This is a genomic window from Parerythrobacter jejuensis (assembly GCF_039536765.1).
In the GTDB taxonomy this organism is placed as follows: Bacteria; Pseudomonadota; Alphaproteobacteria; order Sphingomonadales; family Sphingomonadaceae; genus Parerythrobacter; species Parerythrobacter jejuensis.
On the sequence record NZ_BAAAZF010000001.1, the window covers coordinates 2831848 to 2885001 of the forward strand.

Annotated in this window: 68 protein-coding genes (2 of these 68 cut by a window edge); 38 read left to right on the forward strand and 30 right to left on the reverse strand. The window is 60.8% G+C overall.

The features are described 5' to 3' along the window. Both ABD653_RS13790 and ABD653_RS13795 read left to right on the forward strand, forming a co-directional pair. On the forward strand, window positions 1-98 hold the 3' portion of the coding sequence (locus ABD653_RS13790; protein WP_160779208.1) for a hypothetical protein. 97 nt of this gene lie to the left of the window's left edge; only the last 98 of its 195 coding nucleotides appear in the window; its start codon lies off the left edge, out of view; the stop codon is at window positions 96-98. After that, on the forward strand, window positions 95-1102 hold the full coding sequence (locus ABD653_RS13795; protein WP_160779209.1) for a fatty acid desaturase: 1008 nt from the start codon (window positions 95-97) through the stop codon (window positions 1100-1102). The genes ABD653_RS13790 and ABD653_RS13795 overlap by 4 nt, the downstream gene beginning before the upstream one ends. Window positions 1103-1106: 4 nt before the next feature. Here the strand turns inward: ABD653_RS13795 and thiL are convergent, their stop codons facing one another. The 5 genes from thiL to hisG form a co-directional block, all read right to left on the reverse strand. After that, the gene (gene thiL / locus ABD653_RS13800) at window positions 1107-1985 is read right to left on the reverse strand and encodes a thiamine-phosphate kinase (protein ID WP_160779210.1); all 879 of its coding nucleotides are present in this window, start codon (window positions 1983-1985) and stop codon (window positions 1107-1109) included. A 38-nt stretch (window positions 1986-2023) separates the two neighbouring features. Continuing rightward, window positions 2024-2383: an SEL1-like repeat protein gene (locus ABD653_RS13805; protein WP_160779211.1), complete on the reverse strand. Its 360-nt coding sequence runs from the start codon at window positions 2381-2383 to the stop codon at window positions 2024-2026. 271 nt (window positions 2384-2654) lie between these two features. Next, window positions 2655-3113 (reverse strand): transcription antitermination factor NusB, encoded by a 459-nt coding sequence (gene nusB / locus ABD653_RS13810; RefSeq protein ID WP_160779212.1) that lies wholly within the window; start codon window positions 3111-3113, stop codon window positions 2655-2657. After that, window positions 3110-4399 carry a histidinol dehydrogenase gene (hisD, locus tag ABD653_RS13815; protein ID WP_160779213.1) on the reverse strand — a complete coding sequence of 430 codons (1290 nt, stop codon included), beginning with the start codon at window positions 4397-4399 and terminating at the stop codon, window positions 3110-3112. The genes nusB and hisD overlap by 4 nt, the downstream gene beginning before the upstream one ends. Then, window positions 4399-5058, reverse strand: coding sequence for an ATP phosphoribosyltransferase (hisG, locus tag ABD653_RS13820; protein WP_160779214.1), 660 nt, complete (start codon window positions 5056-5058; stop codon window positions 4399-4401). The genes hisD and hisG overlap by 1 nt, the downstream gene beginning before the upstream one ends. A gap of 55 nt (window positions 5059-5113) precedes the next feature. Between hisG and ABD653_RS13825 the strand changes: the two genes are divergently transcribed. Continuing rightward, a complete protein-coding gene (locus ABD653_RS13825) occupies window positions 5114-6181 on the forward strand; it encodes a DUF2332 domain-containing protein (RefSeq protein ID WP_234032166.1) in 1068 nt (355 codons plus the stop codon). Here the strand turns inward: ABD653_RS13825 and ABD653_RS13830 are convergent. The 5 genes from ABD653_RS13830 to ABD653_RS13850 are packed head-to-tail and all read right to left on the reverse strand — an operon-like array spanning window position 6178 to window position 9539. Then, window positions 6178-7074 carry an alpha/beta fold hydrolase gene (locus tag ABD653_RS13830; protein ID WP_160779215.1) on the reverse strand — a complete coding sequence of 299 codons (897 nt, stop codon included), beginning with the start codon at window positions 7072-7074 and terminating at the stop codon, window positions 6178-6180. The two genes, ABD653_RS13825 and ABD653_RS13830, sit on opposite strands and share 4 nt — an antisense overlap. A gap of 5 nt (window positions 7075-7079) precedes the next feature. Next, entirely contained in the window at window positions 7080-7907 is an 828-nt protein-coding gene (locus tag ABD653_RS13835; protein ID WP_160779216.1) for an SDR family NAD(P)-dependent oxidoreductase, read from the reverse strand. A 23-nt stretch (window positions 7908-7930) separates the two neighbouring features. Then, window positions 7931-8809, reverse strand: coding sequence for a pirin family protein (locus ABD653_RS13840; protein ID WP_160779217.1), 879 nt, complete (start codon window positions 8807-8809; stop codon window positions 7931-7933). Then, on the reverse strand, window positions 8806-9261 hold the full coding sequence (locus ABD653_RS13845) for an NUDIX hydrolase (protein ID WP_160779218.1): 456 nt from the start codon (window positions 9259-9261) through the stop codon (window positions 8806-8808). The genes ABD653_RS13840 and ABD653_RS13845 overlap by 4 nt, the downstream gene beginning before the upstream one ends. 5 nt (window positions 9262-9266) lie before the next feature. Continuing rightward, on the reverse strand, window positions 9267-9539 hold the full coding sequence (locus tag ABD653_RS13850) for a BolA family protein (protein WP_160779219.1): 273 nt from the start codon (window positions 9537-9539) through the stop codon (window positions 9267-9269). A gap of 52 nt (window positions 9540-9591) precedes the next feature. Here ABD653_RS13850 and ABD653_RS13855 point away from each other — a divergent pair, with 52 nt between their 5' ends. Then, window positions 9592-10185 carry a J domain-containing protein gene (locus ABD653_RS13855; protein WP_160779220.1) on the forward strand — a complete coding sequence of 198 codons (594 nt, stop codon included), beginning with the start codon at window positions 9592-9594 and terminating at the stop codon, window positions 10183-10185. Here ABD653_RS13855 and ABD653_RS13860 read toward each other — a convergent pair. From ABD653_RS13860 to ABD653_RS13870, 3 genes are read right to left on the reverse strand one after another with little or no spacing between them, the layout of a single operon-like run. Beyond that, on the reverse strand, window positions 10182-10814 hold the full coding sequence (locus tag ABD653_RS13860) for a glutathione S-transferase family protein (RefSeq protein WP_160779221.1): 633 nt from the start codon (window positions 10812-10814) through the stop codon (window positions 10182-10184). The two genes, ABD653_RS13855 and ABD653_RS13860, sit on opposite strands and share 4 nt — an antisense overlap. Window positions 10815-10816: 2 nt before the next feature. Then, complete coding sequence (locus ABD653_RS13865) at window positions 10817-11182, reverse strand: DUF1428 domain-containing protein (protein ID WP_160779222.1); 366 nt, start codon at window positions 11180-11182, stop codon at window positions 10817-10819. A 59-nt stretch (window positions 11183-11241) separates the two neighbouring features. Then, window positions 11242-12084: an oxygenase MpaB family protein gene (locus ABD653_RS13870; protein WP_160780403.1), complete on the reverse strand. Its 843-nt coding sequence runs from the start codon at window positions 12082-12084 to the stop codon at window positions 11242-11244. A gap of 94 nt (window positions 12085-12178) precedes the next feature. Between ABD653_RS13870 and ABD653_RS13875 the strand changes: the two genes are divergently transcribed. The 3 genes from ABD653_RS13875 (at window position 12179) to ABD653_RS13885 (ending at window position 16170) form a co-directional block, all read left to right on the forward strand. Beyond that, a complete protein-coding gene (locus ABD653_RS13875) occupies window positions 12179-12853 on the forward strand; it encodes a cupin domain-containing protein (RefSeq protein WP_160779223.1) in 675 nt (224 codons plus the stop codon). 65 nt (window positions 12854-12918) lie between these two features. Next, window positions 12919-13905 (forward strand): cobaltochelatase subunit CobS, encoded by a 987-nt coding sequence (gene cobS / locus ABD653_RS13880; protein WP_160779224.1) that lies wholly within the window; start codon window positions 12919-12921, stop codon window positions 13903-13905. Between the two features lie 48 nt (window positions 13906-13953). Beyond that, window positions 13954-16170, forward strand: a complete 2217-nt coding sequence (locus ABD653_RS13885) for a transglycosylase domain-containing protein (protein ID WP_160779225.1) — start codon at window positions 13954-13956, stop codon at window positions 16168-16170. Between the two features lie 2 nt (window positions 16171-16172). On the opposite strand, the gene ABD653_RS13890 is transcribed toward ABD653_RS13885, so the two are convergent. Both ABD653_RS13890 and ABD653_RS13895 read right to left on the reverse strand, forming a co-directional pair. Next, the gene (locus tag ABD653_RS13890; RefSeq protein ID WP_160779226.1) at window positions 16173-16580 is read right to left on the reverse strand and encodes a PaaI family thioesterase; all 408 of its coding nucleotides are present in this window, start codon (window positions 16578-16580) and stop codon (window positions 16173-16175) included. Further along, window positions 16570-17019: a PaaI family thioesterase gene (locus ABD653_RS13895; RefSeq protein ID WP_160779227.1), complete on the reverse strand. Its 450-nt coding sequence runs from the start codon at window positions 17017-17019 to the stop codon at window positions 16570-16572. The genes ABD653_RS13890 and ABD653_RS13895 overlap by 11 nt, the downstream gene beginning before the upstream one ends. A gap of 130 nt (window positions 17020-17149) precedes the next feature. Here ABD653_RS13895 and ABD653_RS13900 point away from each other — a divergent pair, with 130 nt between their 5' ends. From ABD653_RS13900 to ABD653_RS13910, 3 genes are read left to right on the forward strand one after another with little or no spacing between them, the layout of a single operon-like run. After that, window positions 17150-17311, forward strand: coding sequence for a hypothetical protein (locus ABD653_RS13900; RefSeq protein WP_344705663.1), 162 nt, complete (start codon window positions 17150-17152; stop codon window positions 17309-17311). 15 nt (window positions 17312-17326) lie between these two features. Next, window positions 17327-18268, forward strand: coding sequence for a hypothetical protein (locus tag ABD653_RS13905; RefSeq protein ID WP_160779228.1), 942 nt, complete (start codon window positions 17327-17329; stop codon window positions 18266-18268). Next, complete coding sequence (locus ABD653_RS13910) at window positions 18268-19152, forward strand: transposase (RefSeq protein ID WP_199801114.1); 885 nt, start codon at window positions 18268-18270, stop codon at window positions 19150-19152. The genes ABD653_RS13905 and ABD653_RS13910 overlap by 1 nt, the downstream gene beginning before the upstream one ends. Here ABD653_RS13910 and ruvX read toward each other — a convergent pair. The 7 genes from ruvX to pyrE are packed head-to-tail and all read right to left on the reverse strand — an operon-like array spanning window position 19149 to window position 24492. After that, on the reverse strand, window positions 19149-19637 hold the full coding sequence (gene ruvX / locus ABD653_RS13915) for a Holliday junction resolvase RuvX (RefSeq protein ID WP_160779229.1): 489 nt from the start codon (window positions 19635-19637) through the stop codon (window positions 19149-19151). The two genes, ABD653_RS13910 and ruvX, sit on opposite strands and share 4 nt — an antisense overlap. Continuing rightward, window positions 19619-20758, reverse strand: a complete 1140-nt coding sequence (locus ABD653_RS13920) for a DUF3089 domain-containing protein (RefSeq protein WP_160779230.1) — start codon at window positions 20756-20758, stop codon at window positions 19619-19621. Before ABD653_RS13920 ends, ruvX begins: the two co-directional genes overlap by 19 nt. Continuing rightward, entirely contained in the window at window positions 20748-21878 is a 1131-nt protein-coding gene (locus ABD653_RS13925) for an AI-2E family transporter (protein WP_160779231.1), read from the reverse strand. Before ABD653_RS13925 ends, ABD653_RS13920 begins: the two co-directional genes overlap by 11 nt. Next, on the reverse strand, window positions 21875-22750 hold the full coding sequence (lepB, locus tag ABD653_RS13930) for a signal peptidase I (protein WP_160779232.1): 876 nt from the start codon (window positions 22748-22750) through the stop codon (window positions 21875-21877). The genes ABD653_RS13925 and lepB overlap by 4 nt, the downstream gene beginning before the upstream one ends. Continuing rightward, entirely contained in the window at window positions 22747-23148 is a 402-nt protein-coding gene (gene acpS / locus ABD653_RS13935) for a holo-ACP synthase (RefSeq protein ID WP_160780404.1), read from the reverse strand. The genes lepB and acpS overlap by 4 nt, the downstream gene beginning before the upstream one ends. A gap of 10 nt (window positions 23149-23158) precedes the next feature. After that, the gene (locus ABD653_RS13940; protein ID WP_160780405.1) at window positions 23159-23902 is read right to left on the reverse strand and encodes a pyridoxine 5'-phosphate synthase; all 744 of its coding nucleotides are present in this window, start codon (window positions 23900-23902) and stop codon (window positions 23159-23161) included. Window positions 23903-23910: 8 nt separating this feature from the next. Further along, entirely contained in the window at window positions 23911-24492 is a 582-nt protein-coding gene (gene pyrE, locus ABD653_RS13945; RefSeq protein WP_160779233.1) for an orotate phosphoribosyltransferase, read from the reverse strand. 194 nt (window positions 24493-24686) lie between these two features. Between pyrE and coxB the strand changes: the two genes are divergently transcribed. The 17 genes from coxB (at window position 24687) to ABD653_RS14030 (ending at window position 36905) form a co-directional block, all read left to right on the forward strand. Next, window positions 24687-25802 (forward strand): cytochrome c oxidase subunit II, encoded by a 1116-nt coding sequence (gene coxB, locus ABD653_RS13950; protein WP_160779234.1) that lies wholly within the window; start codon window positions 24687-24689, stop codon window positions 25800-25802. 44 nt (window positions 25803-25846) lie between these two features. Beyond that, on the forward strand, window positions 25847-27550 hold the full coding sequence (gene ctaD / locus ABD653_RS13955; protein ID WP_160779235.1) for a cytochrome c oxidase subunit I: 1704 nt from the start codon (window positions 25847-25849) through the stop codon (window positions 27548-27550). A 107-nt stretch (window positions 27551-27657) separates the two neighbouring features. Then, the gene (locus ABD653_RS13960; protein ID WP_160779236.1) at window positions 27658-28575 is read left to right on the forward strand and encodes a heme o synthase; all 918 of its coding nucleotides are present in this window, start codon (window positions 27658-27660) and stop codon (window positions 28573-28575) included. Beyond that, window positions 28575-28700, forward strand: coding sequence for a hypothetical protein (locus tag ABD653_RS13965; RefSeq protein ID WP_267904705.1), 126 nt, complete (start codon window positions 28575-28577; stop codon window positions 28698-28700). Before ABD653_RS13960 ends, ABD653_RS13965 begins: the two co-directional genes overlap by 1 nt. Then, the gene (locus ABD653_RS13970) at window positions 28669-29277 is read left to right on the forward strand and encodes a cytochrome c oxidase assembly protein (protein ID WP_160779237.1); all 609 of its coding nucleotides are present in this window, start codon (window positions 28669-28671) and stop codon (window positions 29275-29277) included. Before ABD653_RS13965 ends, ABD653_RS13970 begins: the two co-directional genes overlap by 32 nt. Window positions 29278-29344: 67 nt before the next feature. After that, window positions 29345-30205 carry a cytochrome c oxidase subunit 3 gene (locus ABD653_RS13975; RefSeq protein WP_160779238.1) on the forward strand — a complete coding sequence of 287 codons (861 nt, stop codon included), beginning with the start codon at window positions 29345-29347 and terminating at the stop codon, window positions 30203-30205. Further along, window positions 30205-30594 (forward strand): DUF983 domain-containing protein, encoded by a 390-nt coding sequence (locus ABD653_RS13980; RefSeq protein WP_160780406.1) that lies wholly within the window; start codon window positions 30205-30207, stop codon window positions 30592-30594. Before ABD653_RS13975 ends, ABD653_RS13980 begins: the two co-directional genes overlap by 1 nt. Then, the gene (locus ABD653_RS13985; RefSeq protein ID WP_199801308.1) at window positions 30591-31160 is read left to right on the forward strand and encodes an SURF1 family cytochrome oxidase biogenesis protein; all 570 of its coding nucleotides are present in this window, start codon (window positions 30591-30593) and stop codon (window positions 31158-31160) included. The genes ABD653_RS13980 and ABD653_RS13985 overlap by 4 nt, the downstream gene beginning before the upstream one ends. 64 nt (window positions 31161-31224) lie before the next feature. Beyond that, window positions 31225-32625, forward strand: coding sequence for a threonine synthase (thrC, locus tag ABD653_RS13990; RefSeq protein ID WP_160779240.1), 1401 nt, complete (start codon window positions 31225-31227; stop codon window positions 32623-32625). Further along, on the forward strand, window positions 32625-33512 hold the full coding sequence (locus tag ABD653_RS13995) for a class I SAM-dependent methyltransferase (protein ID WP_160779241.1): 888 nt from the start codon (window positions 32625-32627) through the stop codon (window positions 33510-33512). The genes thrC and ABD653_RS13995 overlap by 1 nt, the downstream gene beginning before the upstream one ends. Further along, on the forward strand, window positions 33509-33949 hold the full coding sequence (locus tag ABD653_RS14000; protein ID WP_160779242.1) for a SecDF P1 head subdomain-containing protein: 441 nt from the start codon (window positions 33509-33511) through the stop codon (window positions 33947-33949). Before ABD653_RS13995 ends, ABD653_RS14000 begins: the two co-directional genes overlap by 4 nt. Window positions 33950-33991: 42 nt before the next feature. Further along, window positions 33992-34363, forward strand: a complete 372-nt coding sequence (locus ABD653_RS14005; protein ID WP_160779243.1) for a dihydroneopterin aldolase — start codon at window positions 33992-33994, stop codon at window positions 34361-34363. Window position 34364: 1 nt separating this feature from the next. Beyond that, entirely contained in the window at window positions 34365-34700 is a 336-nt protein-coding gene (locus tag ABD653_RS14010; RefSeq protein WP_160779244.1) for a Rossmann fold domain-containing protein, read from the forward strand. Then, window positions 34693-35691 carry a GTP 3',8-cyclase MoaA gene (moaA, locus tag ABD653_RS14015; protein WP_325065389.1) on the forward strand — a complete coding sequence of 333 codons (999 nt, stop codon included), beginning with the start codon at window positions 34693-34695 and terminating at the stop codon, window positions 35689-35691. Before ABD653_RS14010 ends, moaA begins: the two co-directional genes overlap by 8 nt. A gap of 1 nt (window position 35692) precedes the next feature. Continuing rightward, on the forward strand, window positions 35693-35947 hold the full coding sequence (locus tag ABD653_RS14020) for a MoaD/ThiS family protein (protein ID WP_160779246.1): 255 nt from the start codon (window positions 35693-35695) through the stop codon (window positions 35945-35947). Between the two features lie 3 nt (window positions 35948-35950). Next, window positions 35951-36397 carry a molybdenum cofactor biosynthesis protein MoaE gene (locus ABD653_RS14025; RefSeq protein WP_160779247.1) on the forward strand — a complete coding sequence of 149 codons (447 nt, stop codon included), beginning with the start codon at window positions 35951-35953 and terminating at the stop codon, window positions 36395-36397. 79 nt (window positions 36398-36476) lie between these two features. Beyond that, complete coding sequence (locus tag ABD653_RS14030) at window positions 36477-36905, forward strand: hypothetical protein (RefSeq protein ID WP_160779248.1); 429 nt, start codon at window positions 36477-36479, stop codon at window positions 36903-36905. On the opposite strand, the gene ABD653_RS14035 is transcribed toward ABD653_RS14030, so the two are convergent. Beyond that, window positions 36902-37597 (reverse strand): Crp/Fnr family transcriptional regulator, encoded by a 696-nt coding sequence (locus tag ABD653_RS14035; RefSeq protein ID WP_160779249.1) that lies wholly within the window; start codon window positions 37595-37597, stop codon window positions 36902-36904. The genes ABD653_RS14030 and ABD653_RS14035 overlap by 4 nt on opposite strands. After that, entirely contained in the window at window positions 37594-38142 is a 549-nt protein-coding gene (locus tag ABD653_RS14040) for a hypothetical protein (RefSeq protein ID WP_344705675.1), read from the reverse strand. Before ABD653_RS14040 ends, ABD653_RS14035 begins: the two co-directional genes overlap by 4 nt. A 166-nt stretch (window positions 38143-38308) precedes the next feature. Here ABD653_RS14040 and rplU point away from each other — a divergent pair, with 166 nt between their 5' ends. The 3 genes from rplU (at window position 38309) to ABD653_RS14055 (ending at window position 39882) form a co-directional block, all read left to right on the forward strand. After that, window positions 38309-38842, forward strand: a complete 534-nt coding sequence (gene rplU, locus ABD653_RS14045; RefSeq protein WP_160779251.1) for a 50S ribosomal protein L21 — start codon at window positions 38309-38311, stop codon at window positions 38840-38842. A gap of 12 nt (window positions 38843-38854) precedes the next feature. Continuing rightward, window positions 38855-39124: a 50S ribosomal protein L27 gene (rpmA, locus tag ABD653_RS14050; protein WP_160779252.1), complete on the forward strand. Its 270-nt coding sequence runs from the start codon at window positions 38855-38857 to the stop codon at window positions 39122-39124. Window positions 39125-39318: 194 nt separating this feature from the next. Continuing rightward, window positions 39319-39882, forward strand: a complete 564-nt coding sequence (locus tag ABD653_RS14055; RefSeq protein ID WP_160779253.1) for a GNAT family N-acetyltransferase — start codon at window positions 39319-39321, stop codon at window positions 39880-39882. An 80-nt stretch (window positions 39883-39962) separates the two neighbouring features. Here ABD653_RS14055 and ABD653_RS14060 read toward each other — a convergent pair whose 3' ends face one another. Next, window positions 39963-40841: a metal-dependent hydrolase gene (locus ABD653_RS14060; protein ID WP_160779254.1), complete on the reverse strand. Its 879-nt coding sequence runs from the start codon at window positions 40839-40841 to the stop codon at window positions 39963-39965. 142 nt (window positions 40842-40983) lie between these two features. Between ABD653_RS14060 and ABD653_RS14065 the strand changes: the two genes are divergently transcribed. Next, window positions 40984-41589 carry a TetR/AcrR family transcriptional regulator gene (locus tag ABD653_RS14065; RefSeq protein ID WP_160779255.1) on the forward strand — a complete coding sequence of 202 codons (606 nt, stop codon included), beginning with the start codon at window positions 40984-40986 and terminating at the stop codon, window positions 41587-41589. Here ABD653_RS14065 and ygfZ read toward each other — a convergent pair. Beyond that, entirely contained in the window at window positions 41586-42314 is a 729-nt protein-coding gene (gene ygfZ, locus ABD653_RS14070; protein WP_160779256.1) for a CAF17-like 4Fe-4S cluster assembly/insertion protein YgfZ, read from the reverse strand. The genes ABD653_RS14065 and ygfZ overlap by 4 nt on opposite strands. 35 nt (window positions 42315-42349) lie before the next feature. Between ygfZ and ABD653_RS14075 the strand changes: the two genes are divergently transcribed. After that, a complete protein-coding gene (locus ABD653_RS14075; RefSeq protein ID WP_160779257.1) occupies window positions 42350-43174 on the forward strand; it encodes a patatin-like phospholipase family protein in 825 nt (274 codons plus the stop codon). On the opposite strand, the gene ABD653_RS14080 is transcribed toward ABD653_RS14075, so the two are convergent. Then, window positions 43171-44052 (reverse strand): ATP-grasp domain-containing protein, encoded by an 882-nt coding sequence (locus ABD653_RS14080; protein ID WP_160779258.1) that lies wholly within the window; start codon window positions 44050-44052, stop codon window positions 43171-43173. The genes ABD653_RS14075 and ABD653_RS14080 overlap by 4 nt on opposite strands. 68 nt (window positions 44053-44120) lie before the next feature. On the opposite strand from ABD653_RS14080, the gene pyrC reads away from it, so the two are divergent. Further along, window positions 44121-45155, forward strand: coding sequence for a dihydroorotase (gene pyrC, locus ABD653_RS14085; protein WP_160779259.1), 1035 nt, complete (start codon window positions 44121-44123; stop codon window positions 45153-45155). On the opposite strand, the gene rarD is transcribed toward pyrC, so the two are convergent. Beyond that, window positions 45136-46050: an EamA family transporter RarD gene (gene rarD / locus ABD653_RS14090; RefSeq protein WP_160779260.1), complete on the reverse strand. Its 915-nt coding sequence runs from the start codon at window positions 46048-46050 to the stop codon at window positions 45136-45138. The genes pyrC and rarD overlap by 20 nt on opposite strands. 190 nt (window positions 46051-46240) lie before the next feature. Here rarD and ABD653_RS14095 point away from each other — a divergent pair, with 190 nt between their 5' ends. Continuing rightward, window positions 46241-46720 (forward strand): glycine zipper 2TM domain-containing protein, encoded by a 480-nt coding sequence (locus tag ABD653_RS14095; protein ID WP_160779261.1) that lies wholly within the window; start codon window positions 46241-46243, stop codon window positions 46718-46720. A gap of 168 nt (window positions 46721-46888) precedes the next feature. Beyond that, window positions 46889-47599, forward strand: coding sequence for a hypothetical protein (locus ABD653_RS14100; RefSeq protein ID WP_160779262.1), 711 nt, complete (start codon window positions 46889-46891; stop codon window positions 47597-47599). On the opposite strand, the gene astD is transcribed toward ABD653_RS14100, so the two are convergent. Beyond that, window positions 47596-49011: a succinylglutamate-semialdehyde dehydrogenase gene (gene astD / locus ABD653_RS14105; RefSeq protein WP_160779263.1), complete on the reverse strand. Its 1416-nt coding sequence runs from the start codon at window positions 49009-49011 to the stop codon at window positions 47596-47598. The two genes, ABD653_RS14100 and astD, sit on opposite strands and share 4 nt — an antisense overlap. Window positions 49012-49109: 98 nt before the next feature. Beyond that, complete coding sequence (locus ABD653_RS14110; protein ID WP_160780407.1) at window positions 49110-50519, reverse strand: protein adenylyltransferase SelO family protein; 1410 nt, start codon at window positions 50517-50519, stop codon at window positions 49110-49112. Between the two features lie 71 nt (window positions 50520-50590). Between ABD653_RS14110 and ABD653_RS14115 the strand changes: the two genes are divergently transcribed. The 3 genes from ABD653_RS14115 to ABD653_RS14125 form a co-directional block, all read left to right on the forward strand. Then, window positions 50591-51454: an alpha/beta fold hydrolase gene (locus ABD653_RS14115; RefSeq protein WP_160779264.1), complete on the forward strand. Its 864-nt coding sequence runs from the start codon at window positions 50591-50593 to the stop codon at window positions 51452-51454. Beyond that, window positions 51451-52602 (forward strand): glycosyltransferase family 4 protein, encoded by a 1152-nt coding sequence (locus ABD653_RS14120; protein ID WP_160779265.1) that lies wholly within the window; start codon window positions 51451-51453, stop codon window positions 52600-52602. The genes ABD653_RS14115 and ABD653_RS14120 overlap by 4 nt, the downstream gene beginning before the upstream one ends. Window positions 52603-52742: 140 nt before the next feature. After that, on the forward strand, window positions 52743-53154 hold the 5' portion of the coding sequence (locus ABD653_RS14125) for a tetratricopeptide repeat protein (protein WP_325065390.1). Its footprint extends 398 nt past the window's final position; 412 of the gene's 810 nt are visible here — the first part of the coding sequence; it begins with the start codon at window positions 52743-52745; its stop codon lies beyond the right edge, outside the window.

The following is a 53154-nucleotide window of genomic DNA, read 5'->3' on the forward strand; positions in this document are numbered from 1 at the left end:
AGTGGGATGCCCCGCTGGGGTTGAGCCGGATTGCCCTGGGGCTGATTGTCGGCGGCTCCTGGGGGCTTTACGCGACGATCCGGGGGCGCTGGATATGACAGACCGGCCGGATATCTCTGAAAAGCCATTCGATTTCGATCTTGGACCCGACGATGTCGGGACAGGTGACGGGGGCGGAACCGACGTCAGGAACCGCGATCCCTCAGCGATCCCGCTGTCTGGTGACGACAGTCTCGACAAGTACACGCGGGTCGAGCTTCTCAAGGAAGAGCGCGAGATAGCGGCGCGGTTCCACGGCGGCCCGATGTGGGGCTATGTCGCGGCAGCCTTTGGCGGGTTTGCCATCTGGGTTTCGATGTTCCCGCTGACTATGCTGGGGATCGTGCCGGTATGGCTTGCCCTGATCATCTCGACCTTTCTTACGGTTGCCGGCTACGTTACTTGCCATGAGGCAATGCATGACAATATCGCCAAGCGTGGCGAGAAGACGCGCTGGATGAACCAGTGGGTGGGCGAAGTCTCGCTGCTTCCGATTGCCGTGCCATTCAGCATGGGCAAGATCACCCATCTCGAACATCACAAACATTGCAACCATCCCACGCGTGACCCGGATTATACCGACGAAGCGCCAAACATGCTGATGGCGTGGTACAAGACCTGGTGGAACCGCCAGCCCCGTGTCGACGGGACAATCAACCGGTACAAGAGCGTGTGCGAACAGCTCGATACGCCGGAATCACAAAAGGCTCTGAAACAGACCGCTTATGTACAGCTGTTCTACCTCGCGACCCTATTTACGATGGCGTGGAACGGTTTTGCGATCGAAGCAGCTGTGTGCTGGTGGCTCCCGCGCCAGTTGGGGCTGAGCTGGATCCGGTTTTTCCTCAGCTGGGCTCCACATCACCCTCGCGAAGGGCAGACCGGGCGGTACGAACAAGCTTATATCTTCAAAAGCAAAGTCGGGCATTTCTGGTCAATGTGCATGGAAACACACCTGATCCATCACTTGTATCCCGGAATTCCGAACCACCGGACCAGAGACGCGTATCTCGCGATGAAGCCGATCCTTGAAAAGCGCGGAGTGGATTGCTCGGCGATCTGACCCCCTAGTGTTGGTATCCCAGACCCTCGGGATCGAATATCGCTACACCATCGAGAAGTAATGGAGGCTCGCCTTCCTCAACTGTACCGATAGGTGCGGCCTTTACGGGCAGTTCTACATGGGCAGGGGCGGTGAAAAGCAATTGATAGTCGTCACCCCAGCGCAAGGCATCCTCGCGCCTGTCCTCCGGCGCTGCCAGCGGCACGTCGTCGGTTGCAATTGACAGGGTGACAGCGCTGGCCGTAGCCAAACGCCACGCGTCCAGCAGCACACCGTCCGAGACATCCATCATCGCGGTTACCATCGGGGCGAGAGCTTGGCCTTCGGCCAGAAGTGGATGGGGGCGCAAGAAGGCAGAGCCGAGGGGCGCTTCGCCAGCCTTGATCGCTTCGAAATCGATTATGGCGGCGCCAACCGGGCCGCTCAGATAGAGAATGTCGCCGGGCCGGGCTCCGCTCCGGCTGGGAACAGGATCGCAGCTCGCCTTGCCCAGGGCAGTCAGGCCCAGGCTGACCGGGCCACCACCGGCGCTGACGGTATCGCCGCCCAGCAAGGGCACGTCGAATGTGCGAAGCGCGTCTTCCAGCCCGGACAGGAACCGGTCCTGATCGCGGTCCAGGGTTTGCCCCAAGATTACACCGATGGGTTTCGCCCCCTTGGCCGCAAGGTCGGAGAGATTCACGGCGACCAGCTTCCAGGCGACATCGGCCATGTCCTGACCGGGCAGCCAGTGGATGCCCTCGACCATCATATCGTGGGTGATGACAAGCTGCTGGTCGCCAATTTCCAGCACGGCCACATCATCCTGCAATCCGCGTGCGCCGGGATGCGAGGCCAATGCGCGCAGTGCGGAGATATAGGAAAGTTCGCTAGGGGCGGCCATTGCGGGCACTTAGAGTGCTCGCCAGCGCAGGCCAAGTCTTAGAGAGCCGCGAGGAGCTTCTTTGCGTCCATGCGGGTCTTGCGGTCGTCGCTTTTCCTGGCTTGCTCGAGCCAGAACTTCGCCAGATCGTTATCCTGCTCTAGGACTACCCCGCGGGCATATGCAGTGCCGATCACCATCGCAGAGCGTGTGTCGCCCAGTGTGGCAGCCTCATGATACCAATAGAGGGACTTGAGGGGATGGTTGGCGAGACCATTGAGCCCGCCATAAAAGGCACCCGCTTCGCGCATGGCCCAGATATCGCCATCCTTGGCACGTGAGACCAGAAATTCCGCAATCGCGATGGCATCGCGCTCTTGATACAGATCACGGTAACGCTGTTCGTCAGCACGCGACAATTGCCGATTGGCCTCCTTGCTTAGTCCATCCCGAATTCGGCCAAGATCGCTTATGTCCGCACGGCTGGGAAATCCGGTGCGCGGCCCCGTCGATGCGGATCCCGGAGTCGAAACCGAAGATGCAGAAGACTGCGCGCTTGCCGGGGGTGTCAAAGCGGCCAGCGCCGCGAAAGTGACCAAGAAAACAGGCATGCGCATCATATTCTCCCCAACAATGATTGCGGGGATCATGGCTCCACCGGCTGAACAGCCAGTGAATTTCCTTCAGGCTTTACTTGCGAACCTGCTTTGCAAGAGCATCGAGTATGCCATTCACAAATTTCGCCTCGCGATCATCAAAGAATGCCTTGGCGACATCGACATATTCGCTGATCGCCGCAGCAGCGGGTACATCGGCGCGGGCCAGCAATTCGAAGGTACCGCAGCGCAGGATTTGCAGCATGGTCTTGTCGAGGCGTTTGACAGTCCAGCCACCGGCTAGCTTGCCGGTGATCAAATCGTCGATCTCCTCACGACGGGCGTCGACCCCGCTGACCAGATCGTCAAAGAAATCGACTTCGGCATCGGCATATTGATCGTCTTCGATCTCGCGACCGAGACGGTGCTGGTGGAATTCGTTCAGAAGCCGGGCGAGGGCGGTGCCCTCCATGTCCTTCTGGTATAGTGCCTGCACGGCGGCGAGCCTCGCAGCGGAGCGAGACTGGCTGCGGTTGTTGTCTGTGCTGTTCATTTGAGACGCAATTCTATTGAGGCGGCATGGGCCGGCAGCCCTTCGGCATGGGCCAGCTTGACCGCGGCAGGTCCGATCTTTTCCAGCCCGGATTTGTCCATCGAAATAAAGCTGGTGCGCTTCATGAAATCGAGCACGGACAATCCGCTGGCAAAGCGCGCGCGCCGCCCGGTGGGTAAAACGTGGTTGGGACCGGCGACATAATCGCCGACAGCTTCGGGCACCATCCGGCCCAGGAAAATACTGCCTGCATGGCGCAGGCCCTTCATCAGGGCTTCGGGATCATCGACGGCCAGTTCCACATGCTCTGCTGCCAGACGATTGGCGAGGGGGATGGCATCTTCGAGTTTTTCGACGACCACCAGGGCCCCATGCGCATCCCAGCTTTCGCGGGCGACCTTGCGAGTGGGCAGCATCGCGCATTGCACGTCGACGCGATCTTCCACCTGTTCCGCAAAATCGGCATCGTCCGTGATCAGGATCGATTGGCTGGTCGGGTCATGTTCGGCCTGGCTCAGAAGGTCGGCGGCGATCCAGTCGGGATCGTTCTTGCCGTCGGCGATGACCAGGATTTCGCTCGGGCCGGCCACCATGTCGATGCCGACCACGCCATAGAGCTGACGCTTCGCCTCGGCGACATAGGCATTGCCGGGGCCGGTGATGACATCGACCCGCTTGATCCGCTCGGTGCCATAGGCCAGCGCCGCAACTGCATGCGCACCGCCAACCCGCCAGATTTCATCAACACCCGCGATGTGCGCGGCGGCCAGAACCAGCGGATTGCTATCCCCTTTGGGCGTCGGCGTAACAATTGCCAGCCGTTCCACACCCGCAACCTTCGCCGGGATGGCGTTCATCAACAGCGATGAAGGATAGGCCGCGCGCCCTCCTGGAACATAAAGCCCTGCGGCATCGACGGGATACCAGTTGGCCCCCAGGCGTACACCCGCATCGTCAGTGTAGTCGCGATTATTGGGCAGCTGTGCCTCGTGATAGGCGCGTATGCGGTCAGCAGCGAGCTCGAGTGCCTCGCGTAGATCGCTATCCAGCCCGTCATAGGCTGCCTTGCAAGCAGCAGGCGCAATCGACCAATCTTCGTCGGTGGTCAGGTTGTGCTGGTCAAACCGGGCCGAGTATTCGACCAGCGCAGCATCGCCTTTTCCCTTAACCCGGGCGAGGATATCGAACACATCCCGGCCGACATCGCGCGAGCTTTCGCGGCGGGATTCCACCAGCTTTGTGAACTTGTCCGCGAAATCGGGATCGGAAGATTTGAGCCTCTGCATCAGGCTGCCTTGCGCTTCTCGGCATCGGCGCGGAACGCTTCGACCAACGCAGCGACACGGCTGTCGGTTTTCAGTGCGGCGCGATTGACGATCAGACGCGCCGAAATGTCGATAATCTTGTCTTTCTCGACCAGGCCATTGTCTTTCAGGGTGCGGCCGGTCGAGACCAGATCGACAATCCTGCCTGCCAGGCCGAGCGTCGGGGCAAGTTCCATCGCACCGTTCAGCTTGACGCATTCTGCCTGGATACCCTGTCGCTCAAAATGACGACGGGTCAGATTGGGGTACTTGGTTGCGATCCGCAGGTGGCTTGCCGTCCCGACATCGCCGGAACCATCCGCAGGCTCGGCCACGGACAAGTGGCAATGGCCAATATCCAGATCAACCGGAGCGTAGAGATCGGAATAGTCGAATTCCTCGATCACATCGGACCCGACAATGCCCAACTGCGCAGCGCCGTGGGCGACAAAAGTTGCAACGTCGAAAGCGCGTACGCGGATCAGGCGCATGTCTTCGCGGGTTGTCGCAAAAGACAAGGCCCGGTTGGACTTGTCGTGGAAGCCATCCTCGGGCACCACGCCAGCGCGCGCCATCACTGGCAGCGCCTCCTCCAGAATGCGGCCTTTGGGCACAGCGAATGTGAGCGAGTTTTGCGGCATGGCGCGCCAAATAGGCAGCGCAGGGCCAAAGGGCAATTGGAAAGGACACACCTTAATGGCGCAAACCGGCAGCATCATGGACATCAAATCGCTCCCCGACGCCATCGAATGGCAGGCGAAACATGCCGAGGAGGGCGGAGCGCCGGGAACGGCAAAGGTGATCCGGGGGCTGCTGGCTGCTGCCAAAACGAATACCGCAACTGGGCGCCGCATGGCCAATTGGCAGGGGCTGACCCTGAAGGATGCAATGCCCCTGCGGATCAATGGCGGCCTGCACAATCTGGTGCTGACCGGCGAGGATACACGGCTCGGAGCCGTCTATGGCGGGCAGATGACGGACCAGAGTGCAGTGAATGCTTTGGTCTGCGAACTGGTTGAGACGTATGATGCGCGATTGCTTCCTTGGCTCGATGGGCCACCCCAGACCAACGAAGCGGGCCGGTCCGCCAGCCTGATGGCGGGCCTGCTGTGGTTGGCCCAGCATGTGCCCGGACAATTCGAAATGCTCGAACTCGGATCAAGCGCGGGCATCAACACGATGATGGAGCGGTATTTCTTCGATCTGGGCGGGGTTCGCACCGGGCCCGGAAACAGCCCGATGCGGATCGCGCCGGAGTGGAAAGGCGGCCCACCCCCTTCCACATCGCCCCGCATTATCGCGATCCGAGGGTGCGATGTCGCCCCGATCGATCTTGGTGATCCGGAATCGGCGATGCAGCTGAAAAGCTATGTCTGGCCCGAAGCAACTGCCCGGATGGGCCGAATCGACGCCGCAGTCGACCTTGCGCGTGAACGCGCTCCCGATGTAGTCAAACAGGATGCCGGTAGCTTTGTTGCAGAAGCGCTCTCCCGGCCACAGGAAGACGACGTCACCCGCGTGCTGTTCCACTCGATCGTGTGGCAATACGTCCCCGATGACCAGCAGGAAGCGATCCGCGCCGCAATGGCCGAAGCCGCATCACGTGCGACCGCGCAAAAGCCACTGGCCTGGGTCAGCCTCGAAACCAATCGTGAGACTTTCCGGCATGAATTGCATGTAAGCTATTGGCCCGGAGGTGAAACCGCCAGCCTGCTTGCCTGCGCGCATCCGCACGGGGCGTGGGTGGAGTGGCTCTACGACTAAGCGGTTCGGCAAAGGAACGCCTCGATAGCGGCGTTCACTTTGCCGGGCTGTTGCCACAACAGGAAGTGCCCGCAATCGGGAATGGTTTCCACTGTCAGGTCGGTAACATGCTGCTCCAGCCCCTCGATATTTCCCGGTACCAGGGCGTGGTCGTCCATGGCCCATATCACCAGCGTCGGGATTGTGATTACGGGCACTCTTGGCAGCTTCGCATCGGGTGGAATTTCGAACGGAGCAACGGCGGGCGGCACCACCATAGGGGTGGCACGGTACCAGTTGATCATGCCGATAGCCGCTTCTCCATCGCTCCAATCGGCTAGAATTGCGGCGCGTTCTTCTGGATCATCCTCGGGCAGCGCACCGGTGGCATTGCCGGTCCCTTCGATCAGGGCGCGCAGGCCTTTCGCGCGGATTTCATCGTCGCGCGAGGTATCGCGATAGAGCCGCATATATTGCCCGGCTTCGCGCTGGGCCGGATCGGTCCATAGCAGCTTGGAATAGATCACCGGATGCGCGGCATTGCACAGGATCGCGCGGTCGACCCGATCGCCCTGGCCGCGCATGGCCACCGCCCATGCCAATGCGCCGCCCCAGTCATGGCCGACAATGCTAAAGCGGTCGATGCCGAGCGCATCGGCGAGCAGGAAGACATCGCCGATCAGCTTGTCCGGCGTATAGTTCTCGACGCCTTCAGGCTTGGACGAACCGCGATAGCCGCGTTGATCGGGAGCGATACAGCGATACCGGTCGCTGAAACGGGTGATCTGCTTACGCCACGTGCGATGGCTTTCGGGAAAGCCGTGCAAGAAAATCAGGGCCTCGCCATCGCGCGGCCCTGCATCCACCACGTCCAGTGCGATCCCGTTGGCGAGAGTGACCCGCACCTGTTCCATGCTGCTCAGCTGTCCGCTTCCATCTTGTCCATATATCCCGCTGCCACCATCCCGGCGACCTGGTCGAACAGCTGGTCCGGCGTGCGTCGCATTTCGCCCATGGCTTCTTCCATGCCCTGGGCAACAATGATCTCGCGGTCGCCGTTGGAAACTGCGTCGAGCATGGTTTTTGCGGCGTCGTCGGCCGGGATGCCGTTGTCGATCACTTCATCGCTGCGGCCCCGCTTGGTGCCATCGGCACTCAGTGCATTGCGGCTGACATTGGTCGCGACCGATCCGGGATAGATTACGTGGACATCGACCCCGTCGATCGAAAGCTCGCCGCGCAACGCGTCGGCATATCCGGCAAGGCCGAACTTGGCAGCCGAATAGGCCGTGCGCATAGGCACGCCGACCTTGCCTGCGATGGAGGAGATGAACAGCAGCTTCCCGCTTCCGCGCGCGGTCATGTGGGGCAGTAGCGCTTGCGACGCGGCAATCTGCGCCGTCAGGTCGATATCGATGATGTCGCGATAGACCTGCATGTCGGTCTTGGTCGCACGGCTGCGCTGCGACACGCCGGCATTGGCGACAAAGCCGTCCAGCCCGCCGGAATTCGCAGTTGCCCAATCGACCGCCTGTGTAGTGGCGGCGAGCATCGCAGCATCATCCCGCACATCGAACGGCAGGACGAGGGTATCGGTAGGGATATCGCCCGCAATCCCCGCCAGCCGGGCTTCGTCGCGGCCAGAAAGGATCACCCGTGCGCCGCGTGCACCCAGTTCTGTTGCCAATGCGGCACCAATGCCGCTCGAAGCGCCGGTAATCCACCAGGCTTGACCTTCGTAACTCATGTCCTCTCCTTCACTTCAATCTCTTAGTCGCTACGCGTCAGCGGTTGCCCGGGGATCGGGATATATTCTTTGTCGTCGCCGGGCACGGTGGGGAAGCGTCCCTTGTTCCAGTCATCCTTGGCCTGCTCGATCCGGTCCTTGCTGGAACTGACGAAATTCCACCACACGTGCCGTTTGGTGGCAAAGGCTTCGCCGCCCAGCAACATGATCCGCCCGCCGCGATCTGATGACAGCATCATGGTGTGTCCCGGCTCCAGCACAGTGAGCGCGTATAGTTCGAGGGACTGCCCGTCGATGGAAGCCTCACCGCCCACCAGCATCACGGCGCGCTCATCCGCGTCACAGTCGATCGGGAGGCTGCCGGTGGGGGCCAGGTTGATTTCGGCGTAGAGCGTGTCCGCATGGGTCGTCGTGGCAGCGCGCTTGCCCCATAGCTCACCCATGATGACAGTCGCTTGCGCGCATTGATCCTCTACCACGGGAAGATCTTTTACGGCTTCGAATGCCGGATCGATCTCCTCGCAGCCATCGGGCAGGGCAAGCCAGGTCTGCATCCCGTAGAGTTTTGGCCCTGCATCACGCTCCGCCTGCGGGCTCCGCTCGGAATGAACGATGCCTTTGCCCGCGGTCATCAGGTTCACCTGGCCCGGGCGAATGGTCGAAAAACTCCCGATACTGTCGCGGTGATCGATCGCACCTTCAAACAGCCAGGTCACAGTGGCGAGGTTGATATGCGGGTGCGGGCGAACGTCCATGGCCGTGCCGATATCGAGTTGGGCCGGCCCGAACTGGTCCACAAAGATGAACGGCCCCACCATGGTGCGTCCCGGCGTCGGCAACGCTCGACGGACCTGGAACTGGCCCAGATTGTGGGTGGTGGGGGTTATCGTCTGGGCGATCATGATCCGGCATCCTTATCGATCAATTCGGCGACATTGCGAGGGAAGATATATTCGTGCCAATCGGTCAGCTCAGTGCGGGTGAACCAGCGATGTTCCTGCATGACGCGTTGTTCGAGCTGGGTATGCCCTGACGTATCAATCCGGGCCTCCGAGACCCGGATTCTGAAATATCGCTCGTCAGCTCTTACAGGCTCGCCTTCGACCGTCACGAATTCGGGGCAAATCTGCTCGATCTGCGGGCCCGGATCGGCCTCGATACCTGTCTCTTCCAGCAATTCGCGCCTCGCGGCATCCTCGAAGCTCTCGCCAGGATCGCACTCGCCGCCCGCTGTCACCCAGAAAGGCGGCCTGCCATCAACCGTGAAGCGGAACATCAGCAAGCGTTCGGCTGGATCGAGGACAAGGATGCGCGCCGCCCGGCGCAATCGCTTTTCAGTCACAGACTCGGCCATCCGCGTTACTTTCCTCCGGGAACGGAGGCCTTGATCGCCACCGCGTGGACACGCTCGCCCACGATATCGCCAAGTGCAGCGATCACTTGCCGCTGGCGTTGCAGGCGCGACACGCCCGCAAATGCGGGGCTTTCGATGACGACAGTAAAATGCGATTCGCCCGATCCATCATCACCCGCATGGCCAGCGTGCTGGCCGCTATCGTTGATCACTTCGAGCATGGTCGGAGCAAATGCCCGCTGCAATATTTCTTCAATTTCAGCCTGCATCGTGGCCATGGCCTTTGATACCCCTTTCAATCGCGTGCCGCATTACCCATCCTAAAGCGCTATGCGTGGTGACCGGTTCCATGGACGATACGAAAGCTCAGGGCGAGTCTGCGAACACCCTTCCTGCCGCGAGCCGGGCGAATTCCGCGCGCCCGGAAGTTTTGGCAACAGTTTTGACGGTCCTGGCCAGTGGCGCTGGATGTGCCTTGAGCATGTGCGCGAATTCAATGCGGGGTATGACTGGTTCGAAGGGATGAATGCAGAGGAAATCCTTCGCGCCCAGTCCCCTGCCTCCGGATGGCAAACCGAAACCGCTGCTTTCCGCCCGACAGCCGGCGTGGACGGAATGCCGCGCTGGGCCGATTTCAACGATCCGCTTGACGCAATCGGTGCGCGTGTTGCCGGGATCAAAAGCCGCGCCCAGCGCGAAGCGGATATGGCGATGGATGGCAGGTTCAGCCGGGACGAGGCGCAGGCACTCGAAACGATGGGGCTGGGGCTGGAAACGGACCGCAAGAAACTGCGCCGGCGCTATTCCGAGCTCGTGCGCCGTTATCACCCCGACCGCAATGGCGGGGATCGCAAATACGAAAAGCGCCTGAGCAGGGTGGTCGAGGCCTATCAGCTGCTCAGGAAGAGCGCGGCCATCGCCTAGCTTTCAGTCTGCGCCTGTTCGATCAGTTTCTGGTCAATGGCGACAGCTTCCACACATTTCGGACGCGTGGTGCACCGCTCTACATACGCCTTGAAGCTGGGGCGTTCCGCTACAGTGCCGAAGCGCAAGCCCCAGATAAACTGGCTGCCGACATAGCAGTCGGCCATGGTGAACCTGTCACCGCAGACAAAATCGTTCGTGTTCAACCAGCTATCGATCGCATCGAGTGCAAGTTCGAGGGATCCGAATCCGGCCATCCCGGCCCGTTCGGGCGGGACTTCCCAGCCCATGGCAGCGCCGATAATAGCCTGCTCGAGCGGTCCGGCAGCAAAGAACAGCCAACGGAAATAGCTCGCCTTCTCATGCGCATCGGGCAGCAGGCCCGTCCCAGGGTGTGTCTCTGCCAGATAGTGACAAATGGCGGCAGCTTCTGTCACCACATGGTCGTGGCCACCATGATGATGCACCAGCGTGGGGACCTTGTTCATGGGATTGATATCGACAAAGTTGTCAGGCCTTGTGGCCCAGTCGAACACGACCTGGTCGTAATTAGCGCCAGCTTCGTGGAGCGCCCATCGCGCAATCTGCCCGCGGCTCATCGCGACGGTGTAGAATGTGAAATCTGCCATGCTTAAGCCTTCTCTTTGCTGGCCGAATAGATCGTCCGGAAACCGCCGAAGATCATGCGTTTGCCATCAAAGGGCATGTCTGCAGGCGGATTTTTCATCCGTTCGTCCTGCATCATGTCCTCGTGCGCCTTGTCGGAGGCTTCCTTGCTTTCGAAGGTCACCCACGAGAAGACAATCTTCTCGCCCGTCTCCGCGTTCACGGCCTTGCGAAAATCGGTCACCTCGCCCTCGGGGACGTCGACTTCCCAATTCTCGATCACTTCTAGTGCGCCATAGTCGAGAAATATCTGACCCATATCCTCGGCCATCTTGCGGTAGGCGGCTTCATTTCCTGCGGGAACCGCCAGCACCACACCCATCACATACATCGCGTCTCTCCTCCTGATCGCCAGCATTCATGGACCCGGATTGTGACCAGACAATGGTGCTACTGGCGGAATGCCCAGCGCAAGGTCTTGCCCATACCCCACGTGGCGGCACGCGCGGGCAGGGCAGCAAGACCGGGGCGTTCCAGACCCAGCATGGACCGGGCAAAAGCGGGGAGCAACGCCACCGCCTCACCCCCTAGCATCGCTTGGACGGCAGGCGGGGATCCCGGCGGGCGCTGGGTCAGCACGAGGTCGGCAACCTCGCGCGCTTGCGGGCTGGCACGCAAATCTCCGCGCATTTCCCGGAACAGCATTTCTGCCTCGTTGCGGTTTATCGGGACGGGATCGGCGCCCAGACCGCGGGCAATGACGGCAAACTGGCGGTAGTATTCGTCCTGCTCGCTGCCGGGCATATCAGGACGGACATGGCGCAAATATGCGGCGAGGAAACTGGTGGATTCGGCCACATGAACCCAAGCCAGAGTGCGCGGATCGGTAGCGGTATAGGGTGATCCATCGAGCAGGGTACCTTGTACCCGCAGATGAATCCGATTGACCCGCTCGATGGCCTCTTTCGCATCGTCTCGATGCCCGAATGTGGTCAGCGCAATAAAGCGGGCAGTGCGACGCAACCGCCCGTGCATGTCCTCGCGAAAATTGGAATGGTCGAGAACACCTTGCAGGGCGTGCGGGTGGAGCATTTGCAGCAACAGGCCGCGAACCCCGCCCACCATCATGCCGACCAGATCCGCATGCACCATCCGGATCGGGGTATTCTTCTCGAACAGCGCATCATCACTGGGCGGGACGGGCTCCTGCCCGTTCTCGACATCATTGAACACGGCACGCACGCGGCCAACCAGCTGCTGTCTGAGAAATTCCGTGGGTGAAGGCGGCGGCATCGCCATAAGCGTAGTGCAGCAAGGGTCCCTTGGCGAGTGAGAAGTCGCTCCCCATCTTGGCAGCACGCCGTCAGTTTGAGAGTGGAGCCATTGCATGGACGTCAATGCCGATTTTGACCACCGTGTCCACGTCCATTCGGGCCGGATTGACTGGGTGCCGTCGCCCATGCCCGGCGTGGACCGCCGCATGCTGGACCGCGTCGGAGACGAGGTCGCAAGGGCGACGTCGATTGTTCGATATGCCGAAGGAAGCGCTTTCCCCGAACACACGCATGGCGGCGGGGAAGAATTCATCGTCCTGGAAGGCACGTTCCAGGATGAACAAGGCGATTATCCGGCCGGGACCTACGTCCGCAATCCCCCGACAACCCATCACATTCCGCGCTCCGATGATGGTTGCACCATCTTCGTCAAACTGTGGCAATTCGATGCGGCGGACCGGAACCAGTTCAGTCTCGATCTCAACACTGTCCCTTTGGTGGATCTGGAGCATGGGCGCGCCCGGGCGGAGCTCCATCGCGATGCCCACGAAACAGTGGCGATCGAGCAGTGGCAACCGCACGGAACCTATGATGTGGGCGATGCCGGGGGTGCCGAAATCCTCGTCCTCGACGGGCTGCTGCAAATGGATGCCACGCGATTGGCGCGGCACGACTGGTTGCGCCTGCCCAAAGGCGATTTGATCAGTCTGAAAGCGGGGCCGGAAGGTGCCAGATTCTGGATCAAGACCGGGCATCTCGACCATCTACGGGTCCCGGAAAGCAACTGAATCGGTGCTACAGTCATAATGGGGCATTGCGAGGCGGCCCGGGCTTGTCTAGGTCCGCCAGCGCAATGAACGAGATCACCGACAAGAGCTTCGAGCCCAACGCCAAGACGACCCTTTCCGCGCCGGACACCACGGTGGATGTGCGCGAGACCTTCGGGATCGATATCGACTGGCAAGTCCCCGCCTTTTCCGAGGCGGACGAGCGCGTGCCCGATTTCGACGAAAGCTATGTGTTCGATCCGGACACGACGCTCGCGATTCTGGCCGGTTTTGCCCACAATCGGCGGGTAATGGTCCAGGGCTATCACGGTACGGGTAAGTCGACCCACATCGAGCAGGTAGCCGCGCGCCTCAATTGGCCGTGTATCCGGATCAACCTCGATGCCCATATCAGCCGGATCGACCTAGTCGGGCGCGATGCCATCGTGCTGCGCGACGGCTTACAGGTGACCGAATTCCGCGAGGGCCTGTTGCCGTGGGCCTTACAGCACCCGGTTGCGCTGGTGTTCGACGAATATGACGCAGGGCGCCCAGACGTGATGTTCGTCATCCAGCGCGTGCTCGAGCAGCAAGGCAAGTTGACCCTGCTGGACCAGAACCGCGTGATCCGCCCGGACCCCAATTTCCGCCTGTTTGCGACTGCCAACACGGTCGGCCTGGGTGACACGAGCGGATTGTATCACGGCACCCAGCAGATCAACCAGGGCCAGATGGACCGCTGGAATATCGTGGTCGGCCTCAACTACCTGCCGGCTGAAACCGAGCAGAACATCGTTGCCGCCAAGAACCCGGATGCGGATCCCAAAATGATTGCGGACATGATCAAGGTTGCCGACCTGACCCGCCAGGGCTTCATCAACGGCGATATCTCGACCGTTATGAGCCCGCGCACTGTCATCACCTGGGCCGAAAACACCGCAATTTTCAATAATGCCGGTCTCGCCTTCCGCCTCAGCTTCCTCAACAAATGCGACGAAGCCGAGCGGATGCTGGTGGCCGAGTATTACCAGCGCGTGTTCGGCGAAGACCTGCCAGAAAGTGTCGTCGGCTGAGGTTATTTTGCCCTCGATTTTACTGTGTTGTCTTGCTAATACAGTAAAATGAATTCCCCGTGGTTCCGTAAACTGACGCCGTGGCGGCGCGATTCCGGTAAGCCGGAAGGCGCCTATGCTGGCTATTTTGCGGAACGTGGTGGGGGCACGGAGGAACCGCTCTATCGCTCTGGTTCGCCGCAGACGGACTACGACCAATGGGATCAACGGCTTGACCAGGTTGATCGTCATGTCGACTTGCATGAGCGCAAGAAGCAGCGCTGGTGGCAGCCCTCTTTCTGGCGCGAGCGTCGCAAGCGGTGGTGGATCGCCCGGATTCTTGCGGCGGGCTTGCTGGCCTTCATCGCTCTGGTCGCATTTCTAGCGCTGACGACGCCGCTGGACAAATCGCTGGAGCCGGTGGTTCCGCCCCAGATCACGCTGCTTGCCTCCGATGGTACGCCGATTGCCCGCAATGGCGCGATTGTTGATGATCCGATCGCAGTAGAGGATTTGCCCCCGCATGTGGTGCAGGCCTTTCTCGCGATCGAAGACCGGCGTTTTTATTCGCATTGGGGCGTCGATCCGCGCGGGCTGGCACGGGCGGTTTGGGCCAATGCGACCGGTGGACGGGTGCAAGGCGGCAGCACGATTACGCAGCAGCTAGCGAAATTCACGTTCTTGAGCCCGGAACGCAGCCTGACCCGCAAGGGCCGCGAAATGCTGATTGCGTTTTGGCTGGAGACCTGGCTGACCAAGGATGAAATCCTCGAGCGGTATCTCTCCAATACCTATTTCGGCGACAATACCTACGGGCTGCGGGCCGCGAGCCTGCACTATTTCTACCGCCAGCCGGAAAACCTGACAGTGGAGCAGGCGGCGATGCTGGCGGGGCTGGTGCAGGCACCGTCTGCCCTGCGCCCGACCAAGCATTATGAGCGAGCCGAGACGCGGATGCGGCTGGTCGTCGGGGCGATGGTGGCAACAGGGTATCTGACCGAACAGGAAGCGGCAGGGATTTCTGCGCCTAAGCTGGATGTACGGACCACCTATGATGTGCCGACAGGAACCTATTTCGCCGATTGGGCCCTGCCGGTCCTGCGCAGGCAATCCGAAGCCGGATACGAGCGTCAGGCAATCACGACCACTCTCGATTCACGGTTGCAGGGCATTGCCCGGCGCGTGGTAGCCAATGCCAATCTGGGCGGGGCGCAAGCGGCCATCGTGGCGATGCGGCCCAATGGAGAAGTGGTCGCTATGGTGGGCGGCCGGGATTATCGCGAGAGCCCCTTCAACCGTGTTTCCCAAGCGAAACGGCAACCCGGCTCCACGTTCAAGACCTTCGTCTGGCTCGCCGCGTTGGAAGCTGGCGCCACGCCTGACGACCCTGTTGCCAATACCGAAATCACCACTGGCGGTTATCGTCCCCGCAACAGTGGTGGCAAATATTCTGACAGCCTGACGCTGGAAGACGCCTTTGCCCGATCGAGCAATGTTGCCGCCGTGCGCCTGTTCAACTCGGTCGGCGACGAAGCCGTGATCAAGATGGCGCGCGATCTGGGCATCACATCGCCATTGCCGGCGGGCGATCCCAGCATGGCGTTGGGCACATCGACCATGTCGCTGCTTGAACTGACCTCGGCCTATGCTGGCATTGCCGGCAATGCGTTCCCCGTAACGGCGTCGCCACTGCCACACGAAGAATTAAGCTGGTGGGACTGGTTGTGGGACGGCCCCTCCAGTCTTTCGGGCGGAGTGCATGAGGATATCGAGCGGATGCTGCGCCGCGCGGTCAATGCCGGAACGGGGCGGGCCGCCATGTTGTCTGGCCCCAATTACGGCAAGACGGGGACGAGCCAGGGCAATCGGGATGCGCTGTTTGTGGGCTATGCCGGGGACTTGGTGGTTGGGGTCTGGATCGGCAATGACGATAACAGCCCGCTCAACGGGATCAGCGGCGGCGGCTTGCCTGCCCGGATGTGGCGCGATTTCATGCGCCAGAGTCTGGGGGCGCAACCGGCACCTGAAGCACCGCGGGCTAATCCTTCAGGTCCGGTCCAGCCCATGGATGTGCCCGAACTTGACGATATCCCGCTGGGTGAGGGCGTCCGGATCGAGGATGGCGGGTTGACCATCGAAACCGACCTAGAAGGCGTCCCGCTCGATATCCGCATCGGCCCCGATGGCGTGCGCGTGGATGGCGACGCAATAGAGGAGGCGCAGCGGGAAGCGGAACGGGCGATCGAGCAGGCCCAACGCGACGCACAACGCCAAACGGGGCGATAAATCTAGACTTCGGGTTCCGCCAGCAACACGTTCATGATCGCCGTTGCCCTTGGGCGCTCGCGCTGGTCCTGCCAGCATTCGACCGCAATATTCGCGTTGCGCCGTCCCAGCTTAGTAATGCGTGCCTTGGCGAACAGAGGTGCGGCCTTGGCCGGGGCGAGGAATTGCACTGTGATATTGATGGGTTTCAGCTGGACCTCGCGCTCTTCAGCCTTGAGCGCGAGGCGCAAAGCGGCGTAGCCAGCCGTTTCGAGCAGTCCACTGATCGCGCCGCCATGGTAGAATCCCGGCCGCCCTTCCACTATGTTCTCCCCGCCCAGGATAAGAATGGGCACGCCGTCTTCCCACTCGTTGAATGCAATGCCAAGCGAGGCGGCATAAGGCGTGATCGCGGACAGTTCATTTGCCATCGCGCGACATCCCCGGCAGCGCCATGAAAACACCAGCAATATGCGCAACTGGATCATCCGGATCGCCATCATGGGCGACCCCGCGAACGAATGCTGCCGAGCGGGTTAGGCGATAGCACTCGGCCCGGCCGATGACATTGTGTCGTTCGCGCGCAGGGCGCTGGTAATCCACCCGCAGATCCAGCGTTGCGATGGCCTGGAAGCTCTTCATTTTGGTCCAGATGCACAGGCCGCTTGCCATATCCATCAGGCTGATGATCGGGCCGGAGGCCAGGACGTGCCGCTCGGTCTCACCGATCAGGTCCTCCCGCCACGGCAGCTCCAGCTCGCACCAGTCCTCGCCATGATCCCGGTATTGCATGCCCAGCCAGCCGGAATGGCCGCTGCCGAGAACGAATGAAGCCGCCTTCTGGGGGTCGAATTGTGTCGGATCAGCCATGGATGAAAAAGGCTCTGGGCAAATTGGCGGCGCGTTACAATCTTTTAATTTCAACAACCTGCGTGTCTCCGCCAGCCTATCTGCGCCATCACCCTTTTGGCTGGTGGCTTCAACGAGGGAGCAAAGCCTTATGAACTTTCCAAAAATTGATCTCGCGAACCTGCCCGAACTGGATCAGGCAGCCGGTGTGTTTGGCAGCCTGTCTGATTTCGCGACGGCTGCAACGGATGACCGGATCGTGATCCTGATGGTCTATCTCTACGAAACTTTCCCGCCCGAATCTCTGGTCTAGGAGGGGATTCGGCGGATGCAGATTGATCCTGCTCTGCGCGCGTTGTGGGGTGATCCAGCCTCGCAACGCCTCGCGCAGGAACACATGCTCAAGACACGTGAAGCGTGGAAAGCGACAGACGACGTCGCGGCTATCCTCGAGGATTTGGAGGCGTTCGGTCGCGGCGGAAATTTTGCCGACTATCCGGCCCTGGCTGCGCTGTTCGAACCCGACAGGGCGGAGGCATTTGTACGGGATTTCCTGACTACAATGTGCGCAGGATTGCGTGATACGCACCTGGGTCAGATGCCGTTCCGGCACAGCTATTCAGACGGCTATGCCGTGATGCATTTGGCGCGGGCGGGGCGGGCAACCCTGGCGCTGGTGACGCTGGAATGTGGGTCGCGGCCAGCTGCAAATTCCATCGCCTTCACCGATTGCGAGCGGGTCGAGATAATCCTCCAGGGTCATGCGACCGGCGCGGTTGTCTCCCGCGATGGTGCAGGAGCGCTGGCGCGTTCAACACGCTCCTTCACAGTGGGAGATTGCGACTGGTTCGATAGCGTGTCCGCGCGCCTGATTGAGACAGTCGACCGGAGCCTCGTCAGTTTGCGCCTGTCGCGGAATGCCGAGCGTCCGGGTCAGTCGACCGAATATGCACTCGATGATGGCCGCGTCCTCCATCGCTCTGCCGGAAACCCAGAGGATAGTCGGCATGAGCTCATGGCGACCGTGCTGGGGGCCATGGGTAGGGCGGATGCGGCGCCAGCGCTTATCGTTGTGGCGCTCTCGGAAGTAGCGGCCCCTCTCCGTTGGCAAGCGTTGCGCCAGGCATTGGCATTGGATGCCATGGCCGGGATCAAAGCGTTAGGGGAGATCGCAGCGCGTCAGGGCGACCCTTTGATCGGCCCGTCGCAGGCGCTTCGGAAGCAACTGGTGCAGGACTATCCCCAACTCGCCATGGGGGAGGCTGCCTGATGCCGACCAACCTGACACCGGAGCACGCAACACGCATCGAGCTCGGGGATGCGATCGCTCGGATCAATCGCATCGGCTTCGATCCCACTTGCGCTGAAAGCCTGCGACACAATGCCCGGACTCTGGCGGATCTCGGCGCGAATGCCGCCTTTCTCGGTGATGTGATGATCGATGCGATCAAGGGCGGGCATGCATCTGCCGCGACGGCCTATGGCCCGCAAGCGATCATGCTTTCCACGCCGCAAAACGGATATTTCCTGCGCGCCAATATCTGGCCAAGCAGCACCGATGCAATCTTCCGGTCGAGCGGCAAATCCAGCTTCGTCTACGAAGTGCCCCACGATCACAATTTCAACTTCCTGACCGTGGGCTATTTCGGGCCGGGATATGCCAGCGACTATTACGAATATGAATATGAGGAAGTCGCCGGAGTGCGAGGCGAGACTGCGGCTCTGCGCTTTGTCGAACGATCCACCCTGACACCGGGCAAAGTGCTCCATTATCGCGCCCATCGTGACATCCACACGCAATTGCCGCCGCAGAGCTTGTCGGTCTCGCTCAATATCGTTGAGGCCAATCCCGCGCTCGGGTGGTTTGACCAGTACCGAATTGACCTTGATCGAGGCACGATCGAAGCGGCGCTGAATCCCAGCGCGACCGAGACTTTCCTACGCTGCGGCGTTGCTATGGGGCACGCGGAGACGTGCGACGTGGCGACCCAGTTTGCGCGCCAGCATCCGAGTGACCGGCTGCGACTGGCATGTTTCGACGCGATGGCGCTTGCGAGCCGCGATGCCGATGCGATCTGGCGCGAGGCGGAGAATGCGGGAAGTCGGTTGGTCGCAGGGGAGGCCTATCGCCGCCGCAAGGAATTGGCAGTCTAGTCCAGCCCGCCGCTAGCCAGCGCGTCGATCGCCGCCTGCAGGAAAACGGCGGCGGCATGGCTGTCAATCCGCTCGGCTCGCTTGGCGCGGCTCATATCCTGCCCGATCATCGCTGCGTCGGCGCTCTGGGTGGACCAGCGCTCGTCCCACAACAGAACCGGCAATTCAAAGGCGTCGGCCAGATTGCGTGCATAGGCCCGGCTTGCCTGCGCGCGCGGCCCTTCGCTGCCGTCCATATTGCGGGGCAAGCCCAGGACAAGGCCGACAATGCGGCGTTCACGGATGATTTCGGCCAACTTGCCTTTGTCCTTGCCGAACTTTCCGCGCGGCAGGGTGTTGCCAGCCGTGGCAAAGCGCCAGCCGCTGTCGCAGGTGGCGGTTCCGATAGTCTTGGTGCCGAGGTCTAGCGCGAGCAAGCCACCGCCATCGGCCAAAGCCTCGCGATACTCGGCCGCATTGTCAGTGATCAACGCGCGGCCTGCCATGCTGAAGCACGCTGGCCGACATCGGCCTGGATGCTGCGCCAGAACAGCGGAATGTCGTATACGTGGTAATTGTTGCCCGGCAGCACGGCGCTTCCCATTTCGGGGGGATCACCAATCAGCAACAGGCCGCGATCATCACAACGTGCCGGGACAAGGCCGGGGACCAATTCGCCATTCGCCATATCTTCATCCGGCACCAGCGTGCCCGGATTGCTCGCCGCCTCGGCAGCGCCGCCAATGCCGCCGGTCAGCGGATTGGTGCACAGGATTGCGCTTTGTCCCCGCAGTTCACCATCGAACCCGGCTGATGATGCATAGGTCTCCAGCAGGGCACTGGGATCGGCGGGTTCGGCAAAGCTGGACCAGCTCAGGATGCAGCCGGATTGATCGGGCGTAGCACAGGCGGGAAAGGGCAGAGCCGGAAGATCGCGATCAATCGAGATCGGCCAGCCGACAATGTAGGACGCGATAACCCGTTGTTGCAGCGGTGTTCCGGCCACTTCCTCGCGCATCAGGCGCAGCAGGTGGAGTGCGCCCTGGCTATGGCCAGCAATCACGATCGGTGTGCCCGCATCTACGGTGTCACGGAAGTAGGCGAATGCCTGCGCCACGTCGCGATAGGCTGCGTCCAGCGCCTGACCCGCTTCTTCGCTATCGGTCAGGAATGCCCCGACTGTCGCCTGGCGATAGCGCGGAGCCCAGATTTCGCTCGCCTGGTTAAACGGACTGGCCATACCGCGCAGATACAGCCGCGCGACCTTCTGCGATTCCGCGTCATCCAGCGGCGCATTCCAGTTGTTGCGATCAAGATAGCTGGTGGGGTGAACGAAAAAGACGGCGAAGTCAGGCGGTGCCGTCTCGCCCGAGGGCGGCAAGACGCGGCCTTCCCCCTGGATCGCTGGTTGCCAACGGGCAGGATCATCGATGCCGATGCCAGGGCGCGAGAACCACATTTCAGGGTCCTGATAGGCGTTGTCTGCTAGCGGATCCTGTTCGACGAATTCGCTGCTGGGCACGAGCGCCAGCGCGGTCAGCTCGCGTGACCAGATATTCAGCGCGAAGCCTGCCGCGATCACCAGTAGAGCGATAGCCAGAACCAGATACAGAAACTTACGCGCCATTGTTGCCTTTCTCTGCCAAGGCGCGCTTTTCGCGTGCGTCGGCTTGTTTGATCTCGTTGGTTTCGGATCGCCTCTCCAGCGCCACCTTGATCATGGCCAACAGAGGATCAGCCAGGAACAGGCCCAGAATTCCGAACAACAGACCCATGATCAATTGCGCCCCGAGCACCAGGGCAGGGGCAAGATCGACGGTCTTCTTGGCGATCAGCGGAATGACGATATAGCCATCGAAGTTCTGGACCAGGAAATAAACGAAGATCGTGTAGAGGCCCATGTCGGTGCCGCCTGAGAAACCAACCAGCACCATCAATATGCCGGAAATGATCGCGCCGATATTGGGCACGAAGGCAAGCAGACCCGTCAGGATGGCCAGCAACGCGGCCATGGGCACGCCGTAGATTGCGAGGAGGATGTAAGTGAAAACACCTTCGAAGATCATCCCCACCAGGCGCCCCGCCATCAGCCGGCGCAGCGTATAGGCCATCCGATCCAGCGTAATGCGCAAGCCATTGCGATTGTGGCGCGGGGTCATCCATTCGACACCGCGCTCGTACAGGTTGGGCTCCAGCGCAACATAGAGGCCGATGATCACAATCAGGATGACCGACGTGAAGCCGCCTGCGAGCCCGGTCAGCGCTTTGGTGACAGAGCCGACGCCGCTCACCAGCTCGCCGGTGATCGCTTTCAAGTCGGCAAATTCTACATCGAGCCCGTTCGCCTGCCCCCAGAGAAACAGGTTTTCGGCCTGGCTTTCGATAATGGCGGGAAACTCTGCTGCCTGCTGGGCAATCTGGTTGCCGGCAAACATGCTGAGCCAGGTAAAAAACGCGATGCCGATACCGACTACGATGAATATTCGGACAGATCGGGGTAGCGGCACGACCCGGTAGATCAGTCGCGCCCCACCATCCAGCATTGCGGCGAAAACCAGACTGCCGAAAATCACCAGCAACGATTGGGCAATATAGATCGACAGCACGGCCAGCCCTACAATGCCGACCCAGATCGCGGCTTTGTAGGCTTCTTGCCTCAGCTCAGGATTGTCGATGTATGACGGGCTGGCGCCGACATCCGAGTCGTCGCTGGCTTTGGCCTGGTCGTCTTTCTTTGCCCCGCTCACGTGGCTTTGTTACGCTCCGCCTTGGCAGGACGCAATGTTGACCATGCCCGTCCATCGCGCAGCGCAGAGAACCAGCTGATCGGGTTCCAATTGGCTGTCCCGTCCAGCGAGAAGGTGATGAACTCGGCACGACCGCCAATGTTTTCGAGCGGGACGGGGCCGCCCAGGCCACGCTCGATAATGCTGGCGCGGCTGTCTGCAGAATGGTCGCGATTGTCGCCCATCAGGAAGACCTGGCCCTCGGGCACTGTGATTTCGTCGAAATTGTCGAGCGGATAGTCCGGCTGGGTATCGACGATCAGGTAAGTCGCGCCATTGGGCATGGTTTCGCGATAGGTGGGCAGGGCACAAACTTCCGCGCCACCCTCGTCCGTCTGCTTCATCCCCGGATAATCATAGCTGTCGCAAGGCGAGTTGAGGTCAACCGGAACTTCCAGCGCAGGTTCGACCTCTTGCGGAACAGGGGTGCCATTGAGAATGATCTGGCCGTTACGCACCGCAATCCGGTCACCCGGCAAGGCCACGACGCGCTTGATATAGTCTTCGTCCCGCTCGGGATGGACGGGAATGACGATGTCGCCATATTCCGGCGTATCCGCGAGCACCCGCCAATCGCCGCGCGGCCAGAGGTGGAAACTGATCGAAGACCAATTGAAGCCGTAAGGATATTTGCTGACCACCAGCCGGTCACCGACCAGCAAGTTGGGCATCATCGATTGCGACGGAATATAGAATGGCTTGGCGATGAAGCTGTGGAAGGCGAATACCGCCAACAGCATCAAGGCCAGTCCGCGAAACTCCGCGAACCAATTGACCTTCTCGTCACTCTTCTTGTCTGTGTTTGTCACGTTTGCCTGTGTGCTCGAATTCATATGCGATGGGCTTCGATAATCACGAAAGCCTGCGCCCATGGGTGATCATCGGTGAGGGTGAGATGAATGCTGGCCTCATGGCCGTGCGGTGTCAGTTCCGCAAGCCGATTTGCCGCGCCGCCTGTCAGCGCAAGAGTCGGGGCGCCGGACTTCGCGTTCACGACCCCGATGTCACGCATGAAGACACCGCGCTTGAAGCCGGTGCCAACCGCTTTGCTGAAAGCTTCCTTGGCGGCAAACCGCTTGGCGTAGGTACCGGCAATAGTGAAAGGGCGGCGCTGCGCCTTGGCCCGCTCGATTTCTGTGAAGACGCGATGCTCGAATCGTTCGCCAAAGCGGTTGAGCGAATTCTGAATCCGCTCAATATTGCACAGGTCTGATCCTAGGCCGATAATCATGCGCCCGCCCTCATCGCGCGTCATCCATCATCTGGCGCATACGCCGGACGGCGTTCTCCAATCCGACGAAGACCGCTTCGCCGATCAGATAATGTCCAATGTTCAATTCGGCGAGCTGCGGAATGGCAGCGATGGGCTGGACATTTTCGAATGTGAGTCCGTGCCCGGCATGCGGCTCGATCCCGTTTTTCACTGCCAGTGCGGCCATATCGGCGATCCGTTTGAGTTCGCTGGCCATCTTCTCGCGGTCGCCATCGAGATGGGCGTGGGCATATTCGCCGGTATGAAACTCGACTACGGGCACACCAAGCCGGATGGCGGCGTCCAATTGACGTTCGTTCGCTTCGATAAACAGGCTGACCCGGATCTCGGCATCTTTGAGGCGGTCGACGATCGGCACCAGAGTGTTGTGAAGGCCGGCGGCATCCAGACCACCCTCGGTCGTTCGCTCTTCGCGCTTTTCAGGGACGATGCAGGCGGCATGCGGCTTGTGACGCAGCGCGATTTCCAGCATTTCCTCTGTCGCCGCCATCTCCAGGTTCAGGGGCAGGTCGGTCGCCTCCTGGATGCGTTTCAGGTCTTCGTCACGGATGTGGCGCCGGTCTTCACGCAGATGGGCGGTGATCCCGTCCCCCCCAACCGATGCGACGATTTCCGCGGCCCGGACAGGATCGGGATGATCCCCGCCACGTGCGTTGCGGATGGTCGCAACGTGATCGATATTCACTCCTAGCCTGAGCGTGTTGGGGCGCATCGCATCACTCACTTGGCGCGGCTCCCCGGTTTGGTGACCGGGATAGAGGCCAGCGTGTCTGGAACTTCGAAATCGGCATAAGTCGGGAAATTGATCGCGACGAGGGGGAAAAAGGGCACGCCCAGATCGACCGAGCCGCCAGACCGGTCGACCAAGGACACTTCGGCCAGAACTTCACCGCCTTCTTCATCGACCGCCTTGATTGCTTCGCGGCTGGAGAGGCCGGTGGTGACGACATCTTCCACCATCAGCACTTTGGCACCGGGTTCGAGACGAAAGCCGCGGCGCAGGTGGAATACGCCGTCAGGCCGTTCCAGAAACATCGCGTCTTTACCCAGCGCTCGACCCATTTCGTGCCCGATGATCAGGCCGCCCATTGCCGGAGAAATAACTGCATCGATTTCGGAGCGAATCTCTCGCGGCAGTTTCTGGGCGAGTGCCATGGCCAGTCGACCGGCCCTTTCGGGGTTCATCAAAACCCGTGCGCATTGGAGATAGTGGCCGCTATGCCGGCCGGACGACAATTTGAAATGGCCTTCGAGCAGGGCTTCACAGGCGCGGAATTCTGACAGAACTTCTTCTTCGGTCATGGCGGGTGCCGTAGCGGAACCTTTCTGGACGTGCACAGTGTTGTGCGTCGGGAGTTGCGGGGGAACGAATGTAGCTTGCGTAATTTTCTCCCTAGGAGCGCTTGAGCCTGTGGGCAAGCACGCGTATAGCGCGCCGCAAATGGCCCTCATTGGGCCCCATTCGGCCGCCTTGAACCGTGGCCACCAGATGCAACATGGGAAGCACCCTGACGATGATCTCCGCCATCCGGCTTCGTGACACAACCCGAACGATTGTGCTGTTGATTGCAGCCTTCATCCTTGCGCTTGGCGCGCAAGCAGCGCTGGCTACCCAGCCTGATGCTTCGATACCGGCGCAGGCAGCCTTGGGCGAAACCGGCCCCGTTCCTGCGGAAGAAGCGGCGTCGCTCGATGCTGGTAGTGGCGGCTACACGCCCCTTGGCCCCGACATGATCAAGGGTCAGCCGACGCCGTACGAGGAAGACGCGCTCGCCAGCATGACCTTCCAGGATCAATATTCCGCCAATGGCGAATATGCCCTGTGGATGCATGACGCGATCCTGATGCCGATTATCACGGTGATCAGCCTGTTCGTGCTGGGCCTGCTGCTGTGGGTTGTCGTACGCTTTAATAAGCGTGCCAATCCGACCCCGTCCAAGACGACGCATAACACGCTGATCGAAGTGGTTTGGACGCTCGTCCCCGTGCTGATCCTGGTGGTTATCGCGGTGCCCTCGATCACGCTTCTCGCGCGGCAGTACGAAACGCCGCCGGAAGACGCGATTACGATCAAGACGATCGGCTACCAGTGGTACTGGGGCTACGAATATCCAGACCAGGGCGGCTTTGAAGTTGTTTCGAACATGCTCGACGAAGCCGATGCGCTGGATGCCGGCTTGCCGCCGCAGCTGGCGGTCGACAATCGCATGGTTGTCCCCGCCGGTGTTCCTCTGCGGATCCAGACCACGGCTGCTGACGTGATTCACGCCTTCGCTGTGCCGAGCCTGTGGTTCAAGATGGATGCGGTCCCGGGCCGTATTAACGAGAAGATGCTGACGATTGACGAGCCGGGCATTTATTATGGCCAGTGTTCGGAATTGTGCGGTGCCCGCCATGGTTACATGCCGATCGCTGTCGAAGCGGTGCCGATGGAGCAATGGCGCGCATGGGTAATCCAGCAAGGCGGCTCGTTCGAAAGCGAAACCGCTGGCGAGGACGCCGAATCGGCTGAAGATGCGGCCGAAGCAGGTGATACTGCCGGTGAAGCCGAGGCCGAGCTGGCCGAAGCGACCGCGTCCGAAGACGGTAGTGACGCTGCCGCCGCAGAATAATATACGACTGACACGAATTTACTCGAAAGAAGAGACCGAGCACGATGGCAACCACCGCTGAAGGCTTTGACGCCCACCACGAGGACCACGCGCATGACGCTGATCACAAGCCGGGCTTCTTTGCCCGGTGGTTCATGTCGACCAACCACAAGGATATCGGCACGCTCTACCTGATCTTCGCGATCTTCGCGGGTATCATCGGTGGTGCCATTTCCGGTGTCATGCGGGCCGAGCTTGCTGCACCTGGCATCCAATACCTGGGGTATTGGGTTGAATTCATGGGCGGCGAGGCAAGCTTCGATGCCAATCTGCACATGTGGAACGTTTTCATCACGGCGCATGGCCTGATCATGGTCTTCTTCATGGTCATGCCGGCCATGATCGGTGGCTTCGGCAACTGGTTCGTGCCGCTGATGATCGGGGCGCCGGATATGGCCTTCCCGCGGATGAACAACATCTCTTTCTGGCTGACGGTCGTGGGCTTCTGTTCGCTGTTGTTCTCGCTGTTCGTTCCGGGCGGAACGGGTCTTGGTGCGGGTGTCGGCTGGACCGTTTACGCTCCGCTTTCGACCACCGGCTCTACCGGGCCTGCGGTCGACTTTGCGATCTTCTCGCTCCACCTTGCGGGCGCAGGCTCGATCCTGGGGGCGACCAACTTCATCACCACCATCTTCAACATGCGTGCGCCGGGCATGACCCTGCACAAGATGCCGCTGTTCGTATGGTCGGTGCTGGTCACGGCCTTCCTTCTGTTGCTGGCGCTGCCGGTGCTGGCTGCTGCCATCACTATGCTGCTGACGGACCGCAACTTCGGCACCACCTTCTTCGATCCTGCCGGTGGCGGTGATCCTGTCCTGTACCAGCACCTGTTCTGGTTCTTCGGTCACCCCGAAGTGTATATCATGATCCTGCCGGGCTTCGGCATGATCAGCCAGATCGTCGCGACCTTCAGCCGCAAGCCGGTGTTCGGCTATCTCGGCATGGCTTACGCCATGGTTGCGATCGGCGTTGTCGGCTTCATCGTGTGGGCGCACCACATGTATACGGTCGGCCTCGACGTAAACACGAAGATGTATTTCACCGCTGCAACGATGGTGATCGCCGTACCTACGGGCGTGAAGATCTTCAGCTGGGTCGCCACTATGTGGGGCGGTAGCGTTGAGTTCAAATCACCGATGGTCTGGGCGATGGGCTTCATCTTCCTGTTCACCGTTGGCGGCGTGACCGGCGTTGTGCTGGCCAATGGCGGCATCGACGATAATCTGCACGACACCTATTACGTGGTGGCACACTTCCACTACGTGCTGTCGATGGGTGCCGTGTTCTCGCTGTTCGCGGGCTTCTATTACTGGTTCCCGAAGATGAGTGGCCGGATGCACAGCGAGTTCCTCTCGCACCTGCATTTCTGGACCTTCTTCATCGGCGTGAACGTGATCTTCTTCCCGCAGCATTTCCTCGGGATGCAGGGTATGCCGCGCCGCTATCCGGATTACACCGCTGCCTACACCTTCTGGAATGAGGTCTCGACGGCTGGCTATATGATCATGGCCGGTTCGATGCTGATCTTCTTCGTCAATCTCGCTTACGCATTCATCGCGGGCAAGAAGGCCGAAGCCAATTATTGGGGTGAAGGGGCAACGACGCTGGAATGGACCTTGTCCAGCCCGCCGCCATTCCACCAGTTCGAAACCTTGCCGGTAATCGAGGAACACCACGATTATCACGATCACATGCCCGCCAAGGGTTGATGTTTGCGGCCCCCGGTTAAGGCGGGCCGGGACAAACCAAACAAGTGGGGGGCGTGCCAGCAATGGCGCGCCCCCTTTGCAAGAAGGCCTGCCACACGGCTGATGACATGACTGCTACTGCCACCCCTGTTGTTCTGCCCTCGGATTGGCGCGATTTCTTCGCGCTGACCAAGCCGCGCGTGATGAGCCTGGTGATCTTTACCGGCCTGTGCGGCCTTTTGGCGGCACCGGAGGGGATCAACCCGGTGATCGGCTTTACCGCCATTCTCTGCATTGCCTTGGGCGCGGGCGGTGCGGCGACGCTGAACCAGTGGTGGGAATCGGATCTCGATGCGGGCATGAAACGTACCGCACAGCGGCCCCTGCCAGCCGGGCGCCTGGCCCATGGTGACGCGCTGACTTTCGGTATTATCCTGTCAGTCGGATCAGTGATCGTGATGGGACTTGCGGTGCATTGGCTCGCAGCGTCGATCCTGGCGATCTCGATTCTCTATTACGCGGTGATCTACACCATTTGGCTCAAGCCGCGCACGCCGCAGAACATCGTGATTGGCGGCGGGGCAGGCGCATTCCCGCCGATGATCGGCTGGGTCGCCGTGACCGGCGAGATTACGGCGATGCCGATCCTGCTGTTCGCCATCATTTTCATGTGGACGCCGCCGCATTTCTGGGCGCTCGCGCTGTTTGTGCAGTCGGACTACGCCAAGGTCGGCATTCCCATGATGCCGGTGGTGAAGGGCGAGGCCAGCACTCGTCGCCAGATCCTGATCTACGCGGTCCTGTTGCTTCCCTTTGTGATAGCACCGTGGTGGATCGGCGGTACCGGCGCGATCTATGGTATCGTTGCGCTCGTGCTGACCCTGGCGTTCATCGCTTTGTCGGTGCCAGTGGCGACCCGCCGCGCAGTCGAAGGTGACAGCATGAAGCCGGAAAAGCGCCTGTTCGGCTTCAGTATCCTATACCTGTTCGCCCTGTTCGCCGCGCTTGTTGTCGATCGTTTTGTATCCCCCCTATGGAACCTGTGATGACCCCCGAAGAAGAAACCGAATTCAACCGCCGACGTAACAGCCGCAACCTTGCCCTGGGCGCGGTGCTGCTGTTCTTCGTTGTCTTGTTCTATGCTATCACTATCGTACGCATGGGAGATTGAGCCGGTGACCACTGCGACCCTCGAACAAAAGAATCTGCGCGTCGGCTTCTACGCGCTTTTCGGCGCGGTCTTCATGCTGGGCATGGGCTACGCCGCCGTGCCGCTCTACGATCTGTTTTGCCGGGTGACCGGTTTTGGCGGGACAACCCAACGCGCCACGGAAAGCGAAGCTGACGCTGCCGCGCGGATGGCGGCAAGTGCCGGCGCGCCAACAATGTCGATCCGGTTCGATGCCAGTATCGCGCGCAACGTGCCGTGGACATTCAAGCCTGCGCAATCGACCGATACCGTCCAGATCGGTGTTCGCGACATGGCGTTCTATACCGCCAAGAACAATTCCAGCGTGCCGATCACCGGCACGGCTACCTTCAATGTCGAGCCGGAGCAAGCGGGCAAATATTTCAACAAGATCCAGTGCTTCTGCTTTACCGAACAGACGCTCCAGCCCGGGCAGGAAGTGCGTATGCCGGTGCTCTATTTCGTCGATCCGGCGGCGCTGGAAGACGAGAATATGCAGGGCGTCGAACAGATAACTTTGAGCTACACTTTCCACCGCAAGGTAGAGAGTGACAGCTAACCCCTAGACCCGCTGCCACAGGGGCATTATGGGCAGCGTCAAACACGCATAAACAGGATAGCGATCCATGGCTGGTGCCAAGAACCACGATTATCACATTCTCGAACCCGATATCTGGCCGCTGATCGGCTCGTTCTCGGCGCTCACCTTCACCTCGGGCATGGTTCTGTACATGCACGAGATGCCCAGTTGGCAGATCGTACTCGGCCTCGGCATCATGGGGCTGATCGCGACGTTCTTCGCATGGTTCTCCAACGTTGTGAAAGAGGCCGAGCGCGGCGATCACACGCCGGTAGTTCAGCTGCACATGCGCTATGGCATGATCCTGTTCATTGCATCCGAAGTGATGTTCTTCGTCGGCTGGTTCTGGAGCTGGTTCGATTTCGCCCTGTTCCCTGCACCCCTCGATTATGCCGATGGTCTGTGGACCAACATGATCGGGCAGGAGGGCGCAGCATCGCTCGAAAGCTTCCCGCCCAAGGGTATTGAGGTTCTCAATGCATTCGATCTGCCATTGCTCAACACCCTGATCCTGCTGTGCTCGGGCACCACCGTGACCTGGGCTCACCACTCGCTTCTGAACGGCGACCGCGAGGGATTGAAGAAGGGTCTATGGCTGACGATCCTGCTCGGCGTGCTGTTCAGCTGCGTGCAGGCGTATGAGTATGCTGTTGCCCCGTTCGCATTCGGCGGCAACACCTATAGCTCGGCCTTCTACATGGCGACCGGCTTCCACGGCTTCCACGTTCTGATCGGCACGATCTTCCTGATCGTCTGCCTGGTGCGGACCTACAAGGGCCACTTTACCCCGCGCCAGCATTTCGGTTTCGAAGCTGCCGCCTGGTACTGGCACTTCGTCGATGTCGTCTGGCTGTTCCTGTTCATCGCCGTCTATGTATGGGGCGGTTGGGGCGCACCGGTCCATTGATGCAGTCCGGTTCGCCGGATACACCGAAAGGGCAGCCCGCCATTGGTGAGGCTGCCCTTTTCGGTTTGTGCCCCAATTGCGGGGCGCGCACTTTGTTTTCGGGGCTGACGTCCTTTGCCCCGCGTTGCCGTGCCTGTGGGCTGGACTTGGGCCAGTTCAATGTCGGGGATGGGCCCGCCGCATTCCTGATCCTGATCGTGGGGGCGGTAGTTGTAGGGCTGGCGGCGTGGCTGCAGGTCAGCGTGGAGCCTCCATGGTGGGTTCATGTTCTGCTGTGGCTGCCGATCAGCATTGCATTGACATTGGGTGGCTTGCGCATGGCCAAGGCGGCATTGCTGGTATCCGAAAATCGCAACAAGGCCCGCGAAGCGGGGAGCAACGATCTGTGACCAAGAATATTCCAATCATTCCCACCATCATTGTCGTTGCGTCTGTTCTGACGATGATCGGCCTGGGTATCTGGCAATTGGGCCGGGCTGACGAGAAGGAAGCGCTGATCGCCAGCTACAGCTTGGCGAAGGACAATACCGAAGCGGTGGCTTGGCCAAGGACGGAAGAGGCTCTGGAACAAAGCCTGTTCCGGCGCAGCGAGCTGATCTGCGATCGCGTGATCGACCGACGCCAGACTGCCGGAACCAGTAACAAGGGGACGAAGGGATGGGCCCAGATCGCCCGCTGTGCGCTGGATGGTGGGGGCGAAGCCGAGATCGCGCTGGGCTGGTCCCGTGCGCCCGAAGGTCCGCAATGGGCGGGGGGAGAGGTTGCGGGCCTGATCGGCCCCGGGCCCAAGCTGATTGCCGATCCGCCACGGGCTGGCCTGACCCCATTGGCAAAGCCTGATCCGAAGGACCTGCCGAACAACCATCTGGCCTATGCCGGGCAATGGTTCTTTTTCGCGCTGACGGCGCTGGTGATCTATTTTCTGGCGCTTAGGAAGAAGCGGCAGGACGGCTGACTTTAGCCGCGTCAACGCCGTCTTTCTTGCCCGCCAGCCGCACGCTCGCTAACCCGCTGCTACGATGCAATATGTCTCCACTCGCGGCGCGGCGCCCAAGCTCTCTTTCGAGGATGTCACTCTGACTGGCCTGGCCAGCGATGGCGGCCTCTATATTCCTGAAAGCTGGCCCAGCTTTTCGGCAAGCGAAATCGCCGCCATGCGCGGACTGCCCTATGCCGAAATTGCGGCGCGGGTGATGCATCGCTTCGTTGGCGACAGTCTTAGTTTCGAAGAGCTGCGGGAACTGACGGGTGAGGCCTATGGCCGGTTTGCCCACGCCGCGGTGGTCCCGTTGACCCAGCTCGACGAACGCCATTGGCTGATGGAATTGTTCCATGGCCCAACCCTGGCCTTCAAGGATGTTGCGCTGCAGCTGCTGGGCCTGTTCTTCGAGCGATTTCTGGCCCGTCGTGGCGAGCAACTGACCCTGGTCGGCGCGACCAGTGGCGACACCGGTAGCGCGGCGATCGATGCGGTGGCCGGCCGCGAAGGGGTGGAGATATTTATGCTCCATCCGCAGGGCCGGATCAGCGATGTCCAGCGCCGGCAGATGACGACAGTGCGCGCACCCAATGTTCACAACATCGCCATTTCGGGCAGTTTCGATGACGGGCAGGCGGCGGTGAAGCGCATGTTCACGGACCCAGCCTTGAAGGGCAAGCTCCAGCTGGGTGCAGTCAATTCGATCAACTGGGCCCGCCTGATGGCGCAGGTCGTCTATTACTTCACCTCTGCGCTCCAGCTTGGCGCGCCGGACCGGCCCGTGGCCTTCAGCGTACCCACGGGCAATTTCGGAGATGTCTTCGCCGGCTATGTCGCGGCGCAGATGGGCCTTCCGGTTGCGAAGCTGGTCGTTGCCACGAATATCAACGACATCCTGCACCGCGCTTTGTCCGACGGGGATTATTCAGCGGGTGAGGTAACGCCGACAGCGGCGCCCAGCATGGATATCCAGGTCAGTTCCAATTTCGAGCGCTTGCTGTTCGATTGCGGCGGGCGTGACGGCAATGCCTTGGCCGATCAGATGCGCGCGTTCGAGGTGAGCAAGGCCATGCGGTTGACCAATGCCCAACGCGAAGGCGCTTCGGGCTTGTTTACCAGCGTCCGGGCCGATCAGGATGCGATGGCGCACACCATGCGCCGCGCGTTTCAATATTGCGGTGAAGTGATCGACCCGCATACCGCGATCGGCCTGCATGCCGCGCATGAAGTTGATCTATCGCCTGACATTCCAGTCGTGACCCTGGCCACTGCACATCCCGCAAAGTTTCGCGATGCAGTCGAGCGGGCAACCGGCACCCGGCCTGCGCTGCCGGCGCGGGTGGGCGATCTGTTTGCGCGGGAAGAGCATTTTACCGAGTTGGAAGGTGATTACGATCAGTTGGTGGATTTCATCACGACCAATGCGGTGCAAGGCCGGTAATGGCTGAACTGGTCCGCCAACCGCATTTAATGATCGGGGAGGGCTGGGACAGCTATGGCCTTGTCGATAGCGGTCACGGGCGCAAGCTGGAACGCTTTGGCCCCTACCGTTTCATCCGGCCCGAGCCTCAGGCGATGTGGGCACCGCAATCGCAAGAGTGGCAGGCGGATGGCGAATTTGTGCCCGGAGCAGACGAGGATGGTGGCGGGCGCTGGCAATTGTCACCCGAAGTGCCCGAGGCAGGCTGGCCGCTGGAATGGAATGACGCCCGGTTTACCGCACAATGCACGCCGTTTCGCCATCTCGGATTCTTTCCGGACATGGCGCCGGTGTGGGACTGGATGCGCGGGCAGTTGGCGGACAAGCCCGATGCCCAAACCCTCAACCTGTTCGGCTATACCGGTGTTGGCTCGCTCGCGCTGAGCGGATGCGGGCCGGTGACCCATGTCGATGCGTCCAAGAAATCGGTCGCGCAGGCACGCGAAAACGCGTCCCTGTCAGGTATGGAGGATCGCCCGATCCGCTGGCTGATCGATGATGCAGCCAAGTTCACGGCGCGCGAAGTACGCCGCAAAAAGCGTTATGACGGGATCATCCTCGATCCTCCCAAATTCGGGCGCGGACCCAAAAACGAGATCTGGCGGATCGAAGACAGCCTGGCTGAACTGGTCGGGGATTGCCGGCAACTGCTCGATAGTGACAGCCGCTTCCTGTTCCTGACAGTATATGCCGTGCGCATGTCGAGCCTGTCGCTGGGCGGATTGCTGGCCGACATTTTCGCAGGGTTGCCTGGTACTATCGAACATGGCGACCTGGCGGTGCAGGAGGAGGGCAGCGGTCGTCTGCTCCCCACCGCGATTTTTGCGCGTTGGAACAATCGACCATGAGGGCGCATGCAACGATTGTAGCAACCCTTGCGGTGGCACTGATGGGTTGCACGGCGCAGGCGGCGCCCGATCCAGGCCCTGTTCCTACTGCGAGTATTCCCGACACCCCTGTTGCGTCGCTGGCAACCGGGCTCTGGGTCGGCGATCTGCCCCTGTGTTCAGAGACGGTACTCGACGCAAAGGTGACGACCGGTTCGTCCATGGGCATGGCCGGGCCGAATTTTTTCCTGAACATCCGGCTGGCCGAAGAAGCTGCCAACATCTTTGCCGGGATGACGCGTGCCAGGGTGGGGCAGGAACTCCCGATTATGCTCGATGGCAAGGTGCTGCTCTCGCCGCGGATAAACGAACAGATACTTGGCGGTGCGCTGCAAATATCGGCCCCGCGTGAGGAACTCGAGCGGGCCCTCCAACGGATCGAAGGACCTTGCGGTTAGACGTCGCTGGCGGCTATGCGCCGCCGCGTGTAAAGGAAAAGCATGGCCGACAGCCTCACCCTCCAGTTTGCCGATCTTGAAACCGATGTTCTGACGGGCATTTATTCGGAAGAGACGGGCAAGCCGCAACCGCTGCGGATTACGATAGAGGCGGACTACAAGATCGCCGATCGCTACGATCCGGACACGCCGCTGGATGCGAGCAAGAATTATATGGACCTCAAATTCGCGGCCACCGACGGGTTGCCTGAAGGGGTGCACTTCAAACTGATCGAATCGCTGGCCGATCACATTTGCGAGACCCTGTTCGCGCAAGACAGGAATGTGCTCGCCGTGACGGTCAAGATTGTGAAGCTCGCCATTGCCGAGCACAACGAAAAAATCGGGATCACGATGCGGCGAGAGCGCCGCTGATATGGCGCAGGGCGTGCTCGAAACCGGCCCCCTGCCGCACGAGGCGCTGGCAGCAGCGCGGGCATTCCACGCCGAACAGCTACCCAAAGTGACAAGCGCGCTCGCCGGAGAAATCGATAATCTGGCCATCGTGATGAAGTGTCCAGCCTATGATCATGCCGACTGGCGCCGTGCGATTGCGCGCGACCTGGCGCGGGAATACGCACCCAAACGGGTGAATATCGTTGCCGGTGATGCGGCGGACGAGATTGAAGCGACGCTCGCCTTTCTTGACGCGGCTCCCGGTGTCACCGGGCACTATCTGCCGTTGCAGAGCGGGGGAGGGGCCCGTGTCTGACAACCCGCTGGTCGACACATTCGGGCGCACCATTTCCTATCTGCGGCTTTCGGTTACCGATCGCTGCGATTTGCGCTGCACTTATTGCATGCCCGAACGGATGCAGTTCCTTCCCCGGGCAGAAGTGCTGACGTTAGAAGAACTGCGTGATCTGGCCCGTGGTTTCATGGCGCGCGGGATCACCAAGATACGCCTGACCGGTGGGGAACCGCTGGTCCGGCGCGACGTGATCGACCTGATCCGGGCTCTGGGGCGGTATGTTGGTGATGGGCTGGAAGAACTGACCCTGACGACCAATGGCACCCAATTGGCCGGCCATGCGCAAGCGATCGCCGATGCCGGAGTGCGCCGGATCAACATCTCGCTCGATACGCTGGATCGCGAAACGTTCCAGCGTCTGTCTCGCCGCGATGCGCTGGCCAGCGTGCTGGGCGGCATTTCCGCGGCCAAGGCGGCGGGCCTGAAGGTGAAGATCAACACGGTTGCGATGAAGGGTGTGAACGAACACGAGATTCCTGCACTGATCAAATGGGCTCACGGCGAAGGCCATGACATCACGCTGATCGAAACCATGCCGCTTGGCGAGATTGACGAAGACCGGACCGACCAGTTCCTGCCGCTGATCGCGGTGCAGGACGATCTGGAACAACGCTGGACGCTGACGGAAAGTGATCACCGTACAGGCGGCCCGTCGCGCTATGTCGATGTGGCGGAAACAGGCGGCAGGCTTGGCCTGATCACGCCACTGACCAACAATTTCTGCGCCGGTTGCAATCGCATCCGTGTCACGGCCACGGGCCAGCTATATCCGTGCCTTGGCGGCGGGGAACAGGTCGATTTGCGTGCCGCTTTGCGCTCCGATCAACCCGAGGCGAATCTGGCGACAGCGCTGGACACCGCCATGCGGATCAAGCCGGAGCGGCACCATTTCAAGATTGGCGAAGGAGAAGCGCCTGCGCAGCCGCGCCATATGTCGATGACCGGCGGCTGACATGCCGCAGCAGGACCACCTCACAATCCTGTTTCTGGGCCCGCTGCGCGACATGGCAGGCGTTCAGGAACGCGAGGTTGCCGCGCCGCTCGACTGGGCAGGATTGCTCGCGGCAGTCGGATCGGACATCGCAGCGCAGCTGACATCGGACCGGGTCAATGTCGCCTGTGGCGGCAAGGTTCTGGCCGACAAGCAAAGCTTGCACGCGGTGGCCGGCGACGAAGTTGCGCTCTTGCCTCCCGTCAGTGGAGGCTGACCCATGCGTGACATCCGTCTCGTGTCGGAACCTTTCGCTCCGGGGGAGCTGGTCGACACCTTCACCCGCGCCAACCGTGGGCTGGGCGGCCTGCTGACTTTCACTGGCGAAGTGCGCGCGGATGGCGGGGTCGAGGCGTTGGAACTCAGCCATTATGAACCGCTGACACTCAAAGGCATGGACGATCTTGCCGACGAGGCCTTTGCGCGCTTCGACCTGATGGGCCTGCTGATGGTGCACCGGGTTGGAGTAATGCATCCGGGTGATCCGATCGTGTGCGTTTCAGCGGCAGCAGCGCACAGGCGGGATGCCTTCCACGCGGTCGATTTCTGTATGGATTATCTCAAAAGCGCGTCGTGGTTCTGGAAACGCGAGAAACGATCCGATGGATGGCATTGGATCGAGCCACGAAGCGATGACTATGCCGATCGCGCGCGGTGGGACAAATAATTCGCCACTTTTGATGTGGGTCAAGGAATGACCCGCGATTCGCTGGCAGATCTCCTCTCAGACGAAAAGGAGTGGCCCAATGTCCGAACTACTGACCCGTGACCTCATTGCCGACAAGGCGATCGTCCACGACTACCATCCCGCTATCAAACGCGGCGAGTTTGACCAGACATTCGGCCTGCCAGGCGGGCTGTATGCCGCCAGTCTCGGCTGCTTCGTAGCGTTTCTCGCCACCATGATTGTGGGTTTCGGCAATCCCGAACTGGGCATTCCGATGGCGATATTCGGCGTATTCTTCGCTGGCTTCTACGGCATCCCGGTGCTGATGGTTGAAGAAGCGCCCGACGAATCGAACAAGGCCCTGACCTGGGGTCAATTCAAGGCACGCGGGATCGACACTCTGACTGGACGCCTTCCGGCGGGCGAAGCCATCGCTCAGATGATGGTGCTGCCGGTTCTGGTTGTCCTGTGGGGCTTTGCCTGCATCACAATTGCCGCGCTGGTTTAGAGGCCCACTCCCACCAGTGCGGTAAGGCGCGCGGGATCGACCAGTTCGATTCCGCGCGCACCCTTTTTGGCCACCAGGCCATCTTTCTCGAATTTCGACATCCTGCGGCTGACGGTCTCGATCGTCAGCCCCAGCATCTGCGCCATTTCGCCGCGCGAAAGCGGTAAGTCGAATTTCTGTGCCGGATGGCATGGCGAATCGCTGGCGGCGCGGGCCATGGCCATGATCAGACCCGCCAGGCGGGTCGCAGCATCCTGTTTACCGGTAAGCTCCAGCAATTCGCGCGCTGCGTGAAGATCCTTCTGCGAGCGGCGCAGCAGAGCCGTGGTGAGGGCAGGGTGATTGTCGAGCGCTTCTTCCATGGCGCTGCGTGCAAAAACGCATAGCTGGCTGTCTGTCAGGGCCACCACGTCATGCTGGGCAAAGGGCTGGAACAATTCGCCGACAAAGCCCGCTGGATGGATCAGAGCGAGAATACGCTCCTCCCCCTCGCGGTCATAGGATGTGACCTTGAGCGCTCCTGTAACAAGGGTCGCGCAGGCGTGATCCTCGTCACCAGCTGAGAACAGTGTCTCGCCCTTCTTCAAGGTGACAGTCCGACCCGCACGGGCAAGGTCCGCGCGTTCCTCTTCGGTCAAAACCGCGCAAGCCGCGCTGTCGCGTACAGGGCATTGGGCACAGGCAAGGGTCATTGCGACAGTTCCCCGCGCAGGCGAGAAAGGACGGCATCCTCTTCGGCAATCATCCGGGTCACAGTCTCTCGTGTTTCGGCAACGGCGCCGCGTTGCTCCAGCGCAATCGCGCGCTCTGTAAACAGGATATCGAGGTCGGCAAGGGCAACAGCGGTCTTGCTGCGGTGCGAATCAAGATCGGCAAGAGCGACCTGTGCAATTGCCCAGCGATCGCTGGCGATGGCAGTGCCGCGCGCAGCATCAACTTTTTGCGTCGCAGCGGGCGCTGCCCCCAGGAAAGCTGTGTGGGCTGTGCTCGCTTCCGCCTTTAGCTGGGCAAGTCGGTCACGTAGATCGGCACTGGGCAGGGCAGGTTGAGCTGCAACGGGCGCAGTCGATGGGGAATTGAATTGCCCCTCGATCCGCTCGGCATCGCGTACCGACAACGAAGGATACTCGGTCGACGCAGACGCGCAGGCAGCGAGGGGAAACAGGCACAAAGCCAGAGGGGTAACCTTGCGAAGCATATCGAAACGCTCCATATCACGCTTGTCCCGCAGCGCCACCAAAACGAGGTGAGTTTCGGACGCAAAAAGCGCCGATCTGTCGTTGACTTCACCCGAGTCTTCCCTTAACGGCACCCATCTTTCAGGGCCTCGCCATTGGCGGGCTGCCCGTCGCGCCGTTTTCGATTTGGGGACGGCACATCAAAACGATTGGAAGTATAAACCGATGTTCGCAGTAGTGCGCACGGGCGGCAAACAATACCGGGTTGCTGCCGGAGACAAGATCGCGGTCGAGAAGCTGGCTGGTGAAGCTGGTGAAACCGTCACGCTGGGTGATGTTCTGCTTGCCGGTGAAGGCGAGACGATCGCTGATGCCAGCAAGGTAACCGTTTCGGCAGAGATCATTGCCCAGGCGAAGAGCGAGAAGGTCGTCGTTTTCAAGAAGCGTCGCCGTCACAATTATCGCCGCAAGGCTGGCCACCGCCAGATGATGACGCTGCTGCGCATCACTGATGTCGGCGAAGGCAAGAAGGCCCCGGCCAAGAAAGCTGCGCCAGCGAAGAAGGCTGATGAGGCTCCGAAGACGGAAGCGAAGAAGCCAGCCGCCAAGAAGGCAGCACCTGCCAAGGGAGCCACGAAGGGCACAACCGAAGCGAAGAAGGCAGCGCCCAAGAAGGCTGCAGCTACCTCCGCCAAGAAAACACCGGCCAAAAAGGCCCCAGCCAAGAAAGCGGCCCCCAAGGCCGCTGACAAGAAGTAAGGAAGTAGGACCATGGCACATAAAAAAGCAGGTGGTTCATCCCGTAATGGTCGCGACTCAGCCGGTCGCCGCCTTGGTGTGAAGAAGTTCGGCAGCGAAGGCGTTGTTGCGGGCAATATTATCGTGCGTCAGCGCGGCACCAAATTCTATCCGGGCAGCAATGTTGGCATGGGCAAGGATCACACCCTGTTCGCGCTCAACGACGGTGTGGTGCGATTCCACAAAGGCAAACAGAACCGCCAATTCGTATCGGTAGACATGCTGGCGGAAGCCGCCGAATAATCGGATAGTTCACTGACAGGACTATCCAGCAGGATGGTCCAGCCGGTTCAGACCGGCACCGAAGAGGGAGATGGGCCAACCTGTCTCCCTCTTGTCGTTTCTCCCTCTCGAACTGGCGAAAGATACTTTCGCCGCAACGGGAATGTCATGCATCAGCCCTAACGGGGGCGATGCGGGGCTTGAGGAGAAAGACCATGTTCCATCGCACCCAACGGCTGCTTTTGCGGCCGACCTGGCCAGAAGACTGGCAGATGCTGTTTGCCGGGATCGCTGACCAGGACGTGGTCCACAATCTGGCCACCGCACCTTGGCCCTATGAGGAAGATGACGCGCGGGCATTCGCGCAGCGCGAGCAAGACGCCTATGTGCCGGGCTTCGCCGTCACCCTTCCCGGTGAAGGCCTGATTGGCGGGGCCGGTCTTGGATATGACGAGCATGACCAGGTTCAACTTGGCTATTGGATCGCGCGCGATCACTGGGGCAAGGGTTATGCTTCCGAAGCGGCGCGCGGCGTTCTCGCAATCGCGGGGATGATTGGCCATAAGCGGGTGGTTGCTTCACATTTCGTCGACAACCCCGCATCGGGGCGGGTGCTGTGCAAGGTCGGGTTTAGCCCAACCGGTGAAGTGCGACCGGGACACTCGCTTGCACGGGGCCGTTCCGATCCTGTCGCGTGCTACGAAATTGTTCTCGATGGCTTGGAGCGGGAGGGCGATGAGCGGCTGCGTGCATCGCCTCCCTTGAAGAACGCAGCATAGAAGAGCGCCCAAACACAAAGACCCCCGCGAGATGATCGCGGGGGTCTTTCATATAGTCCGTACCGGTGGGGTAGCGGATTCTATTCAGCCGGAGCCATCAGTGCATCTTCGAAGTCACCTTCGTAGAGATTGATCAGGCCGCGATCATCCTCGTTCCAAGGGTGGAAGCCGGGCATGAAATAGGCCAGCCAGCCTGGCAGGATGCGGCGCAGGAAGCCCGGCTTCACCAGAAGATACTTGGCCAGTGCGAGACGCCATTTCCAGCCGGTCAGGCCATCCTGGGCCAGCAGTTCCATCGTGTCTTCGCTGCGATGCTTGATGAAACGCACGGTGACGAGCAACATCATCAGGCTCTTGACCTTCCAGCGGCGGAAACGGCTCCAGTCGCGCGTTGCATGCAGCCAGGTGTCATAAGCGACGCCCTTATGCTCGACTTCCTCGGCTGAATGCCAGCGCCACAAGTCGCCCAGATCACCATCAGCCCCTTCGAGGTGGTCGGGGTTCTTGAGAAGTTCATTGCCGAGCATGGCAGTGAAGTGTTCCAGCGCCATCGTCGCGGCGAGATTGAGATATTGCGGCCGGTCTTTCAGCTGGGCGAGCATCTCTTCGACCCGCTTGTCGATGGCCTTGATGTCATAACCGTGGTCTTCGGCCATCCGGTTGAAGGCAACATGTTCGCGGGTGTGATTGATTTCCTGCTTCACGAAAGCGCGAATTTCTGCCGTCAGTTTGGGATCGGCGCCCTCACGAAAGGCTTTGACCGATTCGATGAAGAAGGCTTCGCCGCGCGGGAAGGTGGCGGACAGCGCGTTGAACCACGCACTGGCAACGGGGTCGCCATTCAACCACCAGCGGCGCGCTTCGGTACCACGCGCAAAGCGGCGATCGCGAACCGTGATCTCGAGATCTTCCGGTGTCGGGGTGGCGGTATCGGTGGAAATGGAGGAATGCGCGTTCATCGTCGGAAGCCCTGATTCGTTACTGACATTCATGTAAGTATGGCTTACTGACACTGATGTCAATAAAGGAATGAATGCGCCTTGCCGAAGGTGGTTGTCAGGAGTAGCGTCCGCAGCAAGGGACAGGGAATCAGCTAGTTATATGGCCACACGCAAACGTCTTTCACCCGAAGAATCACGTGCAGGCGCACTGCAAGCGGCGCGCACCCTGCTGATCGAGGCGGGCCCGCAGGCGGTCACGTTGAAGGCCGTGGGCGCGCGGGTAGGGCGGACCCATGCCAATCTGCTGCATCACTTCGGGTCAGCCGCAGGCTTGCAACGCGAGCTGGCGGCGCATCTGGCCCAGACCGTGTGCGAAAGCGTGGCCGAGGCCGTGCGCGCGACACGGGCGGGCCTTGGGTCTCCGAGAGAAATTGTCGATATTGCGTTCGATGCTTTCGAGCGTGAAGGCGGAGGTGCCTTGGTAAGCTGGATGCTGGCCACGGGGCACGAGGATGCAATCGAGCCGTTTGTCGAAACCATCCACTCCATGGTCGACGATCTCAATCCGGAAGAGGAAGGTCATGTTGATGCGATGGTCGCGCATAGGGCGACCCACACCGTGGTGTTGCTGGCGTTGGGCCAGTCCCTGATTGGGGAGCCACTGGCAAAGTCGCTGAGGCTACCGGATCACGTCGCCCGCGACATTGCCGAGAAGATTATCATCGAAGAGCTGGTCGACCGCCACGAGGGTGCCGCACAGGATTAGCTGGCTTCCAGCCGCATCCAGTCCGGCGCTGACGACGGATCAATGTCTGCAACACGCTGGTGGATCACTGCCAGGCCATGATCCTCATGCCGGACCTTGGTGCGCTTGGGGTCAGCCTGGTCGAGAGGCACAACCAGCAACCTGCGATTGACCTTCTGGCGCCAGTTCATCCGCGCCGTGTTTTCCTGTCCGACATAGCATCCCTTCTCGAAACTCACGCCGTTCAGTTCAACCGCGTTGGTCTCCAGCCATAGAATGTCACCCAGCTCGGCCCGCCCTTCCGGCACGCCCAGCGAAAGGCGATGCGCCAGCCAATCCGCATCGGCGCTGTCACCGTCGGGTGAAACCGGCCCAACCCAACGTGCGCCCAATGTCTCCAGCCGTGGATCCGTGGGATGTTCGCCGCTTGCATCGCGCTGCCAGAAAACACCCAACTGATCATCGCGCGCAATCGCGATCTTGCGGCGCAATTGGTACATGCTGAGCCGTTTGGTCAACTCGTCAGCTGCATCTGCTTCGCAATCGATCAGCAGATCATCGCCATCAGCCCAGACGATAAAATCGAACAGAGCCTTGCCTTGCGGGGAAAGCAGGGCGGCATAGGCCGGCAGCGCGCCTTTCACATCATTGGTGACGAGGCCTTGCAGGAATTCGGCGATATCCTCCGCCCCATCAAGCGGGGAAAGCCGGATCACGGCGCGATTGCTGAGGCGTTTGGCGGTCATGGGAGCAAGTTGGGTCCTCATGCGCTTTAAACAAGATGGCACAGGGCGAATACGATTTTGAGCAGCTGGTATTTTCCGGCGGCGGCATCCGATGCTTCTGGCATGGCGGGTTCCTGTCGGTGGCGGGAGACCGGCTGTCACTCCATCCGAAACGGATCAGCGGCGTCTCGGGTGGTGTCTTGTCCGGTGCGGCGTGGATTGCTGGCCGGGAACAACGCTTGCTGGACGTCATGGGCGATGCTTTTGCGCGCAATGATTCCAATCTTGATGCAGCCAAATCCAATTTCACCGTTCATCAGGAAATGTACCGGCAAGTGGTGGCGGATACGCTGGATAGCGATGCGATAGACGCAGTTTGCGAGGGCCCAGACTATGAAGCCGTCCTCGCCGTTCCTCCGCAATGGTTGCCGCCAATCATGTTTGTGATACTGGCCGGCGCGCTCTATCAGACGGAAAAGGCGGTGAAATCCCGGCCACATCTGCGTTGGACCCGCAGGGTCGGCCTGCAACCCTTCCGTGTGGATGCGAAGAAAGCTGCGCGCGATGGCAAGCTGGTCGATCTGATCTGCGCGGCCGCAACGATACCCCCAGTGTTCGACGTGCCTGAATGGGATGGCAAGCGCGTGCTCGATGGTGGTTTGATCGACAAGGCACCCCCTCCGCAGCCGGATGAAGGACGCACATTGTTCCTTATGACCAAGCGCTATCGCAATCTGCCGGTAACTGACCGCTGTTTGTATCTTCAGCCGAGCTGCGAAGTGCCGGCTGACAAAATTGATTTTTCTGACCGCAGCAAGCTTGATCGGACGTGGCGTCAGGGCGCGCTGGATGGGACCGCCTGGCTGGCAGCGAACAGTTAGCTCAACCGCCGGTCAATTGCGGCCGCCATCATTGATGCCAGCTGTGGCCCTTGCTCTGGGTAGAGATAGGGCTCGATCAATTCTGCTTCCATCAGCAACAATCCGCCGTCGGCACCGCGCACCATGTCGATGCGGGCATAGAGAGGAGTGTCCAACGGGATCGCATCGATCACCGCCTGAGCGGCAGCGAGGTCCGGGGCGGAGGGCGAAAGCGGCTCCTCCGTTCCACCGTAAAGCGATTGCACACGGTAATCGCCATCGGCCGGTCGCTTGCGCAAGGCATGGGAAAACGCACCATCGACGAACAGGAAAGAGTATTCTCCGTCCTGCTGGATCTGCGGAAGGAAAGGCTGCAGCATGGCGGGGTGATCCATCCGCCAATCGGGGTCGGGCGAGGCCGCGTGATGGATCGACTGCCCCTCGGCCCCGGCACCAACCTGCCGTTTGGCCACCACGGATTCGGTGTCGAAGGTGTCCAGTGCATGCCGGATGTCGGTCGCGGTTGGATGCTCAACCCAAACAGTCGGGATCGTGGCCGCTCCGGCTTGTTCCAGATCGCGCAGGTACGTTTTGCGCGAATTCCAGCGGACAAGGTCGGCTGGGTTGCAAACAATGTGTCCATGATCGGTAAGAGCGTCCAGCTGGCTCAGAAAATGGGCCTCGTCATCCTGGTAGTCCCACGGCGTGCCAATCAGGATGACCGGGCATCCCTCGAAAGCATCCATCGGGGACCGCCAGTCTATCTCCACCAGCGTACGGCCCAGGGCTGCCAGTGCAGGGCACAGCGCATCAACCTGGATATCATGCTCGAAAGCGTCATCGCGCCGGGTGGAGGAGCCAGGGTGCGTGCCTGGACAGGTAAGGAAGCCGATCTTCATGCGATGAGCCTCTACGATCAGGATTGCCCGCTGGAAAGATCGGCCCGGCGCTTCTACAGAGCGACGTGATGACACAGACGCTGACAATCCGCCGCCCCGATGACTGGCACCTGCATTTCCGCGACGGCGCAATGATGGAAGGGGTGGTCGATTTTACCGCGCGCCAGTTTGCCCGGGCGATCGTGATGCCCAATCTCACCCCGCCGGTGACCACTACGGCATTGGGTGCCGCCTATCGCGACCGGATTTTCGCCGCAGTCCCTGCCGGGCGCGGATTTACGCCCCTGATGACTTGCTACCTGACCGATGAAACCGATGTCGATGACCTGGCGCAGGGGTTTGAACAAGGCGTTTTCACCGCAGCAAAGATCTATCCCGCAAATGCCACCACCAATTCCGCCCGTGGTGTGACCGATGTCGACGGCCTGCGTCCGGTGTTCGAACGAATGGCAAAGATCGGCATGATTTTGTGCATCCATGGTGAGGTGACCGATGCCGAGGTGGATGTGTTTGATCGCGAGAAGGAATTTATCGAGCGCACGCTGGCACCGCTCCATGCCGATTTGCCGCAACTCAAAATTGTCTTCGAGCACATCACGACGGCGGATGCTGTGGAATTCGTGATGGAAGCGGGCGACTCGGTCGGCGCGACCATTACGCCCCAGCACCTTCACATCAATCGCAACGCAATGCTGGTGGGCGGGATCCAGCCGCATAATTACTGCCTGCCTGTTGCTAAGCGCGAGAAGCACCGTCTGGCCCTGCGCTGGGCAGCGACCTCCGGCTCGCCCAAATTCTTCCTCGGTACCGACAGCGCCCCGCACGAGAAACACACCAAGGAAAGCGCCTGTGGTTGCGCCGGCATTTTCAATGCGCCCTATGCGCTGGAAAGCTATCTTGAAGTGTTCGACCAGGAAGGCGCGCTGGACAAATTCGAAGGTTTCGCCTCGCTCCACGGACCAGCCTTTTACGGTTTGCCCGTGAATGAAGAGACGCTGACGCTGGAGCGGGTGGCCCACACTGTGCCGGACGTGCTGGATACCAAGGGCGGGGCGATTGTGCCCTTCCATGCCGGGCAGGAGCTTAACTGGCGGCTGGCCTAGGTTTGGTTTTGGGCTGACGTTTCGACCACATATCCCACACGAACAGGGCCAGCGCGGTCCAGATCAGCGCGAAGCAGATGGCTTGTGCAGGTAGCAGAGGTTGCTCGAACACGGTCAGGCCAAGGATGAAGACGATGGTCGGGGCCAGGAACTGGATGAAGCCAAGCGTTGAATAGTCCATCCGGCGAGCCGCGATGGCGAACAGCAGCAGAGGCACAGCGGTCAACACGCCGCCAGCTATGATCGCGAGGCTGAGCCACAGCGAATCGTCGAAGGCAGAACCGGTTGGCGTTGCGGCATACCAGGCGGCGATGCCGAGAGCGGGTAGCAACAGGATCGCGCTTTCGATGGTCAGGCCGGGAAGCGAGCCGACCGCGACCTGCTTGCGCAGAAGGCCATAGGTGCCGAAGCTGAAGGCGAGCGTCAGGCTGATCCACAGCGTGGTCAGCGCGCCCGCGGCAAGGACGGCCACGCCCGCCGCTGCCAGCGCCACTGCAAGCCATTGCAGGCGGCTCAGCCGTTCCTTCAGGATCAGCGTGCCAAGCAACACATTGAGCAGTGGGTTGATATAATAGCCAAGACTGGCGGCATAAACCTGACCGTTCTGGATAGCCCACACATACACAAACCAGTTGATGGCAATCAGCGTCGCGCTCACCAGCAGAATGCGCAGGGCCTTGCGATCGGCCAGTGCGGCCCGCAAGTCCGGCATTTGCTTGCGGAATGCCACGATCAGCAAACACACCGGCAAGGTCCACACAATGCGCCAGCCGACAAATTCGAACGGCGGGACGCTACTGACGAGAATCAGGTAAAGCGGAAGAAAGCCCCAGATCACATAGGCTCCCAACGCGGCTGGCAGGCCCGAAGGCTGTTCGTGATCCTGATCGCTCATTCACGGCCCCTAAGCCGATGGAATTGGCCCGGCAAGCAGCATTTCATCGACGGAATCCGCTCTGCTCATCGCAAATTTCGAATCTGACAGCGTGGTTGCATTCCGTTCAGGAAAGCGGGCGTAACTATGAACGCATCGGACGACGCTTGGTGGAATCGCCCGACCCGCCACGTTCGAAAAGGAAGATATCATGCACACGTCATTCAAAGCTGCCGCTCTCGCCATCGCCGCTTCGGGTCTGGCTGTCGCCACGCCCGCTGCTGCTGCCCCTGCGTCGCACAACGCACCGGTCACGCACTCGATCTATGCCGGCCAGACCGGAGTCAGCGAGACGGCCAATCATCACCGTCGCTGGCACCGCAAGGGCCGCGGCAACCGCGATTACCGTGACTATCGCGACTACCGTGATGCGCGCGGCTATCGCGGCGACCGTTACTATGGCGAGCCGGTCTACCGTGACACCCGCATCTGGCGCGACCGCCGCGACGGCAATTACTATTGTCGCAAGCGCGACGGCACGACTGGATTGCTGATCGGCGCCGGCGTCGGTGCATTGATCGGCAACGAAGTCGCTGGCCGTGGTGATCGCACGCTCGGAGCGATCCTGGGTGCGGCAGGCGGTGCGCTGCTTGGCCGTGCGATAGACCGCAGCAACACACGCTGCCGCTGACCCCGGCCAGCCCGAACCCACCTTCGACCTCCTAGCGGGGTCGCAGCGCGGCACCCCACCAAGCCGCGGGAAGTGCCCTGTCGCCCGGTTTCGGGAGCAGGGCACTTTCATATGCCGTGCAATTGGACATTGACCCGGTCTTTACCCGCATCGCACTATGGCGGCACGATGATCCGCCCGATTGCCCTCCTGCTCCCGGCAGCCATGCTCTCCGCCTGCAACAGCGCGGAAGAGCAAGCCGCGACCATACCGGAGCGGGATCCGGTGACGACACAGGCCTTGAACGACCAGATCATGGTTGATCCCGACCTTGCCGGACTCAATGAGGCCAACGCCGCGTTGACAGGGGGCACAGACCATTCAATCCCTCCGGTCGTGAACACACGAGAGGCGATTGATGCTGCCCGGCTCGATGCTGCCGATATGGTGGGCGGGACAGATGAATTGGAGCCGTTGCCCAATCCGTCTGGCACCGACGATCCCTTGCCACAGGTGGCCCGCTACAGCCCGGCGGAGCTGGCGCGTCTTGTACCAGGTGTCGGGGCATGCGCCGATACGATCAGCTACACGGCGCAATGGGCGGCCCGTATGCCCGATACCTTCCCGGTTTATCCGCGCGGCAACACATTGGAGGCTGCAGGGACAGACGCGGGCGAGTGCTCGCTCAGGGTGGTGCGCTTCTTGACGCCGGTTTCGCGTGACGATGTATTGTCGTTCTACCGCGCCCGAGCCAAGGCCGCGAAGTTTCCTGCCGACTATCGCCTGGCGGGGGTGGATCAGGTTGTTTCAGGCCGCAAGGGTGCCCTGGGCTACGCCGTCTACGCGACGCGGCGGGCCTCGGGCATCAGCGAAATTGCGCTGGTCACCACGGGTTTCTAGCCGTCGCGGAAACCTACGCCGACAGTAGCGCGCGGCTGGTCCATTTCACTGCTGGCAACTGGATAGGCGCAATAGTCGGCGGCATAGAAGGCTGCCGGGCGGTGATTGCCGGACAAGCCCAGTCCGCCAAAGGGCGCTTTGGAAGAAGCGCCGTTGGTCGGCTGGTTCCAATTGACGATTCCGGCCCGGATATTGGCCCAGAACCGGTTATAGTCTTGCGGGGTGCCCCCTATTAGCGAGGCCGAGAGGCCGAACCGCGTATTGTTTGCTTCGGCAATGCCGGCATCCAGATCCTTGACTTTGATGACTTGCAGCAGCGGGCCGAACAATTCGACATCCGGCCGATCCTTGATCTTGGTCGTGTCGATAATGGCCGGGCTCAGGAACGGCAGGTTATCATCGGGGCGGGTCATGTGCTTGATCGCCTTGCCCCCGTTCGAGAGAAAATAGAGGAAGCTTTCGACCAGCTGGTCGGCGGCATCATTGTCGATCAGGCAGCCCATGAACGGTGCCGGCTCGGCGAAGGGCTCGCCCACAATCAAGCGATCAGAAAGTCGCTTCACCTCTTCGACAATCGCATCATACATGCTCTCGACCACGATCAGGCGACGCGCGGCAGTGCAGCGCTGGCCCGCAGTGGTGAAGGCGGAGCGGGCGATCAGGATGGCGGCATCGTTGATCAGCGGCGTGTCTGTCACCACGATCGGATTGTTGCCGCCCATTTCCAGGGCAACGATCTTGCCCGGATTGGTTGCCAACCTCTTGTTGATGGCGATCCCGGCTTGGGCGGAGCCGGTGAACAACACGCCGTCAATATCGCGGTGCGCGACCAGCGCCTTGCCCTCTTCCGGGCCACCGACGAAGAACTGTGCCACAGCCGCCGACATGCCGGCTTTGGTGAAACACTCCATCAGCAACTCGCCGACAGCGGGCGTTTTTTCGCTGGGTTTGAAAATCACCACATTGCCGGCGATCAATGCCGGAACGATATGGCCATTGGGCAGGTGGGCGGGGAAATTATAGGGCCCGAGGACAACCATTACACCGTGCGGTTTGTGCCGTAGTGCGGCCGAGCCTGCCAGAGCGCCATCGAGCTTTTTCTGGCCGGTACGTTCGGCATAGGCGTTGATCGAGATTTCGACCTTGTTGATCACCGCTTCGACTTCGGTCCGCGCTTCCCACAAGGGTTTGCCGGTTTCCTTGGCAATCAGCTCGGCAAATCTGTCGCTCGCGGCGCGCACTTCATTGGCGAAACGGCGGCACAGTTCCATCCGGTTTGCCAATGGCTTGGCCGCCCAGGCTGGCCATGCCCGCCGCGCCCGATCGACAGCAGCATCGACATCCCCGACCTTTCCACGCCAGAGCTCTTCTCCGGTCGCAGGTTCGAATGAAATGATTTCGTTCTGGCTCAAAGTAAGGCGATCACTTTCCCGAATTCAGCGATGCCTCGCAGCATTGCCAAACGTCCCTGTCCTGTCGCTGGCATTCTCTAGCGCGTCTGGCGCTTTGGTCAATCTTCGCGCGGCGTGTTTCCCTGCGGTTGTGGAGCAATTCCATGCGCTTCCCCCATCCTGCGAATGGCCGCGATCTTGTCCTGGAGCGGTAGCCAATCATCCCGCTCGGCGATGGCAGACCACAGGGTCTCGACTTCATCCACCAGCATCGTTTCGGGCTGCCCGTCCGACCAGTAGGAATGCTCGTTCTCCTGGCGCTCGTAAGGCTCGAACACAGACGCCAGTTCTCCTTCCGCCGAAGCTCCGCTCCGGTGGCGAAAGAAGAAGGCGTCGGGTTGCCATTTGCCCTCGCGCAATTCCTTTTCGCACGCCGCTACCATGGCCGTATCCTGCTCCATGCCAAGAGGCTTCAATCCCAGTCGCCAGCACCACCGCCGGGCCGTCGCCTCGGCATAGAGCGGCCCGAAGCGATTGAGGGCTGCGATCAGCGGATCGGCTTCTGTCAGCGCACGCAGAGAAACTGCAAATTGGCCAAGATTCCAATGTATTGCCTCGGGCTGGCGGCCAAATGCATAGAGCCCGTTCTGGTCGAAATAGGCCGCCGTAAAGCCGGAATCCCACGCCGGCAGCCAGCGCCACGGGCCGTAATCGAAGCTCTCGCCAGTGATATTCATGTTGTCTGTATTGAGCACGCCATGGACGAATCCGGCGACCATGTAGCTGGCAGCGAGGTCGGCCATGCGTTCGACCACCTGGTGCATCAATTGTACCGCGGGTTCTTCACGGCCCGGTGCATCAGCTGGCGGCATCGGCCCCGGGAATTGGGCCAGGCAATAGTCCACCAGCGCCGCCATGTGATCGGGCTCATCCTCCACCAACAGCCTTTGGAACGTGCCTATCCGGACATGCGAATGGCTGAGCCGGACCATCACGGCGGAGCGGGTGGGGGAAGGTTCGTCACCGCGCCAAAGCTCTTCGCCGGTTTCGATCACCGAGAATGTCTTCGATGTGTTGGCACCCAATGCCTCGAGAAACTCTGTCGCCAGGATTTCACGCATTGCGCCCTTCAGAGTCAGCCGCCCATCGGCACTGCGGCTGAAGGGGGTGGTGCCCGATCCCTTGGTGCCCAGATCGAGCAGCCGACCCTCACCATCGCGCATCTGGGCGAAGGTAAAGCCGCGCCCATCGCCGATCTCCGGATTATAGACGCGGAATTGGTGGCCGTGATACTTAAGGGCGAGTGGCTGGAGCAGGGTCTTGGGCAAAGGCTCGAACCTGCCGAAATGCTGTTCCCATTGCCGGTCCGTCAGTTCGGCCAGACCCACGGCAGCAGCCCAGCGATCATTGCGGAAACGCAGCTGTGTTTTCGGGAAGTCCGCCGGTTCGACCGGCGCGGCCAACCAAGCGGACAATTGTTCGATTGCACGCTCCGGCTGATACGAGGTTGCTTGCGGTTCTGCGCGCATCGCGCGATAGTGGCGGTGAGTGCTTGCCGGTGCAAGCGGGTGACACAAGAATTCCGGGACCGAAATTTTCCATGGACCAGCCATTTGCCGATCGCTTCTGGGAAAGCGATGACGGTCTCAAGCTGCATTATCGCGATTATTCTGGCGATCCGGAACATGTACCGGTTGTGTGCATGCACGGATTGACCCGCAACGCGCGTGATTTTGCCGAGCTTGCTGCGCATCTGGCGGGCAATCGCCGCGTGATCGTGCCCGAGATGCGCGGCCGCGGGAACAGCGATTATGCCAAGGGCAGCGAGAGCTACGCACCGCCGCGCTATGTCCAGGATGTCGAAATCCTGCTCAAACAGCTCGATATCAGCCGTTTCATCGCCATCGGCACATCGCTTGGTGGGTTGATGACGATGCTGCTGGCGCTGGCCGGGCCGGAACGGATTGTCGGGGCTGTTCTCAATGATATCGGGCCGGTGGTCGAGCCTGAAGGGATCGAAGGGATCCGCTCCTATGTCGGGCAAGGGGGCAGCTTCCCTACCTGGATCCACGCAGCCAAGGCGCTGGAAGAGGTCCATGCCCATGCCCATCCCGGCTTTGGTCTGGAAGACTGGCTGGCTATGGCCAAACGCGTCATGGTAATCGGGCAGGGCGGCCGGATCAGTTTTGACTATGACATGGCGATCGCAGACCCTTTCCGTGCAGCCGACAGCAACGCCGTACCGCCTGACGGTTGGCCAGCGTTTGAGGCCTTGGCCGGAACGCCGCTGCTGCTCGTGCGGGGCGCGCACTCCAACATCCTCTCGCCCGAAACCGTCGCGCAAATGCAGTCGCGCCATTCCGGTATGGAAGTTGTGACGATTGCCGATACCGGCCATGCGCCGTTGCTGACCGAGCCCGAAGCGGTCGCAGCAATCGACCGCTTGCTGGAGCCATTGGCGTGAGCAAGGCCAAGGCGCCCACGGCGCGCATTCTCCATCTGCATTCGACCTTCGCAGCCGGCGGCAAGGAATTGCGCTGTGTCCGGCTGATCAACGCGTTCGGGCCAACCGTCGAACATGCCATCGTCACCGGTGAAGCGGGCGAACTGGGCGCGGCGCAGCATTTCTCACGAGGCGCGCGTGTGGTTTACCCGACAGACTTCCCGTCGCTTCAAGGAAAGCCGTGGCCGGGCCGTCTGCAGAAACTGGCCAAGGCGATGGCATCATATGATTTGGTGCTGACCTATAATTGGGGCGCCATAGACGCCGTGTTTGCGCATACGCTGTTCAAGGATGCGCTCGGCCTGCCGCCGTTGATCCACCATGAAGACGGCTTCAACGAAGACGAGCAGAATGGATTGAAATGGCAGCGTAATCTCTATCGCAAGATTGCCTTGGGAAAGACCAGCGCGCTCGTCGTTCCGTCCGAACTGCTGGAAGGGATCGCGTTGGAACAATGGGACCAGCCGATCGGCAGGGTCAAGCATATCGCCAACGGGATCGATACCAAGGCATTCGCAAAGAAGCCTGGCCCTGACGCCTTGCGCGGAGTGATCAAGCAGGAAGGCGAGAAATGGGTCGGTACCCTGGCAGGATTGCGACCGATCAAGAACCTGCCGTTGATGGTTCGCGCCTTTGCGGCATTGCCCGAACCTTGGCAGTTGGTCATCGTAGGTGACGGCCCCGAGGCTGAAGCGATCCGCGAGGAAGCGGCAAAGCACAATATCAGCCACCGCGTGCATATGCCTGGTTTTGCAGCCGATCCGGCCCGCTATGTCGGCCTGTTCGACATTTTCGCGCTGTCTTCCAATTCGGAGCAAGCGCCTATCTCGGTTATCGAAGCGATGGCCGCCAGCTTGCCCGTCGTAGCGCCTGCTGTGGGCGACATCGCGCATATGGTCGCCGACGACAATCGCGCGCTGATTACCACGCCGGGTGACGAGAAGGCCCTGTCCGAAGCGATGCTGGAACTGGCCCAGGACGCGCAGAAGCGGACCCGGATCGGCCGCGCCAACAAGGAACGGGCCCGGGCAGAATTCGACGAGACGAAAATGATCGCGGCCTATCGCCGGCTTTATGCGAACGCGATGGGGCGCGATGCTCTGACCTGAATCAGCCCGCGAGCCTTGCTTGGCCCGCTTTCGCTCCACAACTTCACCTGCGGTTCACGCGTCTCCGTGTTGATTTGGCAGTGCCCCAACACTAAAGACGCGCAAACCATATCCTCCCGCAGAAAGAAACGAGCCCGCACGTGGCGCTGACACCCAAAGACTCCAAAGCACTGGCGAAGTCCGACGAGGACAAGAAGGCCCAGAAGAAAGCCGCCGAAGACGAGGCGCTGCTGCGCGAAGTCGACGATGCGGTCCGGCAGGATCAGTACGAGACATTCGGCAAGACCTATGGTCGCCCGCTGGCGGCGGCACTGGTGCTGGGCCTGGCAGGATTTGGCGGATATTTATGGTGGGATAGCCAGCAACAGGCGGCAATGGAGCAGGATTCAGAAGTCCTCATCTCCGCACTTGACCAGATCGAGGCAGGCAACCTGGAAACCGCCAGCGACACGTTGCAGCCACTGGTGGAAAGCGACAATGATGCAGCGCGTTCAGCCGCTTTGCTGATGCAGGGCGGCTCGGCCTCCGAACGCGGCGATGCAGCAGCGGCTG

Bases quoted from the DNA above. Each gene is read 5' to 3' on its own strand.
- ABD653_RS13795 (WP_160779209.1), top strand. From the start codon at position 95: ATGACAGACCGGCCGGATATCTCTGAAAAGCCATTCGATTTCGATCTT.
- thiL (WP_160779210.1), bottom strand. From the start codon at position 1,985: ATGGCCGCCCCTAGCGAACTTTCCTATATCTCCGCACTGCGCGCATTG.
- nusB (WP_160779212.1), bottom strand. From the start codon at position 3,113: ATGAACAGCACAGACAACAACCGCAGCCAGTCTCGCTCCGCTGCGAGG.
- hisD (WP_160779213.1), bottom strand. From the start codon at position 4,399: ATGCAGAGGCTCAAATCTTCCGATCCCGATTTCGCGGACAAGTTCACA.
- hisG (WP_160779214.1), bottom strand. From the start codon at position 5,058: ATGCCGCAAAACTCGCTCACATTCGCTGTGCCCAAAGGCCGCATTCTG.
- ABD653_RS13825 (WP_234032166.1), top strand. From the start codon at position 5,114: ATGGCGCAAACCGGCAGCATCATGGACATCAAATCGCTCCCCGACGCC.
- ABD653_RS13830 (WP_160779215.1), bottom strand. From the start codon at position 7,074: ATGGAACAGGTGCGGGTCACTCTCGCCAACGGGATCGCACTGGACGTG.
- ABD653_RS13835 (WP_160779216.1), bottom strand. From the start codon at position 7,907: ATGAGTTACGAAGGTCAAGCCTGGTGGATTACCGGCGCTTCGAGCGGC.
- ABD653_RS13840 (WP_160779217.1), bottom strand. From the start codon at position 8,809: ATGATCGCCCAGACGATAACCCCCACCACCCACAATCTGGGCCAGTTC.
- ABD653_RS13845 (WP_160779218.1), bottom strand. From the start codon at position 9,261: ATGGCCGAGTCTGTGACTGAAAAGCGATTGCGCCGGGCGGCGCGCATC.
- ABD653_RS13850 (WP_160779219.1), bottom strand. From the start codon at position 9,539: ATGGCCACGATGCAGGCTGAAATTGAAGAAATATTGCAGCGGGCATTT.
- ABD653_RS13855 (WP_160779220.1), top strand. From the start codon at position 9,592: ATGCGTGGTGACCGGTTCCATGGACGATACGAAAGCTCAGGGCGAGTC.
- ABD653_RS13860 (WP_160779221.1), bottom strand. From the start codon at position 10,814: ATGGCAGATTTCACATTCTACACCGTCGCGATGAGCCGCGGGCAGATT.
- ABD653_RS13865 (WP_160779222.1), bottom strand. From the start codon at position 11,182: ATGTATGTGATGGGTGTGGTGCTGGCGGTTCCCGCAGGAAATGAAGCC.
- ABD653_RS13870 (WP_160780403.1), bottom strand. From the start codon at position 12,084: ATGCCGCCGCCTTCACCCACGGAATTTCTCAGACAGCAGCTGGTTGGC.
- ABD653_RS13875 (WP_160779223.1), top strand. From the start codon at position 12,179: ATGGACGTCAATGCCGATTTTGACCACCGTGTCCACGTCCATTCGGGC.
- cobS (WP_160779224.1), top strand. From the start codon at position 12,919: ATGAACGAGATCACCGACAAGAGCTTCGAGCCCAACGCCAAGACGACC.
- ABD653_RS13885 (WP_160779225.1), top strand. From the start codon at position 13,954: ATGAATTCCCCGTGGTTCCGTAAACTGACGCCGTGGCGGCGCGATTCC.
- ABD653_RS13890 (WP_160779226.1), bottom strand. From the start codon at position 16,580: ATGGCAAATGAACTGTCCGCGATCACGCCTTATGCCGCCTCGCTTGGC.
- ABD653_RS13895 (WP_160779227.1), bottom strand. From the start codon at position 17,019: ATGGCTGATCCGACACAATTCGACCCCCAGAAGGCGGCTTCATTCGTT.
- ABD653_RS13900 (WP_344705663.1), top strand. From the start codon at position 17,150: ATGAACTTTCCAAAAATTGATCTCGCGAACCTGCCCGAACTGGATCAG.
- ABD653_RS13905 (WP_160779228.1), top strand. From the start codon at position 17,327: ATGCAGATTGATCCTGCTCTGCGCGCGTTGTGGGGTGATCCAGCCTCG.
- ABD653_RS13910 (WP_199801114.1), top strand. From the start codon at position 18,268: ATGCCGACCAACCTGACACCGGAGCACGCAACACGCATCGAGCTCGGG.
- ruvX (WP_160779229.1), bottom strand. From the start codon at position 19,637: ATGGCAGGCCGCGCGTTGATCACTGACAATGCGGCCGAGTATCGCGAG.
- ABD653_RS13920 (WP_160779230.1), bottom strand. From the start codon at position 20,758: ATGGCGCGTAAGTTTCTGTATCTGGTTCTGGCTATCGCTCTACTGGTG.
- lepB (WP_160779232.1), bottom strand. From the start codon at position 22,750: ATGAATTCGAGCACACAGGCAAACGTGACAAACACAGACAAGAAGAGT.
- acpS (WP_160780404.1), bottom strand. From the start codon at position 23,148: ATGATTATCGGCCTAGGATCAGACCTGTGCAATATTGAGCGGATTCAG.
- ABD653_RS13940 (WP_160780405.1), bottom strand. From the start codon at position 23,902: ATGCGCCCCAACACGCTCAGGCTAGGAGTGAATATCGATCACGTTGCG.
- pyrE (WP_160779233.1), bottom strand. From the start codon at position 24,492: ATGACCGAAGAAGAAGTTCTGTCAGAATTCCGCGCCTGTGAAGCCCTG.
- coxB (WP_160779234.1), top strand. From the start codon at position 24,687: ATGGGAAGCACCCTGACGATGATCTCCGCCATCCGGCTTCGTGACACA.
- ctaD (WP_160779235.1), top strand. From the start codon at position 25,847: ATGGCAACCACCGCTGAAGGCTTTGACGCCCACCACGAGGACCACGCG.
- ABD653_RS13960 (WP_160779236.1), top strand. From the start codon at position 27,658: ATGACTGCTACTGCCACCCCTGTTGTTCTGCCCTCGGATTGGCGCGAT.
- ABD653_RS13965 (WP_267904705.1), top strand. From the start codon at position 28,575: ATGACCCCCGAAGAAGAAACCGAATTCAACCGCCGACGTAACAGCCGC.
- ABD653_RS13970 (WP_160779237.1), top strand. From the start codon at position 28,669: ATGCTATCACTATCGTACGCATGGGAGATTGAGCCGGTGACCACTGCG.
- ABD653_RS13975 (WP_160779238.1), top strand. From the start codon at position 29,345: ATGGCTGGTGCCAAGAACCACGATTATCACATTCTCGAACCCGATATC.
- ABD653_RS13980 (WP_160780406.1), top strand. From the start codon at position 30,205: ATGCAGTCCGGTTCGCCGGATACACCGAAAGGGCAGCCCGCCATTGGT.
- thrC (WP_160779240.1), top strand. From the start codon at position 31,225: ATGCAATATGTCTCCACTCGCGGCGCGGCGCCCAAGCTCTCTTTCGAG.
- ABD653_RS13995 (WP_160779241.1), top strand. From the start codon at position 32,625: ATGGCTGAACTGGTCCGCCAACCGCATTTAATGATCGGGGAGGGCTGG.
- ABD653_RS14000 (WP_160779242.1), top strand. From the start codon at position 33,509: ATGAGGGCGCATGCAACGATTGTAGCAACCCTTGCGGTGGCACTGATG.
- ABD653_RS14005 (WP_160779243.1), top strand. From the start codon at position 33,992: ATGGCCGACAGCCTCACCCTCCAGTTTGCCGATCTTGAAACCGATGTT.
- ABD653_RS14010 (WP_160779244.1), top strand. From the start codon at position 34,365: ATGGCGCAGGGCGTGCTCGAAACCGGCCCCCTGCCGCACGAGGCGCTG.
- ABD653_RS14020 (WP_160779246.1), top strand. From the start codon at position 35,693: ATGCCGCAGCAGGACCACCTCACAATCCTGTTTCTGGGCCCGCTGCGC.
- ABD653_RS14025 (WP_160779247.1), top strand. From the start codon at position 35,951: ATGCGTGACATCCGTCTCGTGTCGGAACCTTTCGCTCCGGGGGAGCTG.
- ABD653_RS14030 (WP_160779248.1), top strand. From the start codon at position 36,477: ATGTCCGAACTACTGACCCGTGACCTCATTGCCGACAAGGCGATCGTC.
- ABD653_RS14035 (WP_160779249.1), bottom strand. From the start codon at position 37,597: ATGACCCTTGCCTGTGCCCAATGCCCTGTACGCGACAGCGCGGCTTGC.
- rplU (WP_160779251.1), top strand. From the start codon at position 38,309: ATGTTCGCAGTAGTGCGCACGGGCGGCAAACAATACCGGGTTGCTGCC.
- rpmA (WP_160779252.1), top strand. From the start codon at position 38,855: ATGGCACATAAAAAAGCAGGTGGTTCATCCCGTAATGGTCGCGACTCA.
- ABD653_RS14055 (WP_160779253.1), top strand. From the start codon at position 39,319: ATGTTCCATCGCACCCAACGGCTGCTTTTGCGGCCGACCTGGCCAGAA.
- ABD653_RS14060 (WP_160779254.1), bottom strand. From the start codon at position 40,841: ATGAACGCGCATTCCTCCATTTCCACCGATACCGCCACCCCGACACCG.
- ABD653_RS14065 (WP_160779255.1), top strand. From the start codon at position 40,984: ATGGCCACACGCAAACGTCTTTCACCCGAAGAATCACGTGCAGGCGCA.
- ygfZ (WP_160779256.1), bottom strand. From the start codon at position 42,314: ATGACCGCCAAACGCCTCAGCAATCGCGCCGTGATCCGGCTTTCCCCG.
- ABD653_RS14075 (WP_160779257.1), top strand. From the start codon at position 42,350: ATGGCACAGGGCGAATACGATTTTGAGCAGCTGGTATTTTCCGGCGGC.
- ABD653_RS14080 (WP_160779258.1), bottom strand. From the start codon at position 44,052: ATGAAGATCGGCTTCCTTACCTGTCCAGGCACGCACCCTGGCTCCTCC.
- pyrC (WP_160779259.1), top strand. From the start codon at position 44,121: ATGACACAGACGCTGACAATCCGCCGCCCCGATGACTGGCACCTGCAT.
- rarD (WP_160779260.1), bottom strand. From the start codon at position 46,050: ATGAGCGATCAGGATCACGAACAGCCTTCGGGCCTGCCAGCCGCGTTG.
- ABD653_RS14095 (WP_160779261.1), top strand. From the start codon at position 46,241: ATGCACACGTCATTCAAAGCTGCCGCTCTCGCCATCGCCGCTTCGGGT.
- ABD653_RS14100 (WP_160779262.1), top strand. From the start codon at position 46,889: ATGATCCGCCCGATTGCCCTCCTGCTCCCGGCAGCCATGCTCTCCGCC.
- ABD653_RS14110 (WP_160780407.1), bottom strand. From the start codon at position 50,519: ATGCGCGCAGAACCGCAAGCAACCTCGTATCAGCCGGAGCGTGCAATC.
- ABD653_RS14115 (WP_160779264.1), top strand. From the start codon at position 50,591: ATGGACCAGCCATTTGCCGATCGCTTCTGGGAAAGCGATGACGGTCTC.